This window comes from Smaragdicoccus niigatensis DSM 44881 = NBRC 103563, from assembly GCF_000380645.1.
Taxonomy (GTDB): Bacteria; Actinomycetota; Actinomycetes; order Mycobacteriales; family Mycobacteriaceae; genus Smaragdicoccus; species Smaragdicoccus niigatensis.
The window spans coordinates 57,145-114,398 of record NZ_AQXZ01000015.1; the positions used below are offsets into that span (position 1 = coordinate 57,145).

Genomic DNA, 57,254 nt, shown 5'->3' on the forward strand with positions numbered 1-57,254 from the left:
GTCGCCGCGGCCGTCGGGAAGGACGTCGGACCACCGCCCGTCGTGGACGAGCAGGCGGCGAGAAGAAGGAGGACGAACGAAAACCAGATGCGCCGCATGATCACCACGGTAACCGGCATTCGATCGTGGTCGCCTCGAGCTCGTCGTCGGTGACGACCGTCGCGGACCATCCCGCGGCTACGGCAGCAGCGACTGCCGCCTCGGATTGACCCCGACTGGTTTCGAACAGGAATCGTCCCTTGGGGGTAATCCAGCCGGCCGCGTCGGCAAGTGCCTGACGTGCGATTTCGAGTCCGTCGACGCCTCCGTCGAGAGCACGCAGCGGCTCGTGCTCGCGCGCCTCGACCGGCATGGTGACAATCCGTGCGGTCGGAACGTAGGGCGGACTCATCGTGATCAGGTCAACCCTTCCCCGCAGGTCAGCAGGAATGCCGTCGAACAGATCAGCGCAATAAACCCGATTCGGATCAAGGTTCCGGCGCGCACATTCGACTGCAATCGGATCAATATCCGCACTGTGCGCGTCAACCGTTGGGAGTTCGCGCTGCAGGACAGCGGCCACCGCCCCCGAGCCGCAGCAGAGATCGAGGGCGACTCCCGGCTGCGCAGCTATCGCACGACGAACGAGCAATTCGGTCCGAGCGCGCGGCACGAACACCCCCGGAGTGACGACGACCCGAAGTCCACAGAATTCGGCCCATCCGAGGATCGTCTCGAGCGGCTCGCCTGCGACTCGACGCCGCAGCAACTCGTCGAGATGGGCGGACGAGGTCGCGGCAGCAACGATCAGCTCAGCTTCTTCCGCGGCAAAGACACAACCAGCCGCTCGGAGCTTTTCGACAACGTCTGGATCAGGCAACCGTGATCTTGACGTCCATGCCCAGGTCTTTGTGATCACCGACTGTGCACCACAACTCGTAGTCGCCCTTTTCGAGGTCAACGGTCAGCTCGGTCGTCTCACCGTTGTTGACCGTGCTCGACTTCACCTCGTCGACTCCGGGGCCTTTGATGGCGAGGTCGTGCGGACGCTGACCGTGGTTCATGACGACAAAGGTGTACCTGCCGGGCTTGAAATCCTGCTGCGACAGTTCGATCGAGTACTCCGACTCCATCACGTCGATCTTGGTGCCCGCCATGGTCGACATGCTGCTCGTCGCAGCAGATGTGGTGGCGGTGGATGATTCCTGGGAGTTGGAGCAGCCCGTCAGAGCGAGGGCGGCAATGGTCACGCAGGCAATCGCAAATCCCCGAATACGCATGCGCGCCACGATAACCGGAGCCCCTGCGAGCGGGGCCATTCTGCGGGAATCCGCAGGCGATCACCAGGTGAGTTCAGCACACCGGCGAGCGGCGTCCGCGCCTTCGACCTGGAGCGTTGCGTGCGGAATGTGGTGGTCGTGCGTGAGCAGGTCCTGGGCGAGCGCGAGGACGACATCGGCGTCGGCCCCGGCAGCGAGGATGAGGTGAACCGACGCCACCTCCATGCCCGAGGTCAGTGTCCAGATGTGCAGATCGTGCAGATCCGCGACACCGGGAAGCGCCTTGAGCGCGGCTGCGATCCCCTCGACATCGACGCCTTCAGGACTGTGCTGGAACAGGATTCGCAAAGTGCGGCGGGCAATCGTGAAGGTTCGTGGCAGCACCCACACACCCACCGCGACACCGATGATGATGTCGGCGTAGCGCCAGCCGGTGAACAGCGTGATCGTTGCTGAAACCAGAACCCCGACGGTTCCGACGAGGTCAGCGATCACCTCGAGGTACGCGGCCTTCATGTTGAGGCTTTCCTGCGAGCCGCTGCGCAGCAACATCGCCGACGCCATGTTCGCGACCAGGCCGATGCAACCGACGACGAGCACGGGTTTGGCATCCACCTGCGGCGGATCGCCGATACGCGTCAATGCCTCAAAAACGACATATATCGCGACGGCGAACAAAAGGACCGCATTGACCAGCGCCGCAAGGACTTCCGCTCGGTAATAGCCGAATGTCCGCGCGTAGGTTGGTTCTTTTCGGCGGGCGAGCAAAACCGCACTCAATGCCATGCTGAGCCCGAGGACATCGGTCAACATGTGGGTCGCATCGGAGATCAACACCAGCGAATTGGTGAGCACCGCGAACGCGAATTCGATGAACATGAACGCAGCACTGATGGTCAACGCCATCGCCAACCGGGAGAGATGTCTCCCGGATGCGCTCTGCGGTGGCAGATGCGAATGATCGTGGCCCATTAGGCAAACCTATGCTGACGTGTTGGTAGCGACAAAGCGAACGAGTCGTGGCAAGCCTCACTCGCCGCGCGTTCACCCTCAGCCACAATTACAGTTTGCGCTTGAAACGTACAAACTCGAACGACCCCACGCGAACCGAAGAGGAAAAATGTCGAAGCGAGTCACGGTATTCGGCACGGGCTATCTAGGGGCGACGCACGCCGCTTGTATGGCCGAAATCGGTCATGAGGTTCTCGGTGTCGATATCGACGCCGCCAAGATCGCCAAGCTCGAAGCAGGAGAGGTCCCTTTCTACGAACCAGGCCTTGACGAGGTTCTCAAACGGAACATCGAGGCCGGTCGCCTGCGATTCACCACGTCCTACGAAGAGGCCGCCGCCTGGGGGGATATTCACTTCCTCGGTGTCGGCACGCCGCAGCGCCGCGGCGAATACGCCGCCGACCTGCGGTTCGTCAACTCTGTCGTCGAGAAGCTGGCGCCGCTGGTCACCAAGCCGGCCGTCATCTTCGGAAAGTCGACCGTCCCGGTCGGCACGGCCGCCAACCTGGGCGAACTCGCTCGCGAGCTCTCCCCCGCCGGCGAAGGCCTCGAGGTCGCCTGGAACCCCGAGTTCCTGCGTGAAGGTTTTGCCGTCGAAGACACCCTGCGCCCCGACCGGCTGGTTCTCGGCGTCGACCGCGATCGTCCGGGTCGTGCCGAAGAAGTGCTTCGCGAGATCTACGCCCCGATCCTCGAACTCGGAATGCCGTTCATCGTCACCGACCTCGCAACCGCGGAGCTGGTCAAGGTCGCCGCGAACTCGTTCCTGGCAACCAAGATCTCGTTCATCAACGCGATGGCGGAGTTGTGCGAGGCCGCCGGAGCGGACGTCACCGTTCTGGCCGACGCGATCGGTCACGACAAGCGCATCGGTCGTAAATTTCTCAACGCCGGCGTCGGTTTCGGCGGTGGCTGTCTCCCGAAGGACATCCGCGCCTTCATGGCCCGCGCCGGTGAGCTTGGCGCTGAGCACGCGCTGACGTTCCTCCGCGAGGTCGACAACATCAACATGCGTCGTCGCACGCGCATGGTCGAGATTTCGCGCGAACTCGTCGGCGGCTCGCTCCTCGGCTCGCGCGTCGCCGTCCTCGGTGCTGCCTTCAAGCCCGACTCGGACGACGTCCGCGACTCTCCCGCCCTCAACGTTGCTGGCCAGCTCCAGCTGCAGGGTGCAACGGTCAACGTCTTCGACCCGAAGGCGATGGAGAACGCCCGCCGTGAGTTCCCAACCCTCGGCTATAGCGCGAGCACCGAAGAGGCGTGCCAGGGCGCGGATCTGGTTCTGGTCGTCACCGAGTGGAAGCAGTTCCGCGAGCTCGTACCCGCCGACCTGAACAAGATCGTCCGCCGCAAGCGGATTTTCGACGGTCGTAACTGCATCGACCCGCAGGTATGGCGCGCGGCTGGTTGGACGTACCGCGGGCTCGGTCGGCCTTAGGCGCCAATATCCACACCTCACGCGAGAGCCGCGGCCAATATCGGCGCGGCTCTCGCGGCACGGGCAAGCCCCTGCCACGGCCGATCTGCATAACCGCCGGAATCAGGACAAATCGCAGTAGCATTCGCGGCATCGGCCAAATTAGCGCGAACTCGCGCGCGTCGGCACGCCGATTCTCAGGAGCGTCATGGCTACCCCTGTTCTTCGCCGCTGTGTCGTCGCCTCCGCAGTCGCCGCTGCCGGGCTCCTGGGTCCCGCGTTTGCCGGCGCTCAGGCTTCGGCCGCCCCGAACCTCTGTGTGTCGGTCAACGGTCACGCCGGACCGCAGTACGGCACCGCCCAATGCTCGAGCAACGGCCGTGGTTCGGTGGCAATCGCACGAGGTGACAACACGAGCGCGAACGCGGACGGCGACTTCAACCGCTCCGTCGCAACCGGCACCAATTCCAATGCGACCACCACTGGGGGCACGAGAAACACCGCCACCGCCCGAAACGGAAGTTCCGCGTTCGCCGGCGATGGCAACGGCAACACGTCGGTCGCAGACAACGGAAGCAGCGCTACAGCCCGGTTCGGCAACAACAACAAGGTCACCGCAAACAACGGAAGCACGGCCCAGGCGTTCGACGGCAGTGGCAACAAGGTCACCGCAAGCGATGGAGGCTTCGCCTCTACGCAAGCGGGGAACAACAACAAGGTCACCGCAAGCGGCACGGGCAGCGTGGCAAATATCGATGACGGTGACCGCAACACGGTGACGGCGGACAACGGCAGCCACGCATCTCTCACCGCTGATGACAGCACGGCAACCGCGGACCACAACAGCTCGGCATCGATCGGCGGTGGTGATCACAACACCGCCATTGCAGACAACAACAGCACGGCGGGTGTCTTGGACGGCTCCAACAACACTGCCATCGCGACCAACAACTGCACTGCGCAGACCCCGAGCGGGAGCAATCAGACCGTCGCCTGCCCCTGACGGTGGATCTGGTGTCACTTGTCTTCGCGCAGGCCCCGCCACGCCGGGTGCCGCAGCCGGCCGTCGGACGTCCACTCGGTGAACCGCACTTCGCCGACCAGCATGGGATCGACCCACGTCGCATCCTTCGCGTCCAGCGGCGGTAGCGGTTCTTCGAATGGACTGGTCTCGCGGCGCAGGGGTTCGAGCCGCTGCAGCAGATCCGCCATCGCTCGGTCGGTGAAACCGGTGCCCACCCGACCCGCGAACCGCAGTCCGTTCATCGATGGCGTGCCGACGAGGAGTGCGCCGATCGACCGTCCGCCCGCGCCTGGGCGCCAACCGCCGATGACAAACTCCTCGCTCTGCCAGTTCTTGGCTTTTATCCAGGTGTTCGCCCGCTTGCCCGGCAGGTAGGTCGAGTCTCGCCGCTTGGCGATGATGCCCTCCCAGCCCTGCTCCTCGCTGAACTTGTGGGCACTGGCTCCGTTGCCGTCGACCAGCGGGGGAACCTGAAGTGTCTCGGACAGCGACTTGACCGCTTCGAGAATCTTGCGCCGGTCCCGCCACGGCTTGTTGATCAGCGAGACCCCGTCGAGGAACAGGACGTCGAAGGCAATGAACTCGGCGGTCTTGCCCCCTTGTTGCAGGAGCCCGAAGTTAGTGGTCCCGTCCTGGCCACGCACGACGATCTCCCCGTCGAGAACCACATTGTGGCCTTCGAGCTCGCGCGCGATGACGCTGACCACGGGATAGCGATCGGTCAGGTCATTGCCGTTTCGGCTGCGTGCCACCGCACGCCCACCCGTGATCTCGACGACGAGCCGATACCCGTCCCACTTACCCTCGAACGCCCACTCGTCGGCGCTGAGCCGGTCGATCTCACCCGGACTCGCGAGCATCGGCGCAATCGGTGACGGCATCTCCGGGATGCGCTGGTCCCGCATGAAATGCATGAGCCATTGATCCCCCTGCGTGCGGATGAGCGCATAGCGGCCGGCCACCTTCTCACCACGAAGACGCACGATGACCTCGTCATCCCGCCACTTCTCGGTCTCGTACGTGCCGGTGTCCCAGATGGTCATCACGCCGGCGCCGTATTCGCCCTTCGGAATCGTGCCGGCGAAGGTCAGGTACTCGATGGGGTGGTCCTCGGTACGCACCGCGAGATGGTTCTCCTTGGCGGTTGTCGGCGGTCCTTTGGGCACCGCCCAGGAAGCGAGCACCCCGTCGCGCTCGAGCCGAACGTCGTAGTGCAGTCGCCGCGCGTGATGCTCCTGGATGACAAAGGAGTTGCCGCCCGCCTTACCGGTGACGCGGATCGGCATCGGCTCCGGCGTCTTCCGGGCGTCCCGCATGCTGCGGTATTTGTCGAGAGAATCCGACACCGGATCGAGACCGCGCAATAGGTCCCCATCGCGCCGATAGCGTTCGAGAACCTCATCGAACATCAAGTGGCGCAATGTGTCCGGGTTCTCGATCTCGGCCCACGTGCGTGGCGCGGCCGCGGTCGGCAGTGTGCGCCCGCGCATCGAATACGGCGCGATGGTGGTCTTGGACTCGTTGTTCTGGCTCCAGTCGAGAAACACCTTGCCGACCCGGACCGCCTTCGACATGTTGGACGTGACCAGGCGGGGATGCAGAGTCTCGAGGTTCCGTGCCACCTGCTTGGCGACCGTCGACGAACCGCCGGGGCTCAGCGCGCGATCGAGCGGAACGTAGATATGAATTCCTTTGCTCCCGCTCGTGACCGGAAATGCGGAGAACCCGATCTGCGCAACCATGTCCCGGACGGCCACCGCAACCTCGGCGCATTCGGTCAATCCGACACCGTCGCCAGGGTCGAGGTCGAATACGAGTCGTGTCGCCGGACCCATCCCCTCATCGGTGAATGTCCATTGCGGAACGTGAATTTCCAGAGACGCCTGTTGGCCCAGCCAGGCCAGTCCCGCCACATTTTCGATGATCGGATAGACCACTTCCCGATCCGAATGCGCGATCCCGCGGCGAGAAATCCACGACGGTGCATGCGCCACCAAATTCTTCTCGAAGAACGGCGGCTCATCCACGCCGTTCGGCCACCGGTTACGGGTGACTGGCCGACCGATGATATGCGGCAACATGGCCGGGGCGATCTCGACGTAATAGTCGATGACCTGGCCTTTTGTGGTTCCGGTTTCGGGATACAGCACCTTGTCCAGGTTTGTCACCTCAAGGCGGAGGTCCCCGAACGAAAGCGCCGTCACTCTAATAGCTTCGCAATCAGTCGGTTTTCACGATCCTAGGGCGGCGTCACCCTAGCGGCTTCGCCATTGATCGTGGTCGAGATCCAATTTCGCAGCCATAACGTTCTCATTCCACTGAATGACAGGTTCTGTTGCCGCGAAGTTCCTGCCAGCTACCTTTGCGTCAACTCGGAAATGCCACCAGCACCGAGTCATCAGCGAGGATGCAATGGACAAACTGCCGAGGCGGGCTGCGATCACCGCCGCGATTTGTTCAGCACTGGCCATGCCATTGCTGACGCCTCTCGCTGCCACCGCAGATCCGTGCGGCGGAAATGGCAGTGCGGGCGCGTTTGGCTGGTTCGGCGGTGGTGGGCAGAACACGAATCCCGCCGACGGTCCGGATTCGACCGGTAACAACGCGAAGTCCAACATCGTCGAATGGCTGACCGGACCCAAGAGCAAACAAGCCAGTGGCCTTGCCATCGGCGGCACCGACCTCGGCATTATGTGGGACAACGGCGTCAAGGGACCCAGCCACAAGGTTCTCGTCATGTTCGGCGACACCTTCAGTTGCACCGGCGACGGCAACCATCGCAGCAACGTCATGTTCCGCAGTCCGGATGCGAACCTGTCCGACGGCATGGCGATCCCCGGATCAGCATTCGGCTATGCGCAGGGCGGCGCGCCCATCGACCTCGGCGGCGGTTCCGCCCGGAAGATGATCGACTCCCTGCCGACCAACGCTCCCGAGATCACCGTCATCCCGACCGCAGGCATCGCGATCAACGACGGGGTGCAGGTTGTGAACTACATGTCGGTGCAGGCCTGGGGCCAACCCGGCTACTGGACGACGAACTACTCCGCCCTCGCCGTCTCCTACGACAACGGCGAGACGTTCACCTCCGTCCCCCGAACGATGCGGACCAACGACGGCGGAAACCAGAACTTCCAGATGGGCGCGTTCGTCAAGAAGGACGGCTACATCTACAGCTTCGGCACCCCACAGGGCCGTCAGGGTTCGGCCTACGTTTCGCGGGTCTCCGAGCCGAGGGTCTTCGAGCTCGAGCAATACGAGTACTGGAACGGGCAGAGCTGGGTCTCCGGCGATGCGTCGGCCGCAACCCCCGTCATGCGCGGTCCGATCGCCGAGATGTCGGTTGCCTGGAACGACTATCTCAAGAAGTTCATTTCGCTGACCTACGCGGACGGCAGCATCCAATTGCGGACTGCGGATGTACCGGAAGGCCCGTGGAGTGATCCGCGGTCGATCCTCGACGACGGACAACTGCCGGGCGGCTTCTACGGACCGTTCATCCACCCGTGGTCGTCCGGGCCGGACCTCTATTACACGTTGTCGCTGTGGTCGACGTACAACGTCTTGCTGATGCACACCCGTCTCGACGGTCAGTAACCCGGTGTCGCTGCCGCACGCCATTCTCACCGCTCTTCTCGAGAAGCCGTCGTCCGGACTCGAGGTCGCGCGCCGGTTCGACAAGTCCATCGGGTATTTCTGGTCGGCCACCCACCAGCAGATCTATCGCGAAATGAACAAGCTGGAAGCGGCCGGGCTCATCCGCGCGCGCGACACCGAAGTCGCCGCGCAAGGCCAGCGAAAGACCTATGAGGTACTCCCCGAGGGACGCGACGAACTCGTCCGGTGGGTCGGGGAATCACACGATCCGCGACCCTTGCGCGACCCGCTTCTGCTCCGCCTCCGCGCGGCCGCAACCGTGGGAATCGGCGGCCTCGAAGTCGAACTCGAGCGCCTACTCGCCCTGCATCAGGACGAACTGCAGACCTACCTCGGGATCGAACAGCGCGACTTCGCTGGTGAACTGACCGATGCCGGCAAACTGCAGCACATCGTGCTGCAGGCCGGTATCGGAATGCGGGTGTTCTGGGTCGAGTGGCTCACGTCGGCGTTGGAAACCGTCCGCAACCTCGAAGGTTAGGCGGTCTTCCCGACAAGCTGATCGACCGCGTCGTCGTACTGCACCTTGAGCTGGGCAACCAGGTCCGCGACGGAAAGGCTCTGCTTGATCGAGCCGATACCCTGGCCCGATCCCCAGATGTCCTTCCAGGCCTTCGCCTTGCTGTTGCCGCCCGAGCCGAAGTTCATGGCCGACGGATCAGACTCGGGCAGGGCGTCCGGGTCAAGACCGGCGGCCTCGATGCTGCCCCGCAGGTAGTTGCCGTGGATGCCGGTGAACAGGTTGCTGTAGACGATGTCCTTCGCAGTGGAGTCGACGATCATCTGCTTGTAGGCGTCGTCCGTGTTGGCTTCGGTGGTGCTCAGGAACGCCGAGCCGACGTAAGCGAGGTCCGCACCCGCAGCTTGCGCCGCGAGAACCGAACGGCCGTGTGCGATCGCGCCCGAGAGCAGCAGCGGACCGTCGAACCACTCGCGGATCTCCTGGACCAGCGCGAACGGCGACTGCGTCCCGGCGTGGCCGCCGGCGCCGGCCGCCACCGCGATGAGTCCGTCCGCACCCTTCTCGATGGCCTTGCGCGCGAACTCGTTCGTGATGACGTCGTGCAGGACGATTCCGCCGTACGAGTGAACGGCTTCGTTGACCTCCGGGCGTGCGCCCAACGAGGTGATGACGATCGGAACCTTATGCGCGACGATGACCTCCATGTCCGCCTCGAGGCGGGCATTCGACCGGTGCACGATCTGGTTGACCGCGAACGGCGCAAATCCTGCGGTCTCCTCCGCGATCCGGTCCAGCCACGCCGACAACAGTTCCGTCGATCGCGCGTTCAGCGCGGGAAACGAGCCGACGATTCCAGCCTGGCACTGCGCGATGACCAGTTCCGGTCCGGAGCAAATGAAGAGCGGCGAAGCCACGACCGGCAGAGACAGACTGGACGAGAGAGCGGGAGGCAGCGCCATTGCAGTTCCTTCTGGGACGGGCCGACAGTGCGTACCCAATTGACGTTCTGCCAACAACGCTAAGCGGTGGCACGAAGGTTATGCAACTAGTTGCAAAAGAACTGTGGCTGCCGTCACATCAGCCCTGGGACAGCACAAAGGCCACCAGGAACTCGTCCTGGTGGCCTTTGGGCGGCTGCGAAAGATCAGGCCTGGTTGCTCGGCGGAGCCGGGATGAACGCCTTGACGGTGTCCTTGCCCTTGGCGATGGTCTCCGAGTACTTGCCACCGGTCTTCTCGTCGACGAAGGCGCTCGCCTTGTCGAGGACGTCCTCGATCTTGTCCTTGTTCTCGCCCACGATGGTGATGCCCTGCTCGAGGAGCTGCTTCAACGTGTCAACTGCGGTCATTGCTGTCCTACCTTCTTGAAGATTCCGGGCACATGCGTCATACGTGCGCCCGGAGAGATTAGATCACTAGTCCTGAGCGAACTTCTTAGCCGCATCCTGGGCCTTGTCGACCATGGACTCGTACTTGCCCTCGGTCTTCTCATCAACGACGTCACCGACCTTGTCGATGGCACCCTCGACTTGCTCGGCATGCTCCTTCGCCAGATCCTTTGCCTTACCAACGAGGTCGCCGAAGCCCATGACATTCTCCAAACCGTGAGAGCCGCTGTTCGGTCACCAACCTTAGTGACGGCGCCATGATCTGGCGGAAGTTTCCGCGCATCAGGGACGGCTGAGACCGTCCCACCACACCTTCTGATCCCAGGTGTCGGAAAGGTCGGTTCGCTGCCCCGGCAGCGGCACCCGAACCGAGGTCCCGACCTTCTCGGCCGCGGCCAGCAACCGTTCGACGGGCTCGGTGTATCGGTGGAAAGCGAGGTTGAACGTGGCCCAATGGATGGGAATGAGCATCCCGGCCTGCGGACTTCCGCACAGCAGCGCATGCACCGCAACCGCTTCTTCCGGGTTCATGTGGATGTCCGGCCAGCGTCCGTCGTAGGCACCGATCGGCAGCAACGTCAGATCAAATGGGCCGAGCGTACGACCCGTATCGCTGAACCGCTGGGTGAATCCGGAGTCACCACCGAAGAACACCTTGTGGGTCATGCCGGCAAATGCCCAGGACGCCCACAGCGTCGTATTCCGCACGAGGCCGCGGCCGGAGAAATGCCGAGCCTCGGTACACGTCACCGTGAGTCCGGCGACCTGCTCGGCCTGATTCCAGTCGAGTTCTTCGATCCGGTCGCTCGGTACACCCCAGCGCCGGAGATGCGAACCGACGCCGATCGGCACGAAGAACGGTGCCTCCTGCAGGCGCGCGAGGTCGAGGATCGTCTGCTTGTCGAGGTGGTCGTAGTGATCGTGCGAGATCACGATGACGTCAACCTCGGGGAGTTCCTCGATCGCCATCGGCATCGGATGCAGCCGCGCCGGGCCGACGAGATGGGAGGGCGAACAACGCTCGCTCCAAATAGGGTCGACGAGAATTCGGTGTCCGTCGAGCTCGATGAGAGCGGTGGCATGGCCCAGCCACGTCACCGCGAGATCCGCCGGAGTGTCCGGAAGGTCGGGACTCGACAACGGGATATCCGCGGCCGGCAGACCGGTCTTCATGCCTTTGACGAACTCGACGAGAATCGGCCCGGTTCCCCGTAGAGAGATGACCTCCGACGGCTCCGAATTCTGGAACCGACGCCCCCTCGACGTGGCGACGCTGTTAGAACTCACAGAACAACTGTACGCAGCGGTAAACGCAGCGGGTATGGGAGCTACTGTCCCGTGAACTGCGGGGTGCGCTTCTCGGCGCGGGCGCGGCGGCCCTCCTGGGCGTCCTCGCTCGTCCAGGCGCGCAGCAACGCCGCGCGCTGCTCGGCCGGCTCCGGGTCCTGGGTGCCGTCGTCGTTGAGTGCCATCTTCATGTGCGCCAACGACAATGGCGCGAGTTCGGCGATCTTGTGGGCCCACGCGATGGCGTCTTCCCGGGTGCCGATCTTGTTGGCGAATCCGAGACGGTAGGCGTCATCGGTGAAGATCGGCTCGAGTCCGAGCAGCATCGTACGGGCCGGACCAGGACCGATGAGCTGCATCAGGCGATGGATCGTCCAGCGGTCGACAGTGACGCCGATCTTTGCTGCCGGGATGCCGAAAACCGTGCCGGGTGCCACGACGCGCAGGTCCGAAGCCAGTGCCAGCTGCACGCCACCACCGAGCGCGGCGCCGTGGATGGCGGCGATCACCGGAACGGGAACCGAATCGATCGTGTGATTGAGCTCGAGAAGCCGCTCGAGGAACTTCTCCGAGAAGACCTGGTTGAGGTCGGCTCCGGCGGAAAAGACCTTGCCCTGGCCGCACAGAACGATGACGCGCGACTCTTCGGCACACGTGGTGATGGCTTCCTGCAGTTTCTCGACCATCTCGTCGTTCAGCGCATTGCGCGCCTCATCGCGCTGCAGCTCGATGATTGCGACGGCACCATCACGTTCAATTCCGATCACAAGGGCTGAACCTAATGGGAAGAGATTGCTCGTGTCTATCCGCCCCGCGGGAGCGCCGCGGGTTCGGCTCGAGCCCAAACACACCCCTAACGTGCAGCCGAACCCCGACCAGCAGCAAGTTCTCGGTGCATCTGCGCGCTTGGGGTGCAAGTCCTGGGCACCCGCCGAAACGCACCTGAATGATGACTCTCACAGACCTCTCACAATTGGTTCACCGACCCCACAATCGTCATCCATACCGTTGCTCTCGTAGTTGTTGACACAACCGAGGAGCTTGGAATGAAGCGCATGAAATATGTCCTGATGGGTGGACTGGTGGCTGCTGCCGCCGCGCTTACCGTCACCGGCGTCGCCTCCGCAGACGCGCCGAGCGGAAACCATCCGCTGCTCAGCACCACCTGCAGTTACGACCAGGTCGTTTCCGCTATGAAGGCGAACAACCCGAAGGCCGAGGCCCGCTTCGAAAAGCACCCGAAGGCCCAAGAACGTCTCAAGAAGATCCTGGCGATGACCCCGGCGGACCGTCAGAAGAAGTACGACGAGCTCAAGGAGAAGCACCCCAAGGCGGCTGAGCGTCTGGCCAACGGCCCGAAGCACGAGAAGGCGCGCGCGGTGCTCAACAAAGCCCTGGAGACGTGCGGAAGCCACTGAGCAACAGCGACAATCGTTCGGTGAACTCACCCACGGCAACCGTCCTGGTCGTTGACGACGACCAGGACGTTCGCATGTCCGTCGAACGTGCCCTTCGCCTGTCGGGATTCACCGTGTTCACTGCGGCCGACGGCGCCGCCGCGCTCCGTAGCGTGAGCGAGCACTCCCCCGACGTCATCGTCCTCGACATGAACATGCCGCTCCTGGACGGCACCGGAGTCGTCACCGCGCTGCGCGCGATGGGCAACGACGTTCCGATCTGCGTTCTGAGCGCCCGGAACTCCGTCGACGACCGCATCGCCGGGCTCGAAGCCGGCGCCGACGACTACCTCGTGAAACCCTTCGTTCTCGCCGAACTCGTGGCGCGGTTGAAAGCACTGTTGCGGCGACGGCCGGAGACTGCGGTCAGCGATCAGCTCATCCGCGTCGGCACGGTCGAGATCGATCTTCCGGGCTACCGTGTGTTCCGCGATGGTGCCGAAATTCCGCTGACCAAGCGCGAATTCGAACTCCTGGCGACGCTCGCCAACAACCGCGGCGTCGTCCTGAGCCGGACGCGGCTGCTCGAGTTGGTGTGGGGCTACGACTTCGACGCCGACACCAACGTCGTCGACGTGTTCGTCGGCTACCTGCGCCGCAAGCTCTCGGCGGGCGGCCCCGAAATTATCCACACCGTGCGTGGCGTCGGGTACGTGCTGCGATGAGGCGCGGTCAGTCGCTCCGAACCCGCGTCGCGTTGGCGGCCGCGCTCGGCGCGACGATCATCGTGGCCGTCACGTTCGCCGTCATGTACAAGGCGATCGCCCGAAGCAATCTCGAGCAGGTCGACCGACGCCTGACGACTGCGTCCCGGTTGGTGCTTCTCGATCCGTCCAACGTCGTCGCGTTCGTCGCCGCAAATCGCGGTGCCGGCGAGGTGTCGGTGACGGTCCGGCACTCCGGTGAGCCGACCAGTTCCGACATCGAACTACCGCAGTTGGCGGACGGTCGAGCCACGGTGGAGGTCGGCGGAAGGCCGTATCGGCTGCTCACCGTTTCGCGACCCCGGCTCGACGACGTCGTCACCTTGGGACTGCCTCTCAAGGAAGTCACCATCCAGACCAACAAGCAACGACAACGGGTTCTGGCTGCCGGGATCGCGGCGATCGCCGCCGCGGCCGGACTGGGTTGGGCGCTCGGCGGCCGGGCGCTGCGCCCCATCGCCCGGCTGACCTCCTGGGTCCATTCCCACCCACAAACCGGGCCGCCACCGAAATCCGGCGTGCGCGAGGCCGACGAACTCTCCGACGCGCTCGCCACAATGAACAAACGGTCCGCCTCGTCCTTGGAGACCGCCCGGGACTTCGCCGCGGCGGCGGCGCATGAATTGCGCACTCCGCTGACCGCGATGCGCACCAACGTCGACGTGCTTCGGACCATGGACCTCGATCGCGCTGCTCGCGAAGAGGTGCTCGCCGATCTCGATCGCACACAGGCCCGTATCGAATCCACGTTGCGGGCACTCGAGCAACTCGCGGTTGGGGACCTGGCTTCGCCCGCCAGCCGCGTCGAAGCCGATCTCGCTGAGCTGTGCGATCGCGCCGCGCACGATGCCGCACGCGCGATGCCCGATCTTGCCGTCGAACTAGACGTCGACCCGGAACTCGTCGTCCTGGGCTTCCCGGCCGGCCTGCGACTCGTCGTCGACAACGCGCTGACCAATGCCCGCCGCCATGGGAATGCCACGCGCGCAATCGTTTCCGCACATCGCCAGCCCACCGGCCGGGTGGTGTTGGCGATCGACGACGACGGCACCGGAATCCCGCGGGGCGATCGCCAACGGGTGTTCGAACGCTTCGTTCGCGGTACCGGCGCCGCACCGGGCGGCTCCGGACTCGGACTCGCACTCATCGCACAGCAGGCCGCACTCCATGGCGGACGTGCCTGGATCGAGGACAGCTCGCTCGGCGGCGCGAGGCTCGTCGTCGAACTTGCTGGCTAGTCCTCGATTTCGGCGAGCAGCGGACCGAGGTGCTCACCCAGACCGGTGTCCGCGAGCTGCAGCCGGATCAACCGCATATCGCGCGGGGTGATGAACGGCAGCCACGCCCTGCCGATCAAGGACTGCACCTCGGGCTCCTGCGCGGCGACCGTGCGCAGCAGCGGCAACCACATCCCGAGTTCGGTCAAGTAGTGACCGTGTACCTGGAGCGCCGTGGGATCGGCGGCCGACAGCACTTCGAGCGCCAGCACCTGCGACGGTTTCGGCATGAACTCGAGAATCTCGACGAGGCCCTTCCACAACGCCTGGTCGAGGTTGCGGGTCACGGTCTCGACGATCTTCGCGAGAATGTCGGGTTCATTGATTACCGGAGTCTGCGCGACTCGGACGCGGTCCTCGGGATGAATCACGCCTCCGACCCGGATGACGTCGGCGGCGTACCCCTCCTCAACCCAGAATCGAGCCAGTTTCGGCACGAGGTCCGGACCGCGGTCAAGCAGTGCCTTCACCGCATCGGCCGCGACGCCCGGTTCGCAGCGCGCGATGACCGAGAGGGCGGCGATCATCAACTCGTCGTCATCGGCCGCGTCGAGGTGATCCAGGATTGCGTCCACGCGTTCCGGGGCGTTATCGAGCACGAACCGCAGGACTCGGTTGGCGAGATCGGGTGACAACGCGTACGCCGCGGCCTTGATCGCCTCGGAGTCGTCAAACTCGCCCGCGCACACCGCGTCACCGAGCATGTCGGGCGCCGCCATGATGAGGCTCGCGGCGGTGATGTAGTCGCGGCGGTTGAGAATCTCGCGAGCGACGTTGATGACAACCTGGGGATCGACGATCGGTGCGATCGCCACAACGGCCCGCGGATCGATGTGCGGTGCAACCTGGGCGGCATACTTCGGGTCCACGAACCGCAGGAGCGCGGCGCTGCGCTTGGGATGGTGGGTACCGAGCGCTCCGATGGTTCGTCCGGCGAGGCGAGGGGGCACCCGCTTCTGCGCGAATCGCGCGGCCAGGCGCAATGGCGCGGCGGGAGCAAGGGTCGCGACTCGGCCGAACGTGTGTGCCAAGTCGTCGTGGAACACCCGCGAGATCCGCTCCCGGAGGTCGGCGACGTTCTCGGCGCTGAGGCGTTCGAGGTGCGCGAGGCTCTCCGGACTGATTTCCAACAGTCGAGCGAGAAGGACCACCTGGCCGTGCGTCACCAGGCTGTTCACAGGTTCAGCCCCTGGCTGATCACGAGCCCCTTGATCAACGGGCGGAGGAACCTGGGGAAGCCGACGAGCGACGCTTCGATGTCAGCGGCGATCTCGTCGCGTTCGAGCACCCGCACCGCGCGGATCGATTCGAGCAGTTGCGCGCACTCCGAGTCGGACAGGAGCCCGAGGGACTGCACCGAGCTACCCAGCAGGTGGTCCAATTCGAGGCGCGCGCTAACGCTCATGCCGTCATGATGCCGCAAAGATCATTGCGGCAGATCAAAAACGCCCGGTCCGAGGACCGGGCGTTTGATGGCTATTGCGCCAGGACTAACGCGTGGCGAGCAGGTCGATCACGAAAACGAGCGTCTTGCCCGACAGACGGTGGCCGCTACCAGCCGGACCGTAGGCCTGCTCCGGCGGAATCGTGAGCTGGCGACGACCGCCGACACGCATACCCGGGATGCCGTCCTGCCAGCCCTTGATCAGTCCACGCAGCGGGAAGGTGATCGATTCGCCGCGGTTCCACGACGAGTCGAACTCCTCGCCGGACTCGAATTCGACCCCGAGGTAGTGGACCTCGACGGACGCACCCGGCTGCGCCTCGGCTCCCTCACCGACGACCAGATCCTTGATGACCAACTCCGACGGGGCCGGGCCATCCTGGAACTCGACTTCAGGCTTGCTCATTACGGAATTCCTCCAGAGAAGTTCAGCGGCGCTTGGCCGGGATGTAGTTACGTTCGCCGTAACCGGTGTAGATCTGGCGCGGGCGGCCGATCTTCATCGGCTCCTCGTGCATCTCCCGCCAGTGCGCGACCCAGCCGGGCATCCGGCCGAGGGCGAACAGCACGGTGAACATGCGGGTCGGGAAGCCCATCGCACGGTAGATGAGGCCGGTGTAGAAGTCGACGTTCGGGTACAGCTTGCGTGCGATGAAGTAGTCGTCGGTCAGCGCGGCCTCTTCGAGAGCCTTCGCGATGTCCAGGAGCTGGTCGTCGCCGCCGAGCTTGGCGAGGATCTTGTCCGCGGCCTTCTTTACCAGCGCAGCGCGTGGGTCGTAGTTGCGGTAGACGCGGTGTCCGAAGCCCATGAGCTTGACACCGTCTTCCTTGTTCTTGACCTTGCGGACGAACTCGGAGACGCTGATGCCGCTCGAACGGATGTCCTCGAGCATCTCGAGAACGGCCTGGTTGGCACCACCGTGGAGCGGGCCCCACAGCGCGTTGATGCCGCCCGAAACCGAGGTGAACAGGTTCGCGTCCGACGAACCCACGAGGCGCACCGTCGAGGTCGAACAGTTCTGCTCGTGGTCGGCGTGCAGGATGAGCAGCATGTCAAGCGCGGCCGCGACCTCGGGGTCGAGGTCATACTTCTCGGCCGGAAGACCGAAGGTCATGCGCATGAAGTTCTCGACGAGACCCAGCGAGTTGTCCGGGTAGAGGAACGGCTGGCCGATCGACTTCTTGTAGGCGTAGGCCGCGATCGTCGGGAACTTGGCGAGAAGGCGGATCGTCGACAGCTCGACCTGTTCCGGGTCGTGCGGGTCGAGCGAGTCCTGGTAGTACGCCGACAGCGCGTTGACCGCACTGGAGACGACCGGCATCGGGTGCGCATTGCGCGGGAAGCCGTCGAAGAAACGCTTCAGGTCCTCGTGCAGCATGGTGTGCCGACGGATCTTGTTGGTGAATGCTTCGAGCTGCTGCGTGGTCGGCAGTTCGCCGTAGATGAGCAGGTAGCTGACCTCGATGAAGGTCGACTTCTCGGCCAGCTGGTCGATCGGGTAGCCGCGGTACCGGAGGATGCCCGCGTCACCGTCGATGTAAGTGATCGCCGACTTGGTCGACGCGGTGTTCACGAAGCCCTGGTCCAGAGTGGTGTACCCGGTTGACGACAGCAACTTCCCGAGCTCGAACCCGTCGTTTCCCTCGGTGGCCTTGACCACCGGCATCGTGTACTCGCCACCTGGGTAGCTGAGGGTGAATTTCGCGTCGTTCTCAGCGGGCACGGATGATCCCTCTCAACTTGAGCTCGTTCGGCATGAACGCCGGTTCAGTGTTCATGCGGGCTAACCGCTTACGCTAGCCGTTGTCGACAAGCGCCGATAAATCAGGGTAAATGCATGCCTGTTGCAGGCACGTTTCGTGAGGCTCACGGTACCTGCGATTCGGCGTGATTGTTCACTGCTTCACGAGACCGCATGGATTCCCCATGATCCCGCCCACATCTGGCCCGGTTCCAGAATCACCAGGTCCGTGCCGGAGTTAAACGCGTTGGCAGGGCACGACATTGGCTCGATCGCCAACGCTCGCCCGCGGTTCGGGTACGCCTGCCCCTTCTCCGGATCAGCGGTGAAGATCTGCACCCAGCGCAGGCCCTCGTCGGCCCACAGAACTGTCCCATTTCCATCGGGTGCGCGCAGCACATAGCGCGCTCGACCGTCGTATTCACGTGCGATGTGGGTGAACGGTGTGTCGAGCCACACGCCCGCCAGCTTGCGGGGTTCAGAGAAGTCGAAATCCGTGCCGGCGACGGGCACGAGATCGCCGACGGGAACGAGTCGGTCCGGGTCGAGATCTGCGCGCACGCCCACATGGAATTCGAGAGTGCACTCGTCGAGCGGCACGTCACCGACCCGCGCGAAGCTGTGCATTCCGAAGCCGAAGGGGGCCGCGGTCTCGCCGATGTTCGTGGCCGTGTGCGTTGCGGTGAGTCCGGACGCATTCAATTCATACGTCACGCCGAAACGCATCGGGAATCCCCAGCCCGGTTCATCGCCGACCTCGATCGTGAGCTCGACGCGAGACTCGCTATGGCTCAAGAGATCCCAGTCACGCCGACGCACCAGCCCGTGACTTGCATTGTTTCGTGCGGGTTCAGTGATCTCGAGGTCATGGTCGACGCCGGCGAACGTGAATTTTCCGTCGAGCACGCGGTTCGGCCACGGCGCAAGAATCAGGCCCGCAGACAACGGGGGCTTCTCCCCCGCCGGCCAGGTCTCGGTGAGCGGCCAGGGCTGCCCGTCCTTCTCGGTCTCGAGTGCACGCAGGCCAGCGCCCGTCGCGGCGATGTCGGCTCGATATGACCCGAACGCGATGGGGTAAGTCGTCGGCATGGGTTCAAGTTTCGCGGGTGAGCTTGATGGATGCGGGGCGAATCCGCTATTCGATCAGGTGACTCCTGCGAGACAGTCACCCGTTGCGCGGGCCCCGGGCGACCCGCGGACGGTTTTGGAGAACCTGGGCGTTTTGGAGAACCCCCGTGTAAAACCGACATATCGCCCGACAAAGACTTCGTCTGTTCCAGGGCTGCGCACTGTCCCCCCGAACTCAAAGGTTCCTCATGTCTCGATCTGTCGTCCGTTGGTCCGGCCGTATCAGCGCTGCCGTTGTGGGAGTAGCCCTCAGCGGCGGACTGCTCGGAGTACTCCCGAGCGCGAATGCCGCACCCAACGGGTGCGTCTCGGTGAACGGTCATCAAGGTCCCAAGTACGGAACCGCCGAGTGCGCCAGCAGTGGGCGGTTCTCCGTTGCGATCGCCAATGGCAATGACAGTGAGGCAGTTGCCACCGGCGATTTCAACCGCGCGACCGCGAACGGCGAAGGCGCCCTTGCCTACGCCGAAGACGGCAGCCACAACTCAGCGACTGCGAAGGGCGACTACGCGGGTGCCTACGCCACGAGTGGCAACAACAACACAGCGACTGCGAAGGGCGACAGAACAACCGCTTTCGCCGGAGTCGGCGACAACAACACCGCCACTGCCACCGCCTACAACAGCAGAGCAGTGTCCGAGGTCGGCAGCAACAACGTCGTGAAGGCCACGGCACGAGACTCCCGGGCCGAGAATGTCAACGGCAGCAACAATCGACTCACGGCCCGCACTCCCGGGTGCACGGTCTCCAACGTCGGCTCCGACGGGCAGACCCTGAGCTGCTGAAACCCTGGTGTCTTCGGGGCGAACAATTCATTCGCCAACTGCTGAGGAGTCAGGCCACGACCCCGAAGCGCGGTAGCGCGGCGACCGTGACATCGGGCAAGACGGCCCGGATCTCGTCCGCGACCCACGCCAGATTGGTCTGGGGGAGAAATCCGATGGGATCTTCGAGTGTGGCGAAAAAGTCGTCGTAGTGCATCGGCACGACAGTTTTGGGTCGCAACCGCGTGAGCACCCGCTCCCAGTAGTTCGGCGTGAAATTTCGGCCGGCTATGCCGGCGAGGAAGATGTCGACGTCGCGGTCCCGCACCGCGTCGTCGACGAGGTCCGCGCTCCCCTGGTGGTAGATGACGATGCCGGCGACCGCAATGCGAATGCCCCAGGTCTGACCGCACTTGTAGTGCGGTGCGGACATCTGTTCGAGGGAGGTGGCGTCCGTGTCGCCGTCCATCGGGATACTGAGCCCCAGCACCAGCTTCGAATGGACACTCGGCGTGAAGGACACCTCAAACGGACCCAGCTGGTATCGGTAGTACGGCTCAGCGGTCACCGCCTGCCCGGCCAGCCCGTGTAGCGCCATCTGGTTTGCGAGCGACGTTGACCCGTACGCGGCGCACCCGAATCGGCGTGCGAAAGCGGGAGCATCCAGCGAGTGGTCCCAGTGGGCGTGACCGCAGGCAATACCGACGACCTTCCCGCGCGGATCGAAGGCCGCGATCCGCTCCGGGTCCGGCAGGACCGTGCGCCGGAGCACGAGATCCTTGATCGGAAAACGCGAGACGAACGGATCGATCAGCAGCGTCTGGCCTTCGAAGGTGAGGCGGTATCCGGCCACTCCGAGCCATTCGAGCTCGAGCCCAACGGGAAGCTCCACCGGCACTCTTTCCAGCTTCGCCAGCGCCGCGAGGTCGGCGCGATGGTGCTGGGACCTGGTCATCCGGTAGTGCGCCAACTCGACTGCGTGCCGAGCCGCCGTAACGGCCTCCCACATCTGAAACCCTCCCAGGACTGAAGTCAGGCCTTCGGCTGGTAGCCCATCGCGGAAATGTCTGGGTCCTCACCAAGCCTGCTGAAGCTTGTCACCCAGCTGGCATCGAGCCGGTGAAACGCCCCGAGTCGTGCGGTTGCCAATACCTTCACGATCGGGTTCATGGCGAATTTTCCGACGGGGAGAGGGCTGTCGAAAAGACACAGTTCCCGAACCTCCGCGCTCGTCCCTTCGATAAGGAGTTCTCGAACCGCGGGCCGCAGCGGTAGCGGAACGTATTCGGACACCCCTTTGATCAGCCCTTTGAACGATTCGTGCGCTGCTTCTGATGGCTCGAACCAGCGCTTTTCGTAGTCGTCGATCCAGGTCAGAAACTCTTCGCGGGTTTCGGGTACATCCTTGAGTCGCATCGCCTTACCGACGCCCACCCAGAAGTGAAACCGCGCCTCGTTCTCCTTGTCGGAGAACCACTCGTGTCCGTAGTTCTTGGCGAATCGCTCTTGGTCGAAGATCAGCATTCCCAGCACGTGGACCTGCGTCTCGTTGCCGATGCCTTTGACGGTGCGGTGGATGTCCTGCACGCGGTCGTAAATTCCCTGAGCTTTGTCAGTTCCGAATCCATAGCGCATGAAGAGTCCGAAGAACGCCAGAGTGTCGACGTCACGCCGGGCCGATGCCACGATCTGGTCCCCTTCACCGTTTCGCCAGATCCGGTGCGCAACAGCTGGATTGCCAAGAGTCCTGGCAAATCCGGCGGAGTATCCGAGGTACCCCAGCAACGGAGGCGTGAGTACCTCCATGCTCAGATGCGTGATCTCGACGGCGTTGTCGACCGGGTCGAGTTCGTCGATCATCTGTTTGACCTCGAGGCCGCTGGCGCGGCGAGCTTCGTAGTACTGCTGCAGCGGCGCGGAATTGCTCATAGGCGCAGGTTATCGGCAAGAAGTGGGCTGCGTGTCCCACTTGAGTCGTGCCCATCGAAGGTCGACCTACGGCTGCAGGCGCGTGACGTCCCAACCGTCGGTCGTGCGCGTCAGCCGGATCCGATCGTGGAGGCGGTTCGTGCGTCCCTGCCAGAACTCGACGGTGCGCGGCGTGATCTCGAATCCACCCCAACCGAGCGGACGCGGAATGTCGTCGACTTTCGCGAACCGCTCCTCGACCTGGCTCAATTTCGCGTCGAGTTCAGTGCGAGATCCGATCGGGTTCGACTGCTCGGAAGCCCACGCGCCGAGCCGGGCACCCCGGGGTCGCTGCTCCCAGTACTCGTCGGACACGGCTTCGGGTACTCGACTGACATCGCCACGGAAGGTCACCTGCCGAGCGATCGATGCCCAGACGAAGGTCGCGGAGGCCACCGGACGTGCGGCAAGATGACGCCCCTTGCCCGATTCATAGTTCGTGTAGAAGGCAATGCCGGTGTCGCTCAGGCCCTTACAGAGGACCGTTCGAGTCGCCGGAAGTCCGTCGTCGCCGATCGTCGCCAACACCATCGCGTTGGGTTCGGAGACGCCGCCCTCGATCGCGGCGGCAAGCCAGGATTCGAACATCGGCCGCCACCCGGCCGCGCACGCATCCTCGGTCAACTCCACGGCCGGGCCGGAGTAGTCGACACGCATGTGGGCAAGATCATCGGAATTGCGCGCAGGGGCCACAGCACAACGCTATCCGAGCATTCGCGCGACGTCAGCGAGAGCTTGACCTGCGCGATCAACGTCGGGACCGTATGGTTTTCAACCAGTGAAATCCCCAGACCGACATGACGCAGCGCCGCGCCCGTTCACGCGGCGCGCGTTCCTGTCTGCGGTCACCCTCGGTGGAGCCGTCACCCTGACCGGTTTCGCGGCCAGTAGTCGCGTCACAGCCGAGGCACCCAAGGGCGTCGTGGACGTCGTCTTCGGTTCAGATTCCCCACCGATTCGCTATCCAAACCTGTCCAAGTTCCGGGTCTTGGAAACACGTCAGTCGGCGAAGTACGCAGGTCTCCAGCCGACGGCGTGGGGAACAGGAATTCGCGGGACGGTGTCCAGATTCCAGACGTCGACGCGCCAGATTGCGCTCACGCTCGACGCCTGCGGCGGGCAACGCGGATCGGGATACGACGCCCGCATCATCGCTGCTCTCCGGCAGGATCGCGTCCCGGCGACCCTGTTCCTCAATTCGCGTTGGGTGCAAGCCAACCGGGCGATTGCCGACGACCTGGCGAAGGACCCGCTGTTCACCATCGGCAACCACGGCACCCGCCATGTTCCGCTATCGGTGTCGGGCCGCTCCGCCTACAACATCGTCGGCACTCACTCCGTACAAGAGGCGATCGACGAGGTGTGGGGCTGCCACCAACTGCTCACCGAGATCTCCGGCAAGGAACCGACGTTCTTCCGTTCGGGGACTGCGTTCTATGACGACGTCGCGATCCGAATCGTGTCCGATCTCGGCGAGACCCCGATCGGATTCGCAATCAACGGCGACGGCGGCGCGACGCTCAGTGCGAATGCGGTCATCGCACAAATGTCGAACCCGGCCCCTGGAGCGATCATCATCGCGCACATGAACCAGCCGAATTCTCGGTCCGGTGACGGCGTCGTCGGGGCAATTCGAACGCTGCGCGCCCAGGGTTGGGAGTTTGTCTCGCTGGAGGACAAACAACTCCTGACCGCTTAGCCCCAAGTCCAGCGCTCACCGAACTTCTTAGTACGCTGTGACCATGGCAGATGCAGCATCGCTCCAGATCCCCGCAGACCTCAAGCCGGTCGATGGCCGCTTCGGTTGTGGCCCGTCGAAGGTTCGTCCCGAGCAACTCCAGTCGCTCGTCGACACGGGCGCTTCGGTGTTCGGCACCAGCCACCGCCAGAAGCCCGTCAAGGACGTTGTCGCTCGCGTGCGCGGCGGCCTTCGCGACCTGTTCTCCCTCCCCGAGGGCTACGAAGTCGTCCTGGGCAACGGCGGTTCGACCGCGTTCTGGGATGCTGCCGCATTCGGTCTCATCCGCGAGAAGTCGCTGCACTTGACGTTCGGTGAGTTCTCGTCGAAGTTCGCGTCCGTCGCCAAGGGCAACCCGTTCATCGGTGACCCGATCGTCGTCAAGGCTGACCCGGGCTCGGCTCCGACCCCGGTCTCGGACCCGTCCGTCGACCTCATCGGTTGGGCACACAATGAGACCTCGACCGGTGTCGCACTTGGCGTGCAGCGTCCGGCTGGTTCGGAGAACGCCCTCATCGCGATTGACGCCACCTCGGGTGCCGGCGGTCTTCCGGTCGACATCAACGATGCCGACGTCTACTACTTCGCCCCGCAGAAATGCTTTGCGGCCGACGGCGGTCTGTGGATCGCGCTCATGAGCCCCGCCGCGATCGAGCGCGTCAACGAGATCGGCGCCTCGGGCCGCTGGGTTCCGGAGTTCCTGTCGCTGCCGATCGCACTGGACAACAGCACCAAGGACCAGACCTACAACACCCCCGCGCTGGCAACTCTGCTGCTGTTCGCGAACCAGATCGAGTGGATGAACAGCCAAGGCGGCCTGGACTTCACGACCAAGCGCACCGCGGACTCGTCGTCGCGCCTGTACTCGTGGGCCGAGGCATCCTCGTTCGCGACGCCGTTCGTCACCGACCCCGCGCTGCGCTCGCAGGTCGTCGGCACGATCGACTTCAGCGACGACGTCGACGCCGCCGCGGTGGCGAAGGTCCTGCGCGCCAACGGCATCGTCGACACCGAGCCGTACCGCAAGCTCGGCCGCAACCAGCTGCGCATCGGCATGTTCCCGGCGATCGACCCGTCGGACGTCGAGGCACTCACCAAGTGCGTCGATTGGGTTGTCGGCCAGCTCTGATCCTCAAGTTTTGAAGGCTCGGTCCCATTCGGACCGAGCCTTCAGGCGCTTCTATGGCTGAAGTGCACAAAGCCCGTCGGAGCCGATGTTCAGCCCGATGTTGTTGATGTTGTACAGATGCTCGCTCGCGACGAGCCAGACGATGTCGCAGATTTCGCGCTCGCTGTAATGCTGCGTGAGTTCGGCGAAGGTCTCGGGTTCAACGTGCTTGTTCTCGGTCAGCTCGGTCGCGTAGGCGAGCGCACTTCGCTCCGCATCGCTGAACAGCGGACTCGTGCGCCATGCCCGAATCGCGTCGATCTTCGGGATCAGATGCGGATCACGCTTCTGCGCGAACCAGCGACTGCCGTCCATGCACCACTCGCAGCTGTTGGTGCTGTTGACGCGCGATCGGACGAGTACGGCCAGGTCTGGCGAGATCGTCAGCTTCTTGTCCAGCTGCGAGACCTTTCCGTAGAACTGCCCGAACGCCAGCGGCATGCGCGCCACGAACACGCTGAACGGACTCGGGACCAACCCCATCTGCTTGCGCACAACCGCGAACAGCAGTCGCTTCGCAGGGTTGGTCGGGTTCTCGATGGGAGCAAGGAACGGGGCCATCACATTTCTCCTTTGTGCTTGTCACAAATTCCCGCTCTCGCGGGTCTATCGGGTTGACACTTCGAGGCGAGGGAATGTGACACAAATGCCGGAGAATTCTGAAACCGAATGGCTGACAAACGCATTCGAAGCGCAGCGACCGCGGCTCCGCGGCGTGGCGTACCGAGTACTCGGCTCTCTGACCGACGCCGACGATGCAGTCCAGGAGGCGTGGCTCCGAGTCAGCCGGTCGGACACGGAAGCGGTCGAGAACCTGTCGGCGTGGCTGACGACGGTGGTGGGGCGCATCAGTCTGAACATGCTGCGGGCACGGACCGCTCACCCGAACTTCGAGCTTGATGAGACCCAGCCGAGCCTCGAGTCGACTCCGCAGGAAGAAGCGGTTCTCGCCGACTCGGTCGGACTCGCGCTCATGGTCGTTCTGGATACGTTGTCGCCCGCCGAGAGGTTGTCGTTCGTACTGCACGACATGTTCGACCTGCCCTTCGACGAGATCGCCACGATCGTCGGTCGCACGCCCGACGCGACGCGCCAGCTCGCGTCCCGAGCCCGCCGGCGGGTGCGCGGTGGTGCGGAGTCGCATTCTCCCGACTTCACCCGCCGTCGCCGAGTCGTCGACGGGTTTATCGCCGCCACACGGAGCGGCGACCTAGACGCCCTGATTCGACTGCTCGACCCCGAGGTGACGATCCACGCGGACGCCACCGCTGCGCCCACCGGCCGCGAGATCAGCCTGCGCGGCCGGAAGGCCGTCTCACGCGGCGCACTGGCGTCGACCACCCGCGCCGGAAACGGCGAGGTCGCGATGATCGACGGCAAGCCAGGCATCGTCGTTGCGCCTGGCGGGCACCTGTGGCTCGTCCTCACCTTCGAGATCGAGGGTGACGCGATCACGCACATCGAGGTCGTCGGAGAGGCGGAGCGGCTGGCTGGGTTGACGATCGCGACGGTGTGAACCACCGCAAATTTTGCACATTCCTGCTGGTCAGGGCGCTACTTGTCGGACCCCCGGTATAGAGTCGAATGCGTGTTCGATAGTGATCTCGCCCCTGACACCGACTGCATGACGCTCGACGATCTCGTCCAGCTCGCGCAGGCGGAGAACGCGGCTGCCTGCCGGAAGGCAATGGCCGCGCATGAGTTTTGGGACTGGCAGATCGCGTCAGCTCCCGATCCGGTGGAGGTGCAGTTCTCCGCGATCACCGAGGTCGCGGTCGCGCTCGGGATCTCCAAGCGGGCCGCAGATCTGTTAGTCGAGACCGGCAGTCAGTTGTGGCATCGACTGCCGCTGGTGCACGCGGCGTTCGAAGCCGGGGTCATCGACTACGCGTCGGTGTCGACGATCGTGTCCGTGTTCCGGGACGCGTGCGCCGAGACGATCGACGGTGTCGAGCCGCGCCTGGTTCCGCTGGCGCAACGGTTGACGCCGGGTCCGTTGCGGCGCCGGTTGTGGGCGTTGTGGTTCGAGGTGAACCCGGAGGAAGCCGCTGCCGCGCGTGAGGTGAACCAGCGCGTCAGTCGCACTGTGTACGTCCGGCAGGAGGGCAACGGCCTGTCGTGGCTGTCGGCGTGCATCACTGATCTGGAGGGTCATGAGGCGGATCGGTTGATCAACGAGATCGCCGAAACCGTCTGCCCTAAGGACCCACGCACCCGCAACGCCCGGCGCGCGGACGGACTCATGGCGCTGTTGCATGGGGAAACGGTGTTGGTGTGCCGGTGCGAGGATGCCGACTGCCCCAAAGCGGGAGTCGAGCAACCGACCCGCCGGAAGTTTCTGCTGCAGATCCTGGTGGACATCAAGACGTTGTTGGCGTTGAAGAACGGGGCCGCGACGTTGGATGACGGGACCCCGATCCCGACCGAACTCGTGCGCGAGCTTGCCGGTGATGCGGCGTGGCAGGCGATCTTCGCCGAACTCGCCGCCCTCGCGGACAAGCCCCGGTCGGGGGATTCGCTGCCGCTCGTGGACTGCGGTCGCGTCCGCAAGCCCGCTACCTTGCCGGCAAAGCCGCTGGTGGCACCGCCACGGTCGAACAGTGCCCTGCGATACAAGCCCGACGCGACGGTCGCGGCGGTGGTGCGGGCGATGTACCCGACCTGCACCTTCCCCGGCTGCTGCGTGCCGTCGCGGGACTGCGAACTCGATCACATCAACCCGTTCAACCACGACAACCCGACCCTCGGGGGTTTGACGATCGTGAGCAACCTCCAACCCGTCTGCAAAGCCCATCACCAGCTGAAAACCAAGAAGCTGTGGGGCTGCCGACGCGTGAAATCGGGGGTCCTGTGGACGTCGCCGAACGGGATGACCCGGATCACCAGAGCCGGGCCCTATACGGCGAACCTCGCACCCAACGTCGATCGATTCGAGATCGAACCTGACACTGGCGGCTGGATCCATGCCGACGACCTGGACAAAGAACTCGCCCACCCCACCTGGTGGGAAACCCACATCGGACCCGACACGCCGGGCCCGACGCTCAACGACATCGCCCTCGCGGACGACCCGGCCCAGCAGCAAACACTGCGGTCCTTGAGGAGGCTCTACATGCAACACCGACAAGTAGAGAACCTGCGGGACAAGCTGGCACCTCCGCCGTTCTGACCTCTTGCCACATAAATACTCGTACACGTATATTCGTATACGAATAAGGAGGACGACATGTCGGATCGCAAGGTGAGCAACCTTCTCGCCCTTGCGGTTCTCGCGTGCCTCGCGGAGCGACCGATGCATCGGTACGAGATCGCGTCGGTCCTCAAATCGCGCGGCAAGGACCGCGACATGTCGATCAAGTGGGGTTCGCTCTACACGGTCGTGCAGAACCTTGAACGTCACGGATTGCTCGAAGTCGTCGGCAGTGAACGCCCTACGGCGCGCCCGGAGCGGGTGATCTACCGGATCACCGGGGACGGCCGAGTCGAGCTCGATTCGTGGCTCAAGGAACTGCTGTCGACACCGTCCCGCGATTCGCAGTCCTTCATCGCCGGCCTGTCGATCATGGCGATGCTGCCGCCTGACGACGTGATTTCACTTCTGACGGAACGACTCTCGACGCTGCGCGCAAGAATCGCCGAACGAAGAGCAGCGCTGCAGAATCTGCCCGACGGACTTCCGAGGATCTTCGTCGTCGAGGACGAGTTCGAGATCGCGATACAGGAAGCCGAGGCCCAATGGGTCGAGGAATTCCGCGACTCCCTGGCCTCCGGATCATTCCCTGACCTGGACATGTGGCGCGAGATGCAGAGGAGGTTGGCCACTCCAGACGACTGACCAAAGAAACCAGGCCCGGCGAAGTGCGGCAACACGTCACCGGGCCCGATCCATCACCCTCCCGAACCGGCATCGCTCGCACGAAAACCCGGCCCGAGTCTGGCAACTCAAGGATATCGGGGTACCTCGCGTGCGCGGCCGTTCGGACACCCTCCGAAGGAACCCAACCATGACCGTGAAAACCGCACTCATCATCGGCGGCGGCATCGCCGGACCCGTCGCCGCCTGCGCCCTGCAGAAGGCAGGCGTCGAAGCCCGCGTCTTCGAGGCCTACGCGGGCCCCGCCTTCAATATCGGCAGCACGCTCGGCTTCGCACCGAACGGACTAGCCGCTCTTGACGTCATCGGAGCCGGCGACGCCGTGCGAGCGATCGCATTGCCGATGACGCACACCGTGATGAACCTCGGCCGCAAGTCCGTTCCCCTCCCCGCACTCAAGGACGTGGAACCGCTCCAGGTCGTCGATCGAAGCGACCTCCAGTCCGTCTTGCATGACCACGCAGTCAAGGCCGGGATCGAATTCGAATACAACAAGCGACTCGTCAACGCCGAGGAGAACCCCGACGGAGTCGTCGCGCATTTCGCCGACGGGACCTCGGCGACCGCTGACATCCTCATCGGTGCCGACGGAATCAAGTCGCTCGTGCGCACCCTGATCGACCCGAACGCGCCCGACGCCGAATACACCGGCGTCCTGGGCTTCGGCGCTTATGCCCGAATCGATCGAACTCTGCCAGAGGAAACGATGACGTTCTCCTACGGCAAGAACGCCTACTACATCTACTGGACCCAGCCGGACGGGCGCGTCGGCTGGGGCGCGAATCTGCCGCATCGGTACCTGACCTCGACGCAGGCTCGCGAAATCTCAGCAGTCGATTGGCTGCGAATCCTCGAGGCCACCTACGGCGGAGACAACCCGGCCGGCGAACTCATCGCCGGCACCGATCCCGCGGACCTTGTTGCCATCGGCGGCAACCACATCATGCCGCCGGTTCCGCACTGGCACTCGCAGCGGATGGTTCTCGTCGGCGACTCCGTTCATGCCCCGTCGAACAGCACCGGTCAGGGTGCGTCGCTCGCGATCGAAAGTGCGATCCAGCTCGCGCGGTGCCTGCGCGATATCGACGATCCGACCACCGCGTTCGACACCTACGAGCGCATCCGCCGACCTCGCGTCGAGGGAATCGCCAAGCGCGGCAAGCGGATCAATCAGACGAAGACGATGGGTCCGATCATGCGCCGGACTCTGCCCGTTCTGATGCCGCTGGCCACCAAGATGATGAAGCTCAACGAGGTCATGAGCCGCGAACAGCGCTACGTCATCGACTGGGATTCCCGCGTCGACGAACAGGCGGAGTTGGCCTGGGTCTAATCAGATCCCGCGCTGGTACTCCCCCGGCGTCATTCCGACGACGGCCCGGAATTCGTTCGTGAAGTGCGACTGATCGCTCCACCCGAGCTCGACCGCAAGATCTGCGAAGTCGTCGCGGCCGCGATCGATGTAGCTCATCGCGTCGTGCAGGCGGTATCGCCGAAGCACCCACTTCGGCGATACCCCGACGTAGCGCTGGAAGAGTCGCTGCAGGGTTCGCTCGGCCACCCCGAAGCGCTCGACGACCGATTCGACCGTCGTGAGCGTCGGATCGGCGATGATCCCGGCGACGATCGACATCAGTCGTTCGTACTGCGGATCAGGTTCGGGAACCAGGAGGCGCAGTGCATCGTCCACGATCTTCGCGCGGTCGGCGTCGCTCTCCACCGCGAGCACCCGAGCAAGAAGATCGTCGGCGCCGGGCATGGCCGTCGACATCAGGTCGACCCGGTCTGTCCAGTCCGCCACGTCCACACGGGTAAACGCACCGAAACCACCTGGGCGGAAACGGATACCGAAGGCCCGACCGGACCCCGTGATATCGACGGCGAACTTCCCCGTGATGACTCCGTGAACCAAAGCGGCCGGCATCTCGAAGCCGAAGCGCGCAACCGAGCCCGACTCCAGCGACAGCGTCACCACCGGGTGCGGGACAACGCGCGACACCATCGGAAACTCGTCGCCGACATCCCATCGGACCGTCCAGTAGTACTCGATCCACGGAGCGAGCTCGGCCGCACAAGGCAGACGATCGACACGCGCGAACCGCTGGAGCCGTTGCGGCTGCACGATCCCGGATTCGGTTCCCGTCGCCGGCCAGCGGGCGTCCGGCGGCAAGGAGCGAGCCGCGGGACGTGACGGGTTTTTCCAAGACTCCACGACACCATGCTGGCAGGTTCGAGGTATGACAGTTCAACCGATTCCCACCGGCTACACGAGTCTCACCCCGTTCTTCGTCTGTTCCCCCGCCATCAAGGCCGTCGACTTCTACACGAACGTCTTCGGCGGGACCGTGGTCGCTCGCAACGACCTCCCGGACGGCACCGTCGCCCATTGCGAACTGCAATTTCCCACCGGCCGAATGCAATTGGGCGATCCCGCACCTGCCCACAACCTCATTGCGCCCACTGGCGACGACAACGTCAGCCGCTCGACCGTGCTCTACTGCGACGACGTCGACAAGGTCTACGCGGCCGCCGTCGAGGCCGGTGCCAAGGGCTATGGCGAACCGAGCACGTTCGTCACCGGCGACCGTTACGCCGCGATCCTCGATCCGTTCGGTCACCGCTGGGCGATCATGACCCGCGTCGAGGATGTTTCCGAAGAGGAAGCAAAGCGACGAGTCGACGAGTGGCTCGCCAGCCAGAGCTGACAATCGTGCACAATCCGTCGGGTAACGAAACTCGACGGAGGCGCGCGCTTGACGACCGCACTGCAGGAACGCGTGGGCGCACGGTCTCGCACGTGGCTTCTCGCCACTTTGAGCCTGTGCACCTTCGCGGCCCTGACGGTCGTTCAGATTGTCGCGTGCTGGCGATACCCCAGCGACTATGACGAGGGTGTCTACCTCCAGACGCTGCGCGCGGTCGCGGACGGATTCGAACCGTATCGCGATGTGTTCCTTGCGCAGCCACCGGTTTTCATCGATCTAGCGCTGCCGTTCGGCGCGGGCATCGTCGCGGCCCGGCTGACGGTCGTCGCGTTCTGGGCAGCAGCGATTATTGGCATCTACGTCGTGGGCAGCCTGCATTCGAAGAAGTCCGTGGGCCTTCTCGCGGCGGCGCTTCTCGCCCTCGATCCGCTGTTCCTCAACGCCGGCAGAACGCTGCAGGCCGAGGTGCCGGCACTGGCACTGGCGATCTGGTCGATAGCTGCGGGGCTTTACGCGGTTCGACACTCGCGACCGGCGACCCGGCTGACCACCGCCGCGCTCTGCGGAACGCTCTTCGCTCTGGCGGTAGCAACAAAGTTCATCGCTGCTCCCGCGTTGGTCCCGCTCATCGTGATCGCTGTGCGCAATCGGCCGATCGATCGCCGGGTGGTGCTCAGCGCGCTGGCCGGCGCAGTGGCCACGACCGCCCTCGTCCTCGGCCGCTTCGCCGACAGCCTCGCGGCGTTCTATGACCAGACCGTCCGCTTCCATCAGCAGGCTCAAGCGGGGTTCGGCGGCAACCACACAGCCCGCCTGGACATGTGGCTGACGGCCCTGCACGACCCGCTGATCAGCGCGGGAGTCATCGGATTCGTCATCGCGGCGGCACTGAGCTGGCGGTCAAACATGCTGCCGCTCAGCTGGTTCGGCGCCACGGCGGCTGCCCTGCTCGTACTCGCCCCGCTCTGGGAGCACCACTTCGCCGCACTCGCCCCGGCTGCGAGCCTGCTCCTCGCGACCCTGATCGCCAGCGCGGCCCGATGGTCGAAACAATGTGCCGTCATTGCCGTCGCGGTGATGACCGTCGCTGCCGGATCCGCCAGCGTCACGGCCTTCCACTCGGACGATCCGTACCCGCGATGGGCCATGACCGAACTCGAGCGGGTGACCGCTTCCGAACGCTACATCGTCACCGACGATCAATTTCTTGCGTCGAAACTCGGACTGCGAGTTCCTCCCGAACTGGTCGACACGTCGCTCGTCCGGATCGAAACGGGCTACCTGACGCTTGAACAGGTGACCGGGGCAATGACGCGCCACAAGGCGCAGATCGTCATCCTCACGAGGGGCCGCCTCCGGTTGGTGCCCGGGTTCGTCGGGTGGATCAAAGCCTCGTGCACGCCGGTGTCGGGACTGCTGGTGGCCCGGGTCTTCTCCTGTCGCTAGCTGAGCAGGTCCCGGAGCACGGTGATGACGCCCTGCTCAGTGTTCGACGGCGCCCGCCAGCGCGCGCGTTCCAACACCGCCGGGTGCGCGTTCTCGACGGCATAGGAATGCTCCGCGGCGTCGAGCATCTCGAGGTCATTGAGGTAGTCGCCGAACGCGACTGTCTGCGCAGGCGTGATCCCGAACTTCTCCTGCAGCGCCTTGACCGCGTGCCCCTTGTTCACATCGCTCGCCATCAGGTCGATCCAATGCTCGCCCGACACGACCACCTGATGGGTCTCCCGGAATTGCTCGAGCCGAGGCGCGGTTGAGGTTTCCGCATCGGCGAAGTCGTAAATCGCGATCTTGAGTATCTGATCGTCGACGGCCAGCACATCGTCGACGTGTGCGAGTTTCACGTAGTACTGATTCGCCTCATCGAGAAATGCCTGGTCTGTCCGCTCGACGTACGCCGACTTCTTTCCACACACCACGATGCCGATGTCGTAGCTCTCGTCGAGGGTTCTCAGGGCCGTGACGACCGCGCGGACAAAACCCGGATCAAGGGTCGAGGACGTCAACTCGGCGTCATCGACGACGACATACGCGCCGTTCTCTGCGATGAACGCCAAACCATCGGTGACCTGCTCGAACAGCGTCGACAGCGTCGCGTACTGGCGCCCACTCGCGGGCACGAAGAGAATCCCGCGACGACGCATTTCATCGAGGACTGGCCAGAACTCATCCGGCACGTGACGCTGCTCATCGAGCAGAGTTCCATCCATGTCGGAGACGACGAGGCGAAGGTCCATTAACACACTGCATCCCGCGAAATCGCAAAACGCAAATCAACTATCTAAGCCGACACTCCACCGATTTCTCGATCTTGTGCGAATCCTCGGCGTGTTGAACGAGTCGCAGGTCACAGATCGGTTACTGTCCGAAATCAAAGGCGACCAGTGCGGCATAAGTCGGAGGCTAGTCATGCAGGAACTCAAGGTAGTGGGCATCGCGTCCGGAGGCCGCTACGTCACACTCGCGGACCCGCACTCGGGCAACGAGTTCCGCATCGCCGTCGATGACAAGTTGCGCGCCGCGGTCCGCGGTGATGTCGCATTCTTCGGTCGCACCGAGATCGAGGCCGAAGAGACGCTTCGCCCACGCGACATCCAGGCCCGCATCCGTGCCGGCGCCTCGGTCGAGCAGGTTGCCGCGATGACCGGAATGCAGACCTACCGCATCGAGAGCTTCGCCTACCCCGTGCTCCTCGAGCGCAGCCGGGCCGCCGAATCTGCCAAGAAGGGCCACCCGATCCGCGAAGACGGTGGAATCACCAAGGGCTCCGTCGAGGCGATCGTCAAGGCCGCCTTCCGCGCACGCGGACTCGACATGGAAACCGCAACGTGGGATGCCTGGAAGGGCACCGACGGCCAGTGGGTTCTGCAGCTGCAGTGGCAGTCCGGCCGCACCAGCAACGCCGCGCATTGGAAGTGGCAGAGCGACGCGCACGGCGGCACCATCACCGCTCTCGACGAGATCGCTGCCGGTCTCGTGAACCCGGAGCAGAGCCGCCCGATCCGCGGACTCACCGCTGTTCGCGAGCAGGAGAAGGCCGACGAGCCGGTGCAGGAAATGCTCATCGCCGAAGACATGGTCGTCGAGGACCTCGAGGTCTTCGAGATGGCCGAGGATGAGGTCGCCGCTCCGGCACCGATCAAGCGCCCGGCAGCCAAGTCGAAGAAGAACACACCGTCCATGCCCAGCTGGGACGAAGTTCTCCTCGGAGTCCGCAGCGCGGGCAACGAATAAGTACTTCTCAAAGGGGAGGGGCTCTGTGCGTGCACAGGGCCTCTTCCCCATTTCGGGGTTACGTCAGCCGGCAAACAGCGCCGAGAAAATGAGTGCCCCACACGCCGCCGCGACTCCCCCGGCGATCCCGTAGACGACCCACCGCGCAACCGGTCGCTCGCGGAACCGCCACACGGTCGGGGCGCTGCCGCCGATGATCACGGCCAGCAACACGATCGCCAGCCACGGACTGATTTCGATGAGCGACGCAGCGAACGCATACATTCCGACCATTGCCAGGCCGAAGGTCAAGGCCGTGACGACCGAACCGGTTACCCACGTCGGCGACGGCTTCTCGAGGTCGGGTGGATAGCTCACAAATCCATGCTAGTGCGGTCGGCGCGGTCCGTCGGACCCTCCGCTCCTCGCTGCGTTCCTCGCTTCGCTGCGGTACTCGCTCCGTATGCTCACGCCCTCCTCCTACCGCGAGCGCTCGTAGAAGGCCACCGCCGCCGCTGTTGCGACGTTCAGCGAATCGGTTCCGCGCGACATCGGGATACGCGCACGAACATCGCTCGCCCGCATCGCTTCGGCGGTCAGGCCCGGACCTTCCGCGCCGAGCAGCAGCGCGACCTTCTCCCCCGTCATGGCCCGGGATAGCGGCGGAGCCGTCTTGTCCGGCGTCAGCGAAACGATCTGAAAGCCGCTGTCCCGCAGTAACTGCAGACCGTTCGGCCAATCCGGTACCGACGCGAACGGAACACGCAGGACATGCCCCATCGAGACGCGCACCGAGCGCCGATACAGCGGGTCCGAGCATCGATCGCCGAACAACACCGCCGACGCACCGAGCCCTGCCGCGTTGCGGAAGATCGACCCGATGTTCTCGTGATCATTGACCCCCTCGAGCACCGCGACCGTCGTCGCGTCGACCAAGGCCTCGGCGACGGTCAACGGCTCCGGTCGGTGCGCGACGGCAAGGACGCCACGGTTGAGGTGGAACCCGACGATGTGCGCCATCACCTCGGCCGTCGCGCGGAAGTACGTCACGTCGAGATCCGTTAGGACGCCGTGAAGTTCGCTCAATCGCCGGTCGACGCCGAGCAGTGCATGCGGCCGGAACCGGGAACGTGCCATCCGCTCGACAACCCAGACACCCTCAGCGACGACGAGTCCCTGTCCGCCGGGGCGATCCGGACGTCGGTCGGAGTTGCTGAGGTCGCGGAAATCATCGACGCGGGGGTCGGCCGGGTCCTCGATGTCGACGATATGGGCCACCGACACACGATATCGACCGGCTACCGGTTGGCAGACGGGCATACCGTGGCCGAAGTATCCTGTGACTGTGTCCGAGCAGGAGGTTCCCCAGATTCCGAAGCGGTTGACCGACCCGCGCCCGGTTCTGGCGATCGGAACTCTGCTGTGGGCTATCGCAACTGCGGTGGTGTGGGCCAGCGGCGACCTCTGGATGGACGCCCGCCCGACATGTCTCATGGGAATGGCGCTCGGCGGCGTCGGCTACCTCATGTTCACGGTCCAGCGCCGGAGTGCCCGCCTCGGGAAAAAGGGCGCTCAGCAAGGACTCATCGACGTCGACAAAGGTTTGTGACGCCGGCTTCGTCGACCCATTCGCGAACGCTGAACGTGCCGTCGACCGCTCCACTGACCTTGACGACGAGGTCGTCGTGCACCACGACGGGTCCGCTCGGTAGGTCGATCCCACGGGCGACGGCGTCGAGAACGAACTCCGGCTCATTCGCCCACAACGTCTTTACGCCGGCCGAAACGATCTGCGCCGAAACGACATTCGAGGCCAACGGCAGATCAAGAAGGTGTGCAAGTACACCCGCAGTCGACAAACCACTGACGACGAGACGAGAAGCCGGCACCACGCTCGCGAGCCACGGCTGATCGAGCACGATCGCATCGTCGGCGTTGACGAGCGAACCATCAATCGCGCGAACTCGGTCCGGCAGGTGAATGTCCATGGGCTCGAGGCGCCCCTCGGCCACCGCCGTCGCGAGGACGGTGTGCACTCGCACGATCGCGGCTGGGTTCGGCGTGCGACTCTCGTTCGCCAACCGGTCCACGAGCAATTGCGCGAAGTCCGCATCCAGATCGTCGAGGGAGGCGAGGAGCGCTGGTACGACGACCACCCCCGGATATGGATCGAGCAGCCCGGCGAGAACAGGATCGCGGGGATCGCAGAATGCACCCAGACGTCGGTCCCCGATCACACCATGGTTCCGCAGCCACCACGCCGTGTAACCCGCACGATCCGCGACGATCGATGCCGTTTCCGGATCGTTCGCCAAGACCGAGATGGCTTCTTCCCAGGCGGTGTCATCGATGAGATCGAGGTCGCGAACCGCGGCGAGCGTCTCGGGTTCGTCGGCGCACTGTGCCCACCACTGTTCCTCGTCCGGCAGTTCGTGGTCGGGACCGGTGGGGCTCTCGTCGCGAACGACGAGGAATGACCATCCCACACCCAGCTTGCGCAACACCCCCGCGCCGAATCTGTGCACGAGGTCGTCCGCGACGGTCCCGAACGGCGCGTCCACGCTTAGGAGCGATCGCAGCGGCGCGTCGGGCAGGAGCAGCTCGTCGGCCGGTCGGTGGTCTCCGTCGTCGTCGGCGAGTTCGACAAGTCCCAGCCACGTCGGCAGCTCCTCATCGGCCACCGCCGCGGCCAGCACCAGCACGACGTCGGCAACGTCTTCGCCGTCGAGAACCAGCTGCTCAAGCGCCGGATCGCTCAGCAGACCGGCGGCATTCACCGGCGCGGCACCAAGTCTCGCCAACAGGGGATGCGCCGCATCCGGGTGCACGAGCCGAGCCCAATGCACATTGGCGAGTGCCGGGTCGTCGGGTAGATCGCTCGGTAGCAGAGTCGTCCGCGGTCCCGTGACGGTGCGGCCGTCGGCGAGCGGCACCGGCAGGCCACCGAGCTCCTCAACTGCGACTGCATCGACGACCAGCGGCTCGACGGAGTCGTAAAGTCTTCTCCACCAGCCGGGTTCGCGGTCGAGACCGGACAGAAGGTCGGCCAGCCGCGCGAGACCGACTTCGTGCGCGCCGACCGCGCGCAGCGCCGCAAGCTGGTGGCGACCGGAAAGATCTGCGGCGATGAGGCCATCAACGGTATCGGCGAGTACGTCTTCCAGTTCCGCGGACAGTCCCGGCAGAACGACGGCACGCCCAGGCCGAACCGGATCGTCACTGCCGACAACCGGTAGCCAAGCGCTGGTTTGAAGCTGTTGGAGAGCCGCCTCGCGCAGGAGCGCGTCGATGTCGCCGCGGGCAAACCTCGCGCGTGGCACGACCACGAGCCGATCCTCGGAAGGAAGCGCCGCGGCGAATTGTCCGTACCCGTCCATGAGGTGCTCGACCCGCGAGCCGGGCAGAATCCGGCGGCGATCCGGCTGGAGCGACGGGGAACCGATGACAATCACCGGCAGCGTCAGTTCTTCGTCGGAGCGGGTAGGCGCGCGGAGAACGTCGGGCGCCGACGCCACCGGCCGCCCGGCGATAATGGGCAACAACCATCGGGCATGTGGGCCGACGAATTGCCACCACACGCGGTCCGCGATGACGACTTCGGTCAGACCGTTCCCGAGAGCCCGCTCGCGACGTTCGAATGTCTGCCCATCGACGGTTATCGAGGCGATAGACGGCAATTCGAGCAGCAGATCGAACACCTGATCCGTGAACTGGCGCAGGAGGTTTCGAGCGCCGCCACGGACGTCGTGCAGCACAACCTCGGTGGCAAAGCCGGTTCGGACGGCGGCGTCCGACGGCCAGGCCAACCGCAGAACCGGCACCTTCTCGGCCGTGATTCCCACGGCCGAGAGCTCACTCTTCGTCAACGCCGCCGAGAACCGGACCGAACCCGACTGTGAACGAATTTCGACGTCGTCGCTCACGCTCAGGACCGACGTGAACCCGACGCCGAAGCGACCGACCGAATCCACGTCTTTGCGGGATGCGCGCAACGATGCCAGCGATTCGACGCCGGTTCGGTCAATCGGTTCGCCGGTATTGGCGACATGGACAGACTCGCCATCGGCCCACACCGACACGACGCCGGCAACACCGGCACGGTTCGCCGCATCGGCCGCGTTCTGGACAAGCTCGGTGAACACACGGTCCCGATAGCCCCCGCGGACGTGGTCGGCTTCGGTAGCCGCGTCCTCGATCAGCCGCGTCGGCGACCGTCGCCACGCGTCAAGGAGCGCTACGCGCAGCTCGGCGGTGCCGAACGGGTCACTCAGCTGGAGCTGCTTCGACCGGCGCCTCTACCGCAGCCCGCGGTTCGATCTCCACGAGCTCGATCGCTGCGTCGTCGAATGGCTCGAACGCCGGAGAGCCCATTCCGGTCGGCGCGGCGACGTCGCTGTGCGCGCCGCATCCGTAGCTGAAGTGGACGACGTGTCCGTCGGCCGACATCGAGTTGCAGCAGACACCGAAGACGCCGTGCAGTGCACCGGCGAGCGGGGTGAAGAATCCACACAGGCCGCAGATGGACGGTGCGGACTTCGCCATGTCGGAGTTCGGGCCGTAGTCGCCGTCGTACCAACGCTGAGCAGCGTCGAGGCGACCTTCAAGGCTGAGCACCTGACGGCGGCCCAGTCCGGACTCGTAGGCCACGTCGTCGATCTCCGGGTCGCCGGTGGCAGCGAAGCCGGGGACGAGTCGCGGGTCGTCGGGCGCCGGCGCGAGAAGGTCGCCCGGAGACAGATCGCCCGGCTGCACGCGCTGGTCCCACGGCAGCCATTCCGGCGCGATGAGGGCATCTGGTCCAGGCAGGAGTGCCGACTCGCTGACGGTCACCGCACTCGAACCAGTCACGGCTGCCACGACGACGGCCCACTGCCAGCCGCGGTAGCCGGACATCGTGCACGCGAAGTGATGGGTGGCGGAAACCTCGTCCTCAGCGGTCACGCCGAGGTGTTCGCCCACACCGTCGGCGCCGACGTCTGCCAGCGCAGCACGCGCGACGGCAGCACCAGACTCCAGCATGGACCAGGTCGTCGGCTCTGCCGTAGCAGTGGACTCAGGAGTAGCAGCGCTCACGTCTACCCATTTTGCCGCATGAATCGTCCGGCGTAGTCGCTGGACGGCGATTCGCACGAAGTTGCTTCATCTCACGGCACACCCGCCCCAATCCCGGCGCTCAGACATGTCCCTGTCGTACTCGATGCGGTCATGCGCAAGAATGGGGTCGTGGCTGGCCGACCTCCGGATTTCGATTCTCACGGACAGCACCCTGGCTACCACCAGTACCCGCCGTATTCTCCGGACTTCGAGGAACGTCCGCGCGGACCGCAGCAACGCCCGGTGCAACCCGAAGCCCACGAGACCCCCTACGACCAATTCGAGCCGAACGAACCGATTCGTTCGGCTGGTCGCCCGCGGGAGGAAGCCCCACGCGACGTGAACTCGAATCCAGGCGAACCGCGGATGCCCAAGAAGCTGACGGTGACCCGCGTCGCCGCCTTCCGCAGCCGCGAACTCACCAATAAGGGCATCGAGTCATTCTTCCGGGCCGCCAAGGCGGACGGCGCCGACAAGTCCGGTCTGACTGCCCTGACCTACGCCGTGATGGCGAACTTCGCGACCGACGCGGCCATGGCAGTCGCCCTCGCGAACACTCTCTTCTTCTCCGCCGCGACCGGCGAGAAGGAACCTGTCGCTCTGTTCCTTCTCATCACGCTCGCACCGTTCGCACTGATCGCGCCGCTCATCGGCCCCCTGCTGGACCGACTCCAGCACGGTCGTCGCATCGCGCTCGCGGCATCGTTCGGGGCGCGGATCCTGCTGGCCGTGATCCTGGTGTTCAAGTTCCACAGCTGGCTGCTCTATCCGGCCGCGCTCGGCATGATCATCATGAGCAAGTCGTTCTCCGTGCTCAAGAGTGCGGTCACACCACGTGTTCTCCCGCCGGACATCGACCTCGTCCGCGTGAATTCGCGGCTGACGGTCTTCGGTCTCATCGGCGGGACGATCGGCGCGGGAGCCATCGCCGCCGGTCTATCGGTTCTCGGCGGGGCCCTCGGATTCGATCGCTCCGCCGGAGCCCTGTGGTTCGCGGTCGTCCTCGCCGCGACCGGATGCTTCCTGAGCCTGCGGATTCCGGCGCACGTCGAGGTCACCGAAGGCGAAGTTCCTGCGTCGCTGAGGTACCACGGCGACCCACAACACACGGGGCCGCTGCACTCCCCCGGCGGCACCGGAATCGCGCCGAGCAAGCGTCGCCAGCCCTTCGGCCGGACCGTCGTCGCCGGTCTGTGGGGCAACGGGACCATTCGCATCGTCACGGGATTCATCACCCTGTTCGCGGCGTTCGTCGCCAAGACGGGCGAGGGCTTCTGGGGACAGGCACTCGTTCTCGGCGGCCTTGGCGCGGCGGCCGGTATCGGAAACTTCGCGGGCAATGCCGCGGGAACCCGCATCAAGCTCGCCAATCCGCCGTTGACCATCGTCTACTGCGTGACCGCGGTCGCCGCGTGCTGCCTGCTCCCGGCTCTCGCGGACAACCTCGCCACCGCGGCCCTGGCCACGCTCGTCGCGTCGGGTGCGAGCGCGCTGGCGAAGGTATCGCTGGACGCCTGCATCCAGGACGACCTCCCCAGCGAATCGATCGCCTCCGGCTTCGGCTGGTCGGAGACAGTGATGCAGCTGAGCTGGGTCATCGGCGGCGCGATCGGCGTCTTCCTGCCGACGAAGTGGTGGCTCGGCTTCACTGTTATCACCGTCATCGCGGCCATCGGTAGCCTGCAGACCTTCCTCACGTACCGTGGAAAGTCGATTCTTCCCGGCCTCGGCGGTCGTCGTCCGGTGCACCCGCACCAAGAGGTCGCCGATCGCGAACTACAAGGTGGTGTCCACTGAACCTGTCGCCCCGAATCCAGCGGATCGGCGCGCTCGTCGCAGTCGGCTTTGCGCTGCTCACCATCGTGTTCGTCGCGGTTGAGTTCTGGCTCATCCAGCGTGCGCCGAAGCAGCCACCCACACTCACCGCCTACGCGAACGGCAAGTCCATCGAGGTCGAGCCGACCCGGTACTGCTCGATCAAACTCGAGAACTGCCAAGACCGCCGGCAGGCAATCCTGCTCGTCCCGCGGGGCGACGTCCTCCAGGTCTCGCTCCCGGCGGAGATCGCCGATGCGCCGTGGAACCTCGTCCTCGAATACATCACGCGGGACGGCGTGATCTACCACGAGCAGGTCCAGCACTTCAGCGGCCCACGCATGGCGTCGTTCACCATCCCGACGAAGGACCAACTCGTTCTCATCGAGCTACAGCAGCCGTCTGCGCTCATCGACGAGAGCGGACTCCCCTACGCCCGCGCCTACTGGTCGCTTCGCACCCTCTGATCAGACGTAGCGAAAGAGCCGCTCACCGTGTGGTGAGCGGCTCTTTCGCGTGAGTGGGACCTAGTGGTCGAGCTCGCGAGCGAGCGTGCGGAGGATTTCCGCGATCTTCTTCGAGTGCGCGCGGTCCGGGTACCGGCCCTGCTGGAGGGACGGCTGGATCGTCGACTCGAGGGTCTTGATGGTGTCTTCGATGAGACCGTGCAGGACGTCGGCGGTGTACTTCTTCGGCGCCGGCTCCGAGCGCGGACGCTCCGTACGCTGACTCGTCGTCACGGACGGAATCGGGTCGAGAACCTTGACGGTCAGCGCTTGCGGACCCTTACGACCGGCCGCCATACCAAATTCGACGCGCTGGCCAGGCTTGAGACCCTCGACACCCTTCGGCAGCGCCGACGAGCGGACATAGACGTCCTCCCCTTCGTCCTGCGAAAGGAAGCCGAAGCCCTTTTCGACGTCGTACCACTTCACCTTGCCGGTAGGCACTTGTTCACCCGTTCATTCCCGACGTTGACGACGCTGTTTGCGCCGCTCAACTGTCCACTTGCGAAAGAAATGCGTCCTGATTGTGCAACGCAGCACAGGACGCGACTGTCGGCCAGTGTACTCCGCGCGTGATCACCCTGTGCAAACGCTTTTGACCTTGAACTGGCTACTCTGGAACCCGACAATCCACACCAGATCAACGGCCGACAGGACCCCGACGATGCGACTGATTCTGAACATCATCTGGCTGGTTTTCGGGGGCCTGTGGTTGGCCCTCGGCTACTTCCTGGCCGGCATCATCTGCTGCATCCTGATCATCACGATCCCGTTCGGCATCGCGTCCTTCCGGATCGGCGTCTACGCGCTGTGGCCGTTCGGCAAGAAGGTCATCGACAAGCCCGGTGCGGGTGCCGGCGCCATGCTCGGCAACATCATCTGGTTGATCTTCGCGGGCATCTGGCTGGCCATCGGCCACGTCATCACCGCGATCGCAATGGCCGTCACGATCATCGGAATTCCGCTCGCCATTGCGAACATCAAATTGATTCCGGTGTCACTCATGCCGCTGGGCAAGCAGATCGTCGACAACGACCAGGCCGTTACCTACTACGGGCCACGAAACTAGCGGGACACGCCGCCGCGATCGTGTGATCTTAGTCACACTGCCCCTCACTGAGGGCGTACCCACATTTGTCTGAAATCCATTCGCTACCAGTGAATTAACAGGAAATCGCACAGCTAATTCACAATCTGCACCATTTCCTCATTATTCCCATTCGATTTATTTCGTCACTTGCGTCACAGTACCGTCGTTCGCGGTTGCACTGGTGCGACCATTCGGAATCGCCGCGCACCTCTCGTCCTGCGATTCCGGCAAGAATGAACACGCATAGGACGAGAACAAAAGACGTTGATCGACCGGCGCGGTGCGGGAAACGGAACCACCCCCATGACCGGACGATCCAAGACTTTTCGCCTGACCCGAATCTTCACGTTCCTCGGCGTGCTCGTCGGTTCCACCGGCGTCGCCCTCGCCGCCACCAGCGCGCATGCGGCCACCGACTCAGACTGGGATCGACTCGCGAACTGTGAGTCGAGTGGCAACTGGGCCACGAACACCGGCAACGGATTCCAGGGCGGGCTGCAATTCACGCAGTCCACGTGGAACTCGTTCGGCGGCCAGGCCTACGCGCCGTCAGCTGACCAGGCCACGCGCGAACAGCAGATCGCCGTCGCGGAAGATGTTCTTGCCGGTCAGGGCTGGGGTGCCTGGCCCACCTGCTCGCAGAAGCTCGGACTCAACAGCCCGGCGACGCCGCGCCCGGCACCCCTGGGCCCATCCGCGCCGTCCGCTGCCCCGACCGCGGCCGAGGTCATGGTGTCGAAGCAAACCGCCGACCTCGCGACCACGGTCACGCAGGAGGCCGCACCGGAATTGACGGGTGAAGCAGTTCAGGCGTCGCAGACCGTGGCCAGTACGGCCGCGGACACCGGAATGCTCGACGAACTGGCCCAGATGATCGTCAAACTCCGGCCCATGGTCCGCCAAGCGCTCGCCGAGGCCTTCGGTTCCTAGGGCATAACGAATGCCCCACCGCCGAGTTCGGCAGTGGGGCATTCGGGAAGCAATTACTTGTTGATGACCGTCACGGGGTGACGGTACGGAAGCGATTCGACCGGCACCGGGAAGGTCGTGTCCTCGCCGAACGGCGAAAGTCCGCCAGCCCGATTCGAGGCGAGCTCACTGATGGCGTGCTCGCCATCCGGCACCGAAGGCCAACCGTTGTCTACGTAAGGCTTAGTAGTTTTGTTCACCACATCGCCCATTGTGTCACCTGCCCCCGTCGGTTCGTAGTCGAACTCTCTAGGCTTATTCGTGATGAGCACCACGATCCCCTCCACCGGCGACGATTCAGGCACGCTCACGGCGTGGCTGACCTCCCGCCCGGACCCGGAAATCGTGGAACTCGTTCGCGCACGGCCGGATCTGGTGATGCCGGCACCGCCGAACCTGCGCATTCTGGCGAGCCGCGCCGAGCAACGACACTCGGTCCTGCGGGCCGCCGATGAGCTGAGCATGCTGGCACTGATGATCATCGACGTGCTGGCTCTCGAGCAGGCGACGACCTATTCCGTACCGCGGTCCCGCATCTACGACTCAATCGGTAACCGGGCGCCCCGCCGGGCGATCGACACGGCGCTCGCCGACCTCATCCGGCTTGCGCTGGTCTACGGCACCAGCGAACTGCGTCTCGTGACCAACGCGACGGCGGCACTCCCCTGGCCGGTCGGCGAAGGCATCGAGTCCGAAACCGAACTGTCGGCGGCCGAGATCGACGCCGCGCTTTCCGAACTGACTCCGCCCGAACGCACGGTCCTCGAGCGGCTGGCGTACTCGGTTCCGGTCGGACGCACGCGCGACGCCGGCGAGGACGCTCCCACGGATCGGCCCATCCCCCGGCTCATCGCCCGGCGATTGCTCCGGCGAGTCGACGAGGAGACCGTCCTGCTGCCCGTCGGGGTCGGCCAAGCCGTGCGCGGTGAGCCGGTCACGCCCAAGGGTTCGCTCGCACATCCGACGATCCCGACCACCAAGCATGCGCCCGCGGATGTGGCGGCCGGTGCGGCCGCGGTCGCGATGGACGTGATCCGGCACTGCACCGGAATCATCGAGGAACTCGGTCGCAATCCGGCGCTCGCGCTACGGGGCGGCGGTCTGGGCGTTCGTGAGCTTCGTCGCGTCGCCAAGGTTCTGAGCCTCGAAGAATCGCACGTCAGCCTGCTCGTCGAGGTGCTGTCGGCGGCCGGTCTCATTGCTTCCGGGATGTCGGACGCGGTCGGTGACGTCGACGAACTGTGGGTCCCGACAGTGACTGCCGACGGCTGGCTCGACTCCGAACCCGCACGACAGTGGTCGGTGCTGGCGAACACCTGGCTGCAGATGCCGCGGCGGCCGTGGCTCATCGGAATGCGCGATGCAAACGGGAAGCCGTTGCCCGCGTTGTCGAGCGACCTCTTCAGCGCGTTCGCCGCGCGCGACCGCCGGATCGTCCTCGAAGTCCTCGCCAACCTCGACAGCGGTTCCGGCGCCGCCGCCCGCGACGTCTCCCGGATGCTCGCCTGGCAACGTCCCCGCTGGTCGACCCGCTTCAGCGAGGATGCCGTCGCGCACACGCTGCGCGAGGCGAACGAGCTCGGCCTCACGAGCCGCGGCGCGTTGACGCCGGCCGCGCGCGCACTTCTGCACGGTGGTGAAGCCGAATCCGAGATGGCCGCGGCCCTTCCGAAGCCGGTCGATTACATCCTCGTTCAAGCTGACCTGACCGTCATCGCGCCGGGTCCCCTGACGCGCGACTTGCACGATCGAATGAACGCCGTCGGCGACGTCGAATCGGCCGGTGGTGGTCTCGTCTATCGCATCAGCACCGAGTCGGTCCGCCGGGCGCTCGACAGTGGGCTGACCGCGGCCGATCTCCACGCACTGTTTTCCGTGCACTCGAAAACACCCGTGCCGCAATCGCTCACGTATCTGATCGACGATGTCTCGCGCCGGCACGGACAGCTGCGAGTCGGCATCGCGCAGTCGTTCATCCGGTGCGATGACCCGCAACTGGTCTCCCAAGTGCTCGCGACGCCCGCCGCCGACACGTTGATGCTGCGCGCCCTCGCACCGACCGTCATCATTTCGCAGGCTCCGATGCGCGAAGTTCTCACGTCGCTGCGCGCACTGGGATTCGTTCCGGCCGGCGAAGACGCGACCGGTGCCGTCCTCGATCTACGGTCGCGAGGCGCGCGGCTTCCGGCACGTCCGCAGGAGCCCCTCCGCGGTCCGCATCTGCCGAGCGACGAACAACTCGCAATGCTGATCGAAGACCTGCGGGCCACGGACCGAGCGGCGGCGGCGATCAAGTCCGGGCTGGTCAAGGTGGATGGGACGCGCGCGACGGGTGCGGCCACAATGGCCCTTCTCCAACTGGCCGTCAAGACTCGGCGGACCGTGAGCGTCGGGTACATCGACGCGGCCGGGATCGCCACCCAACGAATCGTCGAACCGGTCGCTCTCGGCGGCGGGACGTTCGATGCCCGGGACCCCGGATCGGGCACGCTGCGGCAGTTCACGCTGCACCGGATCTCGTCGGTCGCTTTCGTCGAATGGTGACAGCCAGCGCGTTCTTCCGCACAATGGTGGTTTGCGTTGTCGATTGAGGTTGAAGGTGAAGCGTGGCCGACGGACCACTGATCGTCCAGAGCGACAAGACTCTCCTGCTCGAGGTCGATCACCCGCTGGCCAACGACGCTCGGCAGGCGATCGCACCGTTCGCCGAACTCGAGCGCGCTCCGGAACACGTCCACACCTATCGGGTGACGCCGCTGGCACTCTGGAACGCCCGTGCCGCCGGCCATGACGCCGAGCAGGTCGTCGACGCGCTTGTTCGGTATTCACGCTTCGTCGTCCCGCAGGCACTCCTCGTCGACGTCGTCGACACGATGGCCCGGTATGGCCGTCTGCAGCTGACGAAGAGCCCGGTGCACGGTCTCACGCTCGTCAGCCTCGACCGCGCGGTGCTCGAAGAGGTGCTGCGCAACAACAAGATCAACCCCATGCTCGGCGCGCGCATCGACGACGACACCGTCATCGTGCATCCGAGCGAGCGTGGTCGCCTCAAGCAGATGCTGCTCAAGATCGGCTGGCCCGCCGAGGACCTCGCGGGATACGTCGACGGCGAAGCGCACCCGATCGCGCTCGATTTCGCGACCAACGAGTGGCACCTGCGCGACTACCAGGAGATGGCGGCGGACTCGTTCTGGGCCGGCGGTTCGGGCGTCATCGTGCTGCCCTGTGGTGCGGGCAAGACGATGGTCGGCGCGGCCGCGATGGCGAAGGCCCAGGCCACGACGCTGATCCTGGTCACGAACACGGTCGCCGGTCGTCAGTGGAAGCGAGAACTGCTGGCCCGCACGACGCTCACCGAGGAGGAAATCGGCGAGTACTCAGGTGAGAAGAAGGAGATCCGTCCGGTCACGATCGCGACCTATCAGGTCATCACGCGGCGGACCAAGGGCGAGTACCGGCACCTCGAACTGTTCGATTCGCGCGACTGGGGCCTGGTCATCTACGACGAGGTGCACCTGCTTCCGGCACCCGTCTTCCGGATGACCGCCGACCTGCAGTCGCGTCGGCGACTCGGCCTCACCGCGACGCTCGTTCGCGAAGACGGCCGCGAGGGTGACGTGTTCTCCCTCATCGGACCCAAGCGATATGACGCACCCTGGAAGGACATCGAGGCGCAGGGGTGGATCGCTCCGGCGGAGTGCATCGAGGTCCGCGTGACGCTGACCGACAACGAACGCATGCAGTACGCGGTGTCCGAACCCGAGGAACGCTACAAAGTCTGCTCGACCGCGCGTACCAAGATCGCGGTCGTCGAGTCGATTCTGGCCCGGCACAAGGACGCCCCCGCGCTCGTGATCGGCGCGTACCTCGACCAACTCGAAGAACTCGGCGAGCATCTCAACGCGCCGATCATCCAAGGTTCCACCCGGACGAAAGAGCGGGAGGCGCTGTACGACGCGTTCCGCCGCGGGGAGATCGGTGTGCTCGTGGTGAGCAAGGTCGCCAACTTCTCCATCGACCTACCCGAAGCGTCCGTTGCCATCCAGGTGTCCGGCACGTTCGGTTCTCGGCAGGAGGAAGCTCAGCGACTCGGGCGTCTGCTGCGACCGAAACAAGACGGCGGTCAGGCACACTTCTATTCAGTCGTCTCGCGCGACACGCTCGACACCGAATACGCCGCACACCGGCAGCGCTTCCTTGCCGAACAGGGTTACGCATACCGCATCACCGATGCTGACGACCTACTCGGTCCCGCGATCGGCTGAACAGGAACCAGACAGAGATGCATGCTACGAATGGAGTTATGCGCCGGTTCGAGTTCGCCGTCGATCGCGCTCATCTTCGTACCGCCAACGAAATCGTCGTTCACGCACGCCGGTTCCGGATCTCGGCCTTGGTTTCGAGCGTGATCTTCGCACTCGGCGCGGCCGTGCTTCTCGTCGTAGAGCACCCGTGGTCGTACATCCTCGGCGGCGTCCTGATCCTGATCTCGGTGACGGCTCTCTGGGTCGGTTTGCGGGCGCCACGGCGAGCGAAGCGAGTCAATGAACTGTATCGAGCGGGCGTCCTGGTTCCGGCCATCGTCGCGGAGGTCCGGCCACGCGGCGCGATTCTGCTCGCGCTCGTCGACATCTCGAAGCCAAACTCGACTCAGGCCCAGATGGCGCTCGTGACGCGCCGAGTCCAGACACTGCCCGGACACGCAATCGCGGTCGGCGAACGTGTTCCCGCGGTGCCCGACCTCAGCGATCGGCACCACGGCGACGATCACACCTGGCAGGTTGCGTCGGTGCTTCCGCTGGCGTGGGGAACGCCGGACCCTGAAGTCATCGCCGCGGCGACCTCGGCGATCACGGACTCCGAGTGGGAAAGCCTCGAGGCGCGGGTGTCCGCCTGGCGTCAACTGCACCCCGCCGGAACCCGGCACATCATCAGCTGACGGCCGCTCCACAACCCGGAGCCGGAACCGCCGCGAACCGATCCTTGGTCCACGCGATCAGGTCTGACACCGCCGGCGAGTCAGCCACGACGAGGGTCACGTGCCCTAATCCGGGATATTCGCGGTAATCAATGACCGAGCCTGCGGCGCACTGCGCAGCGATGAATTCTTTCTGCGTCTCCGCGGGTATGACATCGTCGATCTCCCCCTGCGCAATCCGGACCGGCATGGAAAGCCGCTGCGCAGGAACGTTTTCCGCCAACCGCTCACCGAAGGCACCGCCCGCGGGATCCCGGACCCAGACCTGCCGGTTGATCATCGCCGAGATCGCCGTCGACACCAGAATTCCGAAGTCATCGGTACAGCGCACCGCGATCGCCCGCACCGGAACCTCGAGGACGGGCCGGACATAGTCGGCGACTTTCACGTTCGGATAGTTCGCCGCGTAGCCCGCCACCAGGTACGCGCCGATCGTGACGCCGTCGCGCTCCGACTTCAAGTGGGCGATGACCTTCGGTAGATCCGCAGCCGGAGCGAGCGCCCCGACCCCGACGATGTTCAGTTCGGGCGCATATGAGCCGGCCAGAATCCCCGTCCACAAAGCGGCGTGCCCGCCCTGGGAGTGTCCCCACACGGCGGTCTGCGGCGAGAGTTCCATCCCGGCGATGTGGTGGGCGGCGCGCACGGCGTCGAGCACCGCACGTCCCTCGCCTTGCCCGATCATGTACGGACTCGGCCCTTCGGTGCCGAGCCCGATGTAGTCGGGTGCGACGACCGCCCAGCCGTTCTTGATGGCCTCGGTCGGGGGCGGGCCGTAGGTGTCGAACGAGTTGTTGAGCGACGGTGCACATCCTCGGGCAATGCCGGTCGTGCCGTGGGCCCAGGCGATAACCGGTGTCTGCGGACCGGCATTCGCAGGCACGACGACGAGTGCACTGCCGAGCGCCGGTGAGCCATCGTCCCGACTGGTGACGTACAGAATCCGCCAGGCCCGACTCCCCGGCGGGACCGAACCGGTGTAGTCGTGCGCTTTGAGGAGCTTGCCCGGCGCGCCCGCCGTCGAGGCGGCCTCGTAAAACGCGTCCGGATGGCGCATGTGAACCTGCAGCAACGTGCTGACCGCCGCGAGAACGATCGTCGACACGAGGGCCACCGCCGGCAGCCACAACTGCCGAAGACGCGGAAAGCGCGGCGGAGCGGAATGCTGCCTGGGCTTCGAGTCGCTGCGGAAGGCACGCAGAATCAATGCCCATCCGCTGATCGCGATCCACAGCGCAACGACCTCGGCGATCACGATCAAGGTGACGCCCGGCCAGATGAGCGCCAACAACCCGAGGATGATGCCCGCGATCCCGAAGGCGCCGGCCTCGAACCGGTCGATTGCCGTGCCCCGGAGGGTACTCAGCAGCCGGATCACGCCGTTGACGAGAAGCGCGATTCCCACGACTAGCGTCAGTGCTCCGGCCGTGACGCTCGGAATGAGGATGACGACCGTCGCCGCGACGATCCACACCACGAGCCGCAGAATCGGCGCGACCCAATGGTGGTCGCGCAACGCGAGGAGCTCACCCACGGCCAGGACGAGAAAGCCCCCGGCCACCAGGACTACGAGAAGCTCCAACGACGCAAATGGCTCGACGACGAGTGCGGCGCCCAGCACCAGCAGCACCAGGCCACCCAGTGCGGCAAGCCATTTCATGTCGCCGATGCTACGGACTCCGGGCTGATCAGGTACCGCAAGCGAAGTCGGACTAAGTTGTCACGACATGAGCGGTTTTTCGTCGACCCCGTTGGCGGCCCAGCGCACGGTCGAGCGGTTGCGCCCGTTCGCCACCACGATCTTTGCCGAGATGACGGAGTTGGCGGTTCGCCATGGCGCCGTGAACCTCGGTCAGGGATTCCCCGACGACGACGGACCCGCGGAGATGCTGCGCCAGGCTCAACAGGCGATCGCAAGCGGCCTCAACCAGTACCCGCCGGGTCGCGGTATGCCGGTCCTTCGCAATGCAATCGCACGCGACCGGGAACTCCGGTATGGCCAGGTCTACGACCCGGAGGTCGGTGTCCTCGTGACGGTCGGCGCGACCGAGGCGATCTCGGCAGCTATCCTCGGCCTCGTCGAACCCGGCGATGAAGTCCTGCTCATCGAGCCGTACTACGACTCCTACGCGGCCTCCGTGGCCCTCGCGGGCGCCGTCCGGCGGACGGTTCCGTTGGTTCGCGACGGCGACGGATTCGCACTCGATCTGGATGCGTTGCGTCGGGCGCCCGGTCCGCGCACCCGCATGATCATCGTGAACAGTCCGCACAACCCGACCGGAACCGTGCTCAGCCGCGACGAACTGCTGGCGATCGCCGAAGTCGCAAAAGAACACGACCTCGTCGTGGTCGCCGACGAGGTGTACGAGCATCTGACCTTCGGCGAGCGTCCGCACCTGTCGATCGCATCGCTGCCTGACATGTACGAACGAACCGTGGTCATCTCCAGCGCGGCCAAGACCTTCAACGTCACGGGGTGGAAGACGGGCTGGGCCTGCGGTCCGGAATCGCTCATTGACGCGGTCCGCGCAGCCAAGCAGTTCATGACCTTCGTGGCCGGCGGACCGTTCCAGCCCGCGGTCGCGTACGCGCTCGAAAACGAGCAGGAGTGGATCAAGACCTCCCGGGACTCGTTCGATGCGCGGCGCCGACTGTTGAATTCCACCCTCGTCGACCTCGGACTCGATGTGACACGTTGCGACGGAAGCTATTTCATCTGCGCCGACATCACGTCGCTCGGCGCGGACGACGCGCTTGCCTTCTGCCGCGAACTGCCCGGCCGGATCGGCGTCGCCGCGGTACCGGTCAGCGTCTTCACCGACCACACCGAACCGTGGCGAAGCTTCGTTCGATTCACATTCTGCAAATCGGTCGAAACGATGCAGGAGGGCGTTGCGCGACTCGCGAAGCTAAAGTAGCTTCGAACATGTGTTCGCATCGCTTCAGGACAGCTTGTTCGATTGTTCCGAGCCATCCGTGCCCGCATTGCCGGGTCGCCTTCGGCGCACCGTCCTGACCGACGGTGCCTGGGTCGACCATCTGCCGGGCTGGATGGGCGGCTCGGCGCAACTTTTCGACGCCCTCTCCGAGACGGTGCCGTGGCGGTCCGAAAGCCGCCCGATGTACGACAAGGTGGTCGCCGTACCCCGGTTGACGTGCTTCTACGACGAGAACGACCCGCTCCCCGATCCCCTGTTGACCGATGCCCGGGACGCGCTCAATCGCTACTACCTCGACGAACTCGGCGAGCCGCTACGCACAGCGGGGCTCTGTCTTTATCGCGACGGCAACGACAGCGTCGCCTGGCACGGCGACACGATCGGTCGCGGAAAACTCGAAGACACGATGGTCGCCATCGTGTCGTTCGGGACCTCGCGTCCGCTGTTGCTGCGGCCTTGCGGTGGCGGTACATCCCTGCGGTTCCACCTCGGGCACGGCGACCTGCTGGTGATGGGCGGCTCGTGCCAGCGGACGTGGGAACACGCCGTCCCGAAGATCACCGGCGCGACCGGACCCCGCATCAGCGTTCAGTTCCGGCCGCGGGGAGTTCGTTAGGCCATCAACCCGTTGAACGAGAACTTCACGCTCGTCAGCGATTCGGACAGATTCCACAGCTCGCGGGCGACCAACGGGTCGCGGGACGCACGCGTCGACTTCGCCGGCCCCGGACTGCCACGCATCCCGAAGAAACCCTGCGGGCCGATGTAGTCCCCGCCGGCAACGTCCGGCTCGGTCGCCGCGAACAGAACCGGCAACGCACCCGTACGGACGTGCTGCGCGACGAGCATGTTGCCGAGCGCCATCACGTGGCCCTGAATCGACTCCGTGTGGCCCTGCAGACCCGTCGCGGTGTAGCCGGGGTGTGCGGCAAGCGACCGAACCTTCGAACCCGCGTTGGTGAGACGGCGCTGCAGTTCGTAGGCGAACATCAGGTTCGCGAGCTTGGACTGCGCATAGGCGAGCCAGCGGCTGTAGGGCCGCACCCGCCAGTTGAGATCGTCGAGGTCGATCGCCCCGTACGAGTGGAACGAGCTCGACACCGTGACAACGCGATCGCGCACGCATTCCAGCAACTGACCAGTCAGGGCGAAGTGCCCGAGATGATTGGTGCCGATCTGCAGCTCGAAGCCGTCGCTCGTACGGCCGAACGGCACCGCCATGACACCGGCGTTGTTGATGAGAACGTCGATCTCGTCGATCGAGCTGGCGAACGCGGAGATCGATTCGAGGCTGGTCAGATCCAGTTTCCGGACGTCAGCGTTCGACCCGATCTGGCGGGCGACCTCCTCGCCGGCATCCAGATCGCGAACCGCCAAGATCACCTGAGCCCCGCTGCGCCCCAATGCTCGCGCAGTAGCTTCACCAAGACCACTGGTGGCGCCGGTGACAACGAACGTTCGGCCGCGCTGGGCGGCGATGTTCCGCTCGCTCCAACTCGTCACGGCGATAGCTTACGACGGGGTAAGAATGGCCTTCGAGGCACACCTCGCCAGGAAGTGAATCGCGGTATCGTCAGCGGAAGTTCGCCTGCCAGGGTGCCTCGCTAGGAGTTGTGTGTGAGTTCATCACGCGGTACGGCCCGAGTGGCAGCCTTCCTGGTGCTCGCGCTGTTCGCCGGGTTGATCAGCGCGTGCAGTGGGCCTGCGGTGGTCGTGCGGGTGGCACACTCCCGCGGCGAAACCCGCGTTCCCCTCGGGCCGACGCGCATCGTCGCTCTCGGACGCCAATGGATCGACACGATGAGCGCGCTCGGAGTCGCACCGGTCGGCTACCTCGACGACTTCTCCACGATCGCCGGCGAGCCTGCGCCCTGGCCGGTCAACGTTCCGGACAGTGCGACTGTCATCGACCCGGGCGGCGACCTCGCGGCGCAGATCAGTGCACTGAAACCGGATTTGATCCTGGCGTCGAGTTACGCCTCCAGCGAGGCCGATTTCAATGCGATGTCGAAGATCGCGCCGACGCTGCCCAACCTCACCACCGTCGGCGCCGACTCCTGGAGTTCTCAGCTCGACATCCTGGGCAAGATCGTGGACAGACAGCAGCAGGCCAAAGATCTCATCGACGGTTTCAAGAAGCGTGTCGCCGACATGGCCGCGAAGTATCCGCATCTCAAAGGCGAGACGTTCCTCAAGGTTTCGGTGGACTCGCCGATGACGGTGTCGGTCCTCGCGTCAGGCGCGGATTCCCCCACGCGCCTCCTCGGAATGACCCGCCCCAAGCAGTTCGAGGAATCACTGGAGAAGACGTACAGCGTCAGTCTGCCGTTCAGCCGGATCAAGGAACTCAACTCCGACGTCCTGTTCATCATGGGCACGGAGGACCTGCAGACCGCCTTCCGGGAAGCCGACGGCTACGACAACCTGCTCGCGGTGAAGCGCGACACGATCCTTTTCCTCGACCCGGTCATGAGTCTCGCGGTCAATCGGCCGTCGATTCTTTCCCTCCCCTACGTGCTCGCGAAGACCGATTCGCTTTTCGCGCGCGCCGACGCCTTCGCCGCACCGCTGGCGACCGCTTCCACCGATACGCCGACGACAGAACCTCAGCGGTAACGACCAACTCGCGGACCACGAGAGGTGTTGGCAGCAAAATGGATTCCATGACAACGCACGTTGTGCTCGCGGACACCACCACTGCGGTCGAGAGGAAACTCATCGAGCAGTGGCTCGCGCACGGCGGTGTCGAGGGCGCCACCCGCAAGCCGACCTTGGTGTCGCTCAACATCAGCGACATCGAGTCCAAGCTCCTGTTCCGCACCGATGACCCCTTGGTTCTACCCGTGCAGGTGTTGTGGCTGCCCCCGGAGCGCGACGGAGTTCGTCGGTCCCAACTCCGAGATCTGGCGACCTTCACGAACCCGCGGAACCCGAACCGGCTGGCGCAACGGTGGATCGTCAAAAACGCGCCGGACCGGCACCGCATCCTGACCGGCGAGCCCGCCCGCCTGAGCGAACTCAAGGCTCGCAACGCCAAGGCCGGCGGAGCGATGGACTCCGATTCGCAGGCCCGGTTCATCAAGCGAAGCGCCGTACGCGCCCTGTTGCGCGCGGAGCGATCAGTGATCGGCGACCGCTACAAGGTCCCGCGCCTCGTCGCCGAGGAAATCCTCGACACTCCGGCGTTCCAACAAGAGCTCAAGCGCCTCGCCGCCGAACTGGGCATGAGTCCAGCCGAGGTGAACCAGCGCGCCGAGGAGAACCTCCGCGAACTCGTGGCCGTTCAGTCACGACTGCTGACCGACCTGTTCACGCAGGCCATGGGTCAGATTCACAAGCGGGCCTACCACCCGGACGTCGACGAGGCGGGGCTGCGCAAACTGCAGGCGTTGAACCGCAGGTACCCACTTGTTTTCCTGCCGTCGCACCGCAGCTACGTCGACCCGTTCGTCCTCGGCGAAGTGCTTGCGACGCACGAATTTCCGCCGAACCACGTCATGGGTGGCGCAAATCTGAACTTCTGGCCGATGGGACCGATCGCGCGCCGGACGGGCACGGTGTTCATCCGGCGCAGCTTCGGAAACGACATGATCTACCGAACCGTCATGGAGGAGTACTTCGCGTACTTGCTGTCCAAGCGGTTCAACCTCGAGTGGTACATGGAGGGCGGCCGTACCCGCACCGGAAAGCTGCGCCCGCCCAAGTACGGCCTGCTCAACTATGTCGCCGACGCGGTACGCGAAGGGCGGGCCGAGGACGCGATGATCGTCCCGGTCTCGATCACCTATGAGCGTCTCAACGAGCTCGGTGCGATCGCCGATGAGCAGACCGGCGGCCAGAAGCAGTCCGAGGGCCTCGCGTGGATGGCTCGCTACATCCGGAGCCAGCAGCAATCGACCGGTCACGTCTACATCCGATTCGGTGCGCCGCTCTCGGCCCTGGACCGCCTGGCCGCGCACGGCGATTTGAAGGCGCGCGCCCGCAAGGGTGAAGACGTCGGCGAGATCACCGACGATGCAGACAGCGCGGCATTCCGGATGGCCGTCCAGAAGCTCGCGTTCGAGACCGCCGTCGGCATCAACGCCGTCACCCCGATTTCCGCGAACGCACTGGTGACACTGGCTCTCCTGGGTGTCAACCGTGCGCTCACGATCAGCGAGGTCGAGAACGTCATCGCACCCGTTCGCGCCTATATCAGGCAACGGAACATCCCCGGCGGCGGTCTCGAGGCCCTGGCCAACCGTTCCGGCCTCATCGGCGTTCTGACCCGCCTCGAGCTCGCGAAGGTCGTCACCGGTTACACCGGCGGAGTGGAGGCGGTCTACACGATCGAGCCCGGTCAGCACCTGATCGCGGCCTTCTATCGCAACAACGCCATCCACTGGTTCGTCAGTCGCGCGATCCTCGAACTCGCGATCATGCGGGTGTTCGAAGACAACGCCGAAGACGCTTACATGGCCACGTGGGAGGAAGCGCTACGACTGCGCGACCTGCTGAAGTTCGAATTCTTCTTCTCGAACCGCAAGACCTTCCGCGCCGAACTCGAAGCGGAACTGAACCTCATCGACCCGGGCTGGACGCCGGAGAGTCTCAGCGGTCCGGACCTCCGGAAGAAGCTGCGGGACACCGGCTTCATGACCGCTCACCGCACGCTGCGCTCGTTCTTCGATGCGCAGCTCGTGGTGGCGGAGCGGCTTGTCGCAACCCCGGTCGACCAGACCGTCGACAAGCCCGAATTCCTCGACGAGTGCGTCAACGTCGGACGTCAGATGTTGTTGCAGAACCGAATTCACAGCACGGAATCGGTGTCGTCGGAGCTGTTCACGACGGCGTTGAAACTCGCCGACAACCGGGGCCTCGTTGCACCCGGCGCCGACGACCTGCATTCGCGCCGCCGTGCCTTCGCGTCCGAACTGCGCGAGATCACATCCCGCCTCAACCGCGTGCAGGCTCTCGACGCGTCGAACCTCAAGACGCTCGACGACTAGGAAATGTGCCCCGCAGTCGCTGCCGCATGCTCTGCAACGTTCTTGGCGAAGCTCGCGGCGGTCGGGCTCTCGAACTCGTAGCCGACGAACGTCTCGTCGCCGACGACCCAGGCATCGTGGCCCGGCTCGATCACGTACGCACTGCCCGGAGTGATATCAGCTTCCGAGCCGTCGTTGTGCACGATGTG

General features: G+C 64.7%; 59 protein-coding genes (2 of these 59 only partly in view). 29 read left to right on the plus strand and 30 right to left on the minus strand.

Features of this window, described 5'->3' with window-relative positions; genetic code table 11:
* The 4 genes in view from F600_RS30250 to F600_RS0108775 are tightly spaced (at most 60 nt apart) and all read right to left on the minus strand, a layout consistent with a single transcriptional unit that may run on beyond the window.
* Positions 1–98, minus strand: the beginning of a protein-coding gene (locus F600_RS30250) for a CE1 family esterase (protein WP_162141405.1). The gene continues 787 nt to the left of window position 1, outside the view; the window shows 98 of its 885 coding nt (coding positions 1–98); the start codon lies at positions 96–98; its stop codon lies beyond the left edge, outside the window.
* 2 nt (positions 99–100) lie between these two features.
* Positions 101–859, minus strand: coding sequence for a putative protein N(5)-glutamine methyltransferase (locus tag F600_RS0108765; RefSeq protein WP_018160231.1), 759 nt, complete (start codon positions 857–859; stop codon positions 101–103).
* Complete coding sequence (locus tag F600_RS30255; RefSeq protein WP_162141406.1) at positions 852–1,259, minus strand: plastocyanin/azurin family copper-binding protein; 408 nt, start codon at positions 1,257–1,259, stop codon at positions 852–854. The genes F600_RS0108765 and F600_RS30255 overlap by 8 nt, the downstream gene beginning before the upstream one ends.
* A gap of 60 nt (positions 1,260–1,319) precedes the next feature.
* Positions 1,320–2,231: a cation diffusion facilitator family transporter gene (locus F600_RS0108775; protein ID WP_026306321.1), complete on the minus strand. Its 912-nt coding sequence runs from the start codon at positions 2,229–2,231 to the stop codon at positions 1,320–1,322.
* Positions 2,232–2,379: 148 nt separating this feature from the next.
* Here F600_RS0108775 and F600_RS0108780 point away from each other — a divergent pair, with 148 nt between their 5' ends.
* The gene (locus F600_RS0108780; RefSeq protein ID WP_026306322.1) at positions 2,380–3,708 is read left to right on the plus strand and encodes a UDP-glucose dehydrogenase family protein; all 1,329 of its coding nucleotides are present in this window, start codon (positions 2,380–2,382) and stop codon (positions 3,706–3,708) included.
* Between the two features lie 187 nt (positions 3,709–3,895).
* Positions 3,896–4,690, plus strand: coding sequence for a hypothetical protein (locus F600_RS0108785; protein ID WP_018160235.1), 795 nt, complete (start codon positions 3,896–3,898; stop codon positions 4,688–4,690).
* Positions 4,691–4,704: 14 nt separating this feature from the next.
* Here F600_RS0108785 and F600_RS0108790 read toward each other — a convergent pair whose 3' ends face one another.
* Complete coding sequence (locus F600_RS0108790; RefSeq protein ID WP_018160236.1) at positions 4,705–6,915, minus strand: ATP-dependent DNA ligase; 2,211 nt, start codon at positions 6,913–6,915, stop codon at positions 4,705–4,707.
* A 208-nt stretch (positions 6,916–7,123) separates the two neighbouring features.
* Here F600_RS0108790 and F600_RS0108795 point away from each other — a divergent pair, with 208 nt between their 5' ends.
* Both F600_RS0108795 and F600_RS0108800 read left to right on the plus strand, forming a co-directional pair.
* Positions 7,124–8,308: a glycoside hydrolase family 183 protein gene (locus tag F600_RS0108795; protein ID WP_018160237.1), complete on the plus strand. Its 1,185-nt coding sequence runs from the start codon at positions 7,124–7,126 to the stop codon at positions 8,306–8,308.
* A 4-nt stretch (positions 8,309–8,312) separates the two neighbouring features.
* On the plus strand, positions 8,313–8,849 hold the full coding sequence (locus tag F600_RS0108800; protein ID WP_018160238.1) for a PadR family transcriptional regulator: 537 nt from the start codon (positions 8,313–8,315) through the stop codon (positions 8,847–8,849).
* Here F600_RS0108800 and F600_RS0108805 read toward each other — a convergent pair.
* From F600_RS0108805 to F600_RS0108825, 5 genes are all read right to left on the minus strand, one after another.
* A complete protein-coding gene (locus tag F600_RS0108805) occupies positions 8,846–9,790 on the minus strand; it encodes an NAD(P)H-dependent flavin oxidoreductase (RefSeq protein WP_018160239.1) in 945 nt (314 codons plus the stop codon). The genes F600_RS0108800 and F600_RS0108805 overlap by 4 nt on opposite strands.
* A gap of 185 nt (positions 9,791–9,975) precedes the next feature.
* Positions 9,976–10,179 (minus strand): antitoxin, encoded by a 204-nt coding sequence (locus F600_RS0108810; RefSeq protein ID WP_018160240.1) that lies wholly within the window; start codon positions 10,177–10,179, stop codon positions 9,976–9,978.
* A gap of 66 nt (positions 10,180–10,245) precedes the next feature.
* On the minus strand, positions 10,246–10,419 hold the full coding sequence (locus F600_RS0108815; RefSeq protein ID WP_018160241.1) for an antitoxin: 174 nt from the start codon (positions 10,417–10,419) through the stop codon (positions 10,246–10,248).
* Positions 10,420–10,500: 81 nt separating this feature from the next.
* On the minus strand, positions 10,501–11,505 hold the full coding sequence (locus F600_RS0108820; RefSeq protein WP_370670707.1) for an MBL fold metallo-hydrolase: 1,005 nt from the start codon (positions 11,503–11,505) through the stop codon (positions 10,501–10,503).
* Positions 11,506–11,546: 41 nt separating this feature from the next.
* Positions 11,547–12,272 carry an enoyl-CoA hydratase gene (locus F600_RS0108825; protein ID WP_018160243.1) on the minus strand — a complete coding sequence of 242 codons (726 nt, stop codon included), beginning with the start codon at positions 12,270–12,272 and terminating at the stop codon, positions 11,547–11,549.
* A gap of 279 nt (positions 12,273–12,551) precedes the next feature.
* On the opposite strand from F600_RS0108825, the gene F600_RS27555 reads away from it, so the two are divergent.
* The 3 genes from F600_RS27555 to F600_RS0108840 are packed head-to-tail and all read left to right on the plus strand — an operon-like array spanning position 12,552 to position 14,904.
* On the plus strand, positions 12,552–12,923 hold the full coding sequence (locus F600_RS27555) for a hemophore-related protein (protein WP_018160244.1): 372 nt from the start codon (positions 12,552–12,554) through the stop codon (positions 12,921–12,923).
* 20 nt (positions 12,924–12,943) lie between these two features.
* Complete coding sequence (locus tag F600_RS0108835) at positions 12,944–13,627, plus strand: response regulator transcription factor (RefSeq protein WP_026306325.1); 684 nt, start codon at positions 12,944–12,946, stop codon at positions 13,625–13,627.
* Complete coding sequence (locus F600_RS0108840) at positions 13,624–14,904, plus strand: sensor histidine kinase (protein ID WP_018160246.1); 1,281 nt, start codon at positions 13,624–13,626, stop codon at positions 14,902–14,904. Before F600_RS0108835 ends, F600_RS0108840 begins: the two co-directional genes overlap by 4 nt.
* Here the strand turns inward: F600_RS0108840 and F600_RS0108845 are convergent.
* The 5 genes from F600_RS0108845 to F600_RS0108865 all read right to left on the minus strand — a co-directional run bounded on the left by F600_RS0108845 (position 14,901) and on the right by F600_RS0108865 (position 19,218).
* Positions 14,901–16,121: a hypothetical protein gene (locus F600_RS0108845; RefSeq protein WP_018160247.1), complete on the minus strand. Its 1,221-nt coding sequence runs from the start codon at positions 16,119–16,121 to the stop codon at positions 14,901–14,903. The genes F600_RS0108840 and F600_RS0108845 overlap by 4 nt on opposite strands.
* Positions 16,118–16,348, minus strand: coding sequence for a hypothetical protein (locus F600_RS0108850; protein ID WP_018160248.1), 231 nt, complete (start codon positions 16,346–16,348; stop codon positions 16,118–16,120). Before F600_RS0108850 ends, F600_RS0108845 begins: the two co-directional genes overlap by 4 nt.
* Before the next feature lie 85 nt (positions 16,349–16,433).
* On the minus strand, positions 16,434–16,793 hold the full coding sequence (locus F600_RS0108855; protein WP_018160249.1) for an FKBP-type peptidyl-prolyl cis-trans isomerase: 360 nt from the start codon (positions 16,791–16,793) through the stop codon (positions 16,434–16,436).
* 22 nt (positions 16,794–16,815) lie between these two features.
* Positions 16,816–18,111, minus strand: a complete 1,296-nt coding sequence (locus tag F600_RS0108860; RefSeq protein ID WP_018160250.1) for a citrate synthase — start codon at positions 18,109–18,111, stop codon at positions 16,816–16,818.
* A gap of 180 nt (positions 18,112–18,291) precedes the next feature.
* The gene (locus F600_RS0108865; RefSeq protein WP_018160251.1) at positions 18,292–19,218 is read right to left on the minus strand and encodes an aldose 1-epimerase family protein; all 927 of its coding nucleotides are present in this window, start codon (positions 19,216–19,218) and stop codon (positions 18,292–18,294) included.
* Positions 19,219–19,445: 227 nt separating this feature from the next.
* Between F600_RS0108865 and F600_RS0108870 the strand changes: the two genes are divergently transcribed.
* A complete protein-coding gene (locus tag F600_RS0108870) occupies positions 19,446–20,042 on the plus strand; it encodes a hypothetical protein (protein WP_156024495.1) in 597 nt (198 codons plus the stop codon).
* A 49-nt stretch (positions 20,043–20,091) separates the two neighbouring features.
* On the opposite strand, the gene F600_RS0108875 is transcribed toward F600_RS0108870, so the two are convergent.
* The 3 genes from F600_RS0108875 to pdxH form a co-directional block, all read right to left on the minus strand.
* On the minus strand, positions 20,092–21,030 hold the full coding sequence (locus tag F600_RS0108875; RefSeq protein WP_018160253.1) for an MBL fold metallo-hydrolase: 939 nt from the start codon (positions 21,028–21,030) through the stop codon (positions 20,092–20,094).
* Positions 21,031–21,053: 23 nt separating this feature from the next.
* A complete protein-coding gene (locus F600_RS0108880) occupies positions 21,054–21,950 on the minus strand; it encodes an oxygenase MpaB family protein (RefSeq protein WP_018160254.1) in 897 nt (298 codons plus the stop codon).
* Between the two features lie 66 nt (positions 21,951–22,016).
* Positions 22,017–22,682: a pyridoxamine 5'-phosphate oxidase gene (pdxH, locus tag F600_RS0108885; RefSeq protein WP_255222413.1), complete on the minus strand. Its 666-nt coding sequence runs from the start codon at positions 22,680–22,682 to the stop codon at positions 22,017–22,019.
* A gap of 85 nt (positions 22,683–22,767) precedes the next feature.
* Here pdxH and F600_RS27560 point away from each other — a divergent pair, with 85 nt between their 5' ends.
* The gene (locus tag F600_RS27560) at positions 22,768–23,688 is read left to right on the plus strand and encodes a polysaccharide deacetylase family protein (RefSeq protein WP_018160256.1); all 921 of its coding nucleotides are present in this window, start codon (positions 22,768–22,770) and stop codon (positions 23,686–23,688) included.
* Positions 23,689–23,731: 43 nt separating this feature from the next.
* Positions 23,732–24,856 carry a phosphoserine transaminase gene (gene serC, locus F600_RS0108895; protein WP_018160257.1) on the plus strand — a complete coding sequence of 375 codons (1,125 nt, stop codon included), beginning with the start codon at positions 23,732–23,734 and terminating at the stop codon, positions 24,854–24,856.
* Positions 24,857–24,907: 51 nt separating this feature from the next.
* Here serC and F600_RS0108900 read toward each other — a convergent pair whose 3' ends face one another.
* Positions 24,908–25,456: a carboxymuconolactone decarboxylase family protein gene (locus F600_RS0108900; RefSeq protein WP_018160258.1), complete on the minus strand. Its 549-nt coding sequence runs from the start codon at positions 25,454–25,456 to the stop codon at positions 24,908–24,910.
* An 85-nt stretch (positions 25,457–25,541) separates the two neighbouring features.
* On the opposite strand from F600_RS0108900, the gene F600_RS0108905 reads away from it, so the two are divergent.
* The 4 genes from F600_RS0108905 to F600_RS0108920 all read left to right on the plus strand — a co-directional run bounded on the left by F600_RS0108905 (position 25,542) and on the right by F600_RS0108920 (position 30,102).
* Positions 25,542–26,411 (plus strand): sigma-70 family RNA polymerase sigma factor, encoded by an 870-nt coding sequence (locus F600_RS0108905; protein WP_018160259.1) that lies wholly within the window; start codon positions 25,542–25,544, stop codon positions 26,409–26,411.
* Between the two features lie 72 nt (positions 26,412–26,483).
* Positions 26,484–28,064: an HNH endonuclease signature motif containing protein gene (locus F600_RS27565; protein WP_156024496.1), complete on the plus strand. Its 1,581-nt coding sequence runs from the start codon at positions 26,484–26,486 to the stop codon at positions 28,062–28,064.
* A gap of 57 nt (positions 28,065–28,121) precedes the next feature.
* Positions 28,122–28,730: a PadR family transcriptional regulator gene (locus F600_RS0108915; RefSeq protein WP_018160260.1), complete on the plus strand. Its 609-nt coding sequence runs from the start codon at positions 28,122–28,124 to the stop codon at positions 28,728–28,730.
* A gap of 169 nt (positions 28,731–28,899) precedes the next feature.
* Positions 28,900–30,102, plus strand: a complete 1,203-nt coding sequence (locus tag F600_RS0108920) for an FAD-dependent oxidoreductase (protein WP_018160261.1) — start codon at positions 28,900–28,902, stop codon at positions 30,100–30,102.
* On the opposite strand, the gene F600_RS27570 is transcribed toward F600_RS0108920, so the two are convergent.
* On the minus strand, positions 30,103–30,981 hold the full coding sequence (locus F600_RS27570) for a helix-turn-helix domain-containing protein (RefSeq protein WP_156024497.1): 879 nt from the start codon (positions 30,979–30,981) through the stop codon (positions 30,103–30,105).
* Between the two features lie 25 nt (positions 30,982–31,006).
* Here F600_RS27570 and F600_RS0108930 point away from each other — a divergent pair, with 25 nt between their 5' ends.
* Positions 31,007–31,474: a VOC family protein gene (locus tag F600_RS0108930; protein WP_018160263.1), complete on the plus strand. Its 468-nt coding sequence runs from the start codon at positions 31,007–31,009 to the stop codon at positions 31,472–31,474.
* A 48-nt stretch (positions 31,475–31,522) separates the two neighbouring features.
* The gene (locus F600_RS0108935; protein WP_018160264.1) at positions 31,523–32,920 is read left to right on the plus strand and encodes a glycosyltransferase family 39 protein; all 1,398 of its coding nucleotides are present in this window, start codon (positions 31,523–31,525) and stop codon (positions 32,918–32,920) included.
* On the opposite strand, the gene F600_RS0108940 is transcribed toward F600_RS0108935, so the two are convergent.
* Positions 32,917–33,711 (minus strand): Cof-type HAD-IIB family hydrolase, encoded by a 795-nt coding sequence (locus F600_RS0108940; protein WP_018160265.1) that lies wholly within the window; start codon positions 33,709–33,711, stop codon positions 32,917–32,919. The two genes, F600_RS0108935 and F600_RS0108940, sit on opposite strands and share 4 nt — an antisense overlap.
* 172 nt (positions 33,712–33,883) lie before the next feature.
* Between F600_RS0108940 and sepH the strand changes: the two genes are divergently transcribed.
* Positions 33,884–34,708: a septation protein SepH gene (gene sepH / locus F600_RS0108945; RefSeq protein ID WP_018160266.1), complete on the plus strand. Its 825-nt coding sequence runs from the start codon at positions 33,884–33,886 to the stop codon at positions 34,706–34,708.
* 63 nt (positions 34,709–34,771) lie between these two features.
* Here sepH and F600_RS0108950 read toward each other — a convergent pair whose 3' ends face one another.
* Together F600_RS0108950 and F600_RS0108955 are read right to left on the minus strand one after the other, a co-directional pair.
* Positions 34,772–35,065, minus strand: a complete 294-nt coding sequence (locus tag F600_RS0108950) for a DUF2537 domain-containing protein (RefSeq protein ID WP_018160267.1) — start codon at positions 35,063–35,065, stop codon at positions 34,772–34,774.
* A gap of 102 nt (positions 35,066–35,167) precedes the next feature.
* Entirely contained in the window at positions 35,168–35,965 is a 798-nt protein-coding gene (locus F600_RS0108955; RefSeq protein ID WP_018160268.1) for a TrmH family RNA methyltransferase, read from the minus strand.
* 67 nt (positions 35,966–36,032) lie between these two features.
* On the opposite strand from F600_RS0108955, the gene F600_RS0108960 reads away from it, so the two are divergent.
* Complete coding sequence (locus F600_RS0108960; RefSeq protein ID WP_026306327.1) at positions 36,033–36,296, plus strand: DUF2530 domain-containing protein; 264 nt, start codon at positions 36,033–36,035, stop codon at positions 36,294–36,296.
* Here F600_RS0108960 and F600_RS0108965 read toward each other — a convergent pair.
* Positions 36,271–38,829 carry a sacsin N-terminal ATP-binding-like domain-containing protein gene (locus F600_RS0108965; RefSeq protein WP_018160270.1) on the minus strand — a complete coding sequence of 853 codons (2,559 nt, stop codon included), beginning with the start codon at positions 38,827–38,829 and terminating at the stop codon, positions 36,271–36,273. The two genes, F600_RS0108960 and F600_RS0108965, sit on opposite strands and share 26 nt — an antisense overlap.
* Positions 38,830–38,950: 121 nt before the next feature.
* Positions 38,951–39,706, minus strand: coding sequence for a DUF3027 domain-containing protein (locus tag F600_RS0108970; protein ID WP_018160271.1), 756 nt, complete (start codon positions 39,704–39,706; stop codon positions 38,951–38,953).
* A 204-nt stretch (positions 39,707–39,910) separates the two neighbouring features.
* Between F600_RS0108970 and F600_RS0108975 the strand changes: the two genes are divergently transcribed.
* Both F600_RS0108975 and F600_RS0108980 read left to right on the plus strand, forming a co-directional pair.
* On the plus strand, positions 39,911–41,578 hold the full coding sequence (locus tag F600_RS0108975) for an MFS transporter (RefSeq protein ID WP_026306329.1): 1,668 nt from the start codon (positions 39,911–39,913) through the stop codon (positions 41,576–41,578).
* A gap of 65 nt (positions 41,579–41,643) precedes the next feature.
* Positions 41,644–42,063: a DUF2771 family protein gene (locus F600_RS0108980; RefSeq protein WP_018160274.1), complete on the plus strand. Its 420-nt coding sequence runs from the start codon at positions 41,644–41,646 to the stop codon at positions 42,061–42,063.
* Positions 42,064–42,123: 60 nt separating this feature from the next.
* Here the strand turns inward: F600_RS0108980 and F600_RS0108985 are convergent, their stop codons facing one another.
* The gene (locus F600_RS0108985) at positions 42,124–42,546 is read right to left on the minus strand and encodes a cold-shock protein (RefSeq protein WP_018160275.1); all 423 of its coding nucleotides are present in this window, start codon (positions 42,544–42,546) and stop codon (positions 42,124–42,126) included.
* A gap of 220 nt (positions 42,547–42,766) precedes the next feature.
* Between F600_RS0108985 and F600_RS0108990 the strand changes: the two genes are divergently transcribed.
* The gene (locus tag F600_RS0108990) at positions 42,767–43,171 is read left to right on the plus strand and encodes a YccF domain-containing protein (RefSeq protein WP_018160276.1); all 405 of its coding nucleotides are present in this window, start codon (positions 42,767–42,769) and stop codon (positions 43,169–43,171) included.
* A gap of 324 nt (positions 43,172–43,495) precedes the next feature.
* Positions 43,496–44,122, plus strand: a complete 627-nt coding sequence (locus F600_RS27575) for a transglycosylase family protein (RefSeq protein WP_018160277.1) — start codon at positions 43,496–43,498, stop codon at positions 44,120–44,122.
* Between the two features lie 53 nt (positions 44,123–44,175).
* Here the strand turns inward: F600_RS27575 and F600_RS0109000 are convergent, their stop codons facing one another.
* Complete coding sequence (locus F600_RS0109000) at positions 44,176–44,373, minus strand: hypothetical protein (RefSeq protein WP_018160278.1); 198 nt, start codon at positions 44,371–44,373, stop codon at positions 44,176–44,178.
* A 52-nt stretch (positions 44,374–44,425) separates the two neighbouring features.
* Between F600_RS0109000 and F600_RS0109005 the strand changes: the two genes are divergently transcribed.
* From F600_RS0109005 to F600_RS0109015, 3 genes are all read left to right on the plus strand, one after another.
* A complete protein-coding gene (locus F600_RS0109005; protein ID WP_018160279.1) occupies positions 44,426–46,705 on the plus strand; it encodes a helicase-associated domain-containing protein in 2,280 nt (759 codons plus the stop codon).
* A 62-nt stretch (positions 46,706–46,767) separates the two neighbouring features.
* Positions 46,768–48,426, plus strand: coding sequence for a DNA repair helicase XPB (locus F600_RS0109010; protein WP_018160280.1), 1,659 nt, complete (start codon positions 46,768–46,770; stop codon positions 48,424–48,426).
* Between the two features lie 38 nt (positions 48,427–48,464).
* Entirely contained in the window at positions 48,465–49,100 is a 636-nt protein-coding gene (locus tag F600_RS0109015) for a DUF3239 domain-containing protein (protein ID WP_018160281.1), read from the plus strand.
* On the opposite strand, the gene F600_RS27580 is transcribed toward F600_RS0109015, so the two are convergent.
* A complete protein-coding gene (locus F600_RS27580; RefSeq protein WP_018160282.1) occupies positions 49,093–50,799 on the minus strand; it encodes a lipase family protein in 1,707 nt (568 codons plus the stop codon). The two genes, F600_RS0109015 and F600_RS27580, sit on opposite strands and share 8 nt — an antisense overlap.
* Before the next feature lie 67 nt (positions 50,800–50,866).
* Between F600_RS27580 and F600_RS0109025 the strand changes: the two genes are divergently transcribed.
* Together F600_RS0109025 and F600_RS0109030 are read left to right on the plus strand one after the other, a co-directional pair.
* A complete protein-coding gene (locus tag F600_RS0109025; protein ID WP_018160283.1) occupies positions 50,867–52,057 on the plus strand; it encodes a pyridoxal phosphate-dependent aminotransferase in 1,191 nt (396 codons plus the stop codon).
* A 10-nt stretch (positions 52,058–52,067) separates the two neighbouring features.
* Positions 52,068–52,694, plus strand: coding sequence for an alpha-ketoglutarate-dependent dioxygenase AlkB (locus F600_RS0109030; RefSeq protein WP_018160284.1), 627 nt, complete (start codon positions 52,068–52,070; stop codon positions 52,692–52,694).
* On the opposite strand, the gene F600_RS0109035 is transcribed toward F600_RS0109030, so the two are convergent.
* On the minus strand, positions 52,691–53,581 hold the full coding sequence (locus F600_RS0109035; protein WP_018160285.1) for an oxidoreductase: 891 nt from the start codon (positions 53,579–53,581) through the stop codon (positions 52,691–52,693). The two genes, F600_RS0109030 and F600_RS0109035, sit on opposite strands and share 4 nt — an antisense overlap.
* Before the next feature lie 114 nt (positions 53,582–53,695).
* On the opposite strand from F600_RS0109035, the gene F600_RS0109040 reads away from it, so the two are divergent.
* Positions 53,696–54,694 (plus strand): ABC transporter substrate-binding protein, encoded by a 999-nt coding sequence (locus tag F600_RS0109040; RefSeq protein WP_156024498.1) that lies wholly within the window; start codon positions 53,696–53,698, stop codon positions 54,692–54,694.
* Between the two features lie 38 nt (positions 54,695–54,732).
* Positions 54,733–57,066, plus strand: a complete 2,334-nt coding sequence (locus tag F600_RS0109045) for a glycerol-3-phosphate 1-O-acyltransferase (protein ID WP_018160287.1) — start codon at positions 54,733–54,735, stop codon at positions 57,064–57,066.
* On the opposite strand, the gene F600_RS27585 is transcribed toward F600_RS0109045, so the two are convergent.
* Positions 57,063–57,254, minus strand: partial view of a cupin domain-containing protein gene (locus tag F600_RS27585; protein ID WP_051090784.1) — the end only. Its footprint extends 210 nt past the window's final position; only the last 192 of its 402 coding nucleotides appear in the window; its start codon lies beyond the right edge, outside the window; the stop codon is at positions 57,063–57,065. The two genes, F600_RS0109045 and F600_RS27585, sit on opposite strands and share 4 nt — an antisense overlap.

Coding starts and splice junctions, on each gene's coding strand:
- F600_RS0108940 (WP_018160265.1), bottom strand. CDS start 33,711: ATGGACCTTCGCCTCGTCGTCTCCGACATGGATGGAACTCTGCTCGAT.
- F600_RS0108905 (WP_018160259.1), top strand. CDS start 25,542: ATGCCGGAGAATTCTGAAACCGAATGGCTGACAAACGCATTCGAAGCG.
- F600_RS0108900 (WP_018160258.1), bottom strand. CDS start 25,456: ATGGCCCCGTTCCTTGCTCCCATCGAGAACCCGACCAACCCTGCGAAG.
- F600_RS0108850 (WP_018160248.1), bottom strand. CDS start 16,348: ATGAGCGTTAGCGCGCGCCTCGAATTGGACCACCTGCTGGGTAGCTCG.
- F600_RS0108815 (WP_018160241.1), bottom strand. CDS start 10,419: ATGGGCTTCGGCGACCTCGTTGGTAAGGCAAAGGATCTGGCGAAGGAG.
- F600_RS0108970 (WP_018160271.1), bottom strand. CDS start 39,706: ATGCTGGAGTCTGGTGCTGCCGTCGCGCGTGCTGCGCTGGCAGACGTC.
- sepH (WP_018160266.1), top strand. CDS start 33,884: ATGCAGGAACTCAAGGTAGTGGGCATCGCGTCCGGAGGCCGCTACGTC.
- F600_RS0108990 (WP_018160276.1), top strand. CDS start 42,767: ATGCGACTGATTCTGAACATCATCTGGCTGGTTTTCGGGGGCCTGTGG.
- F600_RS0108775 (WP_026306321.1), bottom strand. CDS start 2,231: ATGGGCCACGATCATTCGCATCTGCCACCGCAGAGCGCATCCGGGAGA.
- F600_RS27555 (WP_018160244.1), top strand. CDS start 12,552: ATGAAGCGCATGAAATATGTCCTGATGGGTGGACTGGTGGCTGCTGCC.
- F600_RS0108855 (WP_018160249.1), bottom strand. CDS start 16,793: ATGAGCAAGCCTGAAGTCGAGTTCCAGGATGGCCCGGCCCCGTCGGAG.
- F600_RS0108785 (WP_018160235.1), top strand. CDS start 3,896: ATGGCTACCCCTGTTCTTCGCCGCTGTGTCGTCGCCTCCGCAGTCGCC.
- F600_RS0108810 (WP_018160240.1), bottom strand. CDS start 10,179: ATGACCGCAGTTGACACGTTGAAGCAGCTCCTCGAGCAGGGCATCACC.
- F600_RS0108875 (WP_018160253.1), bottom strand. CDS start 21,030: ATGTGGGAGGCCGTTACGGCGGCTCGGCACGCAGTCGAGTTGGCGCAC.
- F600_RS0108795 (WP_018160237.1), top strand. CDS start 7,124: ATGGACAAACTGCCGAGGCGGGCTGCGATCACCGCCGCGATTTGTTCA.
- F600_RS0108840 (WP_018160246.1), top strand. CDS start 13,624: ATGAGGCGCGGTCAGTCGCTCCGAACCCGCGTCGCGTTGGCGGCCGCG.
- F600_RS0109015 (WP_018160281.1), top strand. CDS start 48,465: ATGCGCCGGTTCGAGTTCGCCGTCGATCGCGCTCATCTTCGTACCGCC.
- F600_RS0108780 (WP_026306322.1), top strand. CDS start 2,380: ATGTCGAAGCGAGTCACGGTATTCGGCACGGGCTATCTAGGGGCGACG.
- F600_RS0108930 (WP_018160263.1), top strand. CDS start 31,007: ATGACAGTTCAACCGATTCCCACCGGCTACACGAGTCTCACCCCGTTC.
- F600_RS0108880 (WP_018160254.1), bottom strand. CDS start 21,950: ATGAGCAATTCCGCGCCGCTGCAGCAGTACTACGAAGCTCGCCGCGCC.
- F600_RS0108870 (WP_156024495.1), top strand. CDS start 19,446: ATGTCTCGATCTGTCGTCCGTTGGTCCGGCCGTATCAGCGCTGCCGTT.
- serC (WP_018160257.1), top strand. CDS start 23,732: ATGGCAGATGCAGCATCGCTCCAGATCCCCGCAGACCTCAAGCCGGTC.
- F600_RS0108805 (WP_018160239.1), bottom strand. CDS start 9,790: ATGGCGCTGCCTCCCGCTCTCTCGTCCAGTCTGTCTCTGCCGGTCGTG.
- F600_RS0108865 (WP_018160251.1), bottom strand. CDS start 19,218: ATGCCGACGACTTACCCCATCGCGTTCGGGTCATATCGAGCCGACATC.
- F600_RS0109025 (WP_018160283.1), top strand. CDS start 50,867: ATGAGCGGTTTTTCGTCGACCCCGTTGGCGGCCCAGCGCACGGTCGAG.
- F600_RS0109005 (WP_018160279.1), top strand. CDS start 44,426: ATGAGCACCACGATCCCCTCCACCGGCGACGATTCAGGCACGCTCACG.
- F600_RS0109045 (WP_018160287.1), top strand. CDS start 54,733: ATGGATTCCATGACAACGCACGTTGTGCTCGCGGACACCACCACTGCG.
- F600_RS27580 (WP_018160282.1), bottom strand. CDS start 50,799: ATGAAATGGCTTGCCGCACTGGGTGGCCTGGTGCTGCTGGTGCTGGGC.
- F600_RS0108920 (WP_018160261.1), top strand. CDS start 28,900: ATGACCGTGAAAACCGCACTCATCATCGGCGGCGGCATCGCCGGACCC.
- F600_RS30255 (WP_162141406.1), bottom strand. CDS start 1,259: ATGCGTATTCGGGGATTTGCGATTGCCTGCGTGACCATTGCCGCCCTC.
- F600_RS0108915 (WP_018160260.1), top strand. CDS start 28,122: ATGTCGGATCGCAAGGTGAGCAACCTTCTCGCCCTTGCGGTTCTCGCG.
- F600_RS27575 (WP_018160277.1), top strand. CDS start 43,496: ATGACCGGACGATCCAAGACTTTTCGCCTGACCCGAATCTTCACGTTC.
- F600_RS0109000 (WP_018160278.1), bottom strand. CDS start 44,373: ATGGGCGATGTGGTGAACAAAACTACTAAGCCTTACGTAGACAACGGT.